At 59.6% G+C, this 57,671-nt stretch carries 52 protein-coding genes, 1 tRNA gene and 2 pseudogenes (2 of these 55 cut by a window edge); 30 read left to right on the forward strand and 25 right to left on the reverse strand.

Features of this window, described 5'->3' with window-relative positions:
- From soxC to K328_RS0116740, 8 genes are all read right to left on the reverse strand, one after another.
- Positions 1–21: the beginning of a sulfite dehydrogenase gene (gene soxC / locus K328_RS0116705; protein ID WP_028466950.1), read on the reverse strand. 1,236 nt of this gene lie to the left of the window's left edge; only the first 21 of its 1,257 coding nucleotides appear in the window; the start codon lies at positions 19–21; its stop codon lies beyond the left edge, outside the window.
- Between the two features lie 20 nt (positions 22–41).
- On the reverse strand, positions 42–1,733 hold the full coding sequence (gene soxB, locus K328_RS0116710; protein ID WP_028466951.1) for a thiosulfohydrolase SoxB: 1,692 nt from the start codon (positions 1,731–1,733) through the stop codon (positions 42–44).
- 143 nt (positions 1,734–1,876) lie between these two features.
- Positions 1,877–2,719, reverse strand: coding sequence for a sulfur oxidation c-type cytochrome SoxA (soxA, locus tag K328_RS0116715; protein ID WP_028466952.1), 843 nt, complete (start codon positions 2,717–2,719; stop codon positions 1,877–1,879).
- 25 nt (positions 2,720–2,744) lie between these two features.
- Positions 2,745–3,074, reverse strand: coding sequence for a thiosulfate oxidation carrier complex protein SoxZ (soxZ, locus tag K328_RS0116720; RefSeq protein WP_028466953.1), 330 nt, complete (start codon positions 3,072–3,074; stop codon positions 2,745–2,747).
- 19 nt (positions 3,075–3,093) lie between these two features.
- Positions 3,094–3,516 carry a thiosulfate oxidation carrier protein SoxY gene (gene soxY / locus K328_RS0116725; protein ID WP_028466954.1) on the reverse strand — a complete coding sequence of 141 codons (423 nt, stop codon included), beginning with the start codon at positions 3,514–3,516 and terminating at the stop codon, positions 3,094–3,096.
- A 58-nt stretch (positions 3,517–3,574) separates the two neighbouring features.
- Entirely contained in the window at positions 3,575–4,033 is a 459-nt protein-coding gene (gene soxX, locus K328_RS0116730) for a sulfur oxidation c-type cytochrome SoxX (RefSeq protein WP_028466955.1), read from the reverse strand.
- A 160-nt stretch (positions 4,034–4,193) separates the two neighbouring features.
- On the reverse strand, positions 4,194–4,760 hold the full coding sequence (locus K328_RS0116735) for a thioredoxin family protein (protein WP_028466956.1): 567 nt from the start codon (positions 4,758–4,760) through the stop codon (positions 4,194–4,196).
- 11 nt (positions 4,761–4,771) lie between these two features.
- Entirely contained in the window at positions 4,772–5,506 is a 735-nt protein-coding gene (locus tag K328_RS0116740; protein ID WP_028466957.1) for a cytochrome c biogenesis CcdA family protein, read from the reverse strand.
- 134 nt (positions 5,507–5,640) lie between these two features.
- Here K328_RS0116740 and K328_RS24520 point away from each other — a divergent pair, with 134 nt between their 5' ends.
- The 18 genes and pseudogenes from K328_RS24520 (at position 5,641) to K328_RS0116825 (ending at position 24,647) form a co-directional block, all read left to right on the forward strand.
- Positions 5,641–6,009, forward strand: coding sequence for a thioredoxin domain-containing protein (locus tag K328_RS24520; protein WP_051285014.1), 369 nt, complete (start codon positions 5,641–5,643; stop codon positions 6,007–6,009).
- On the forward strand, positions 6,009–6,524 hold the full coding sequence (locus tag K328_RS0116750; RefSeq protein ID WP_028466958.1) for a GlcG/HbpS family heme-binding protein: 516 nt from the start codon (positions 6,009–6,011) through the stop codon (positions 6,522–6,524). Before K328_RS24520 ends, K328_RS0116750 begins: the two co-directional genes overlap by 1 nt.
- A 24-nt stretch (positions 6,525–6,548) precedes the next feature.
- Positions 6,549–6,899, forward strand: coding sequence for an ArsR/SmtB family transcription factor (locus tag K328_RS0116755; protein ID WP_028466959.1), 351 nt, complete (start codon positions 6,549–6,551; stop codon positions 6,897–6,899).
- Between the two features lie 50 nt (positions 6,900–6,949).
- Positions 6,950–8,089 carry a YeeE/YedE family protein gene (locus tag K328_RS24525; RefSeq protein WP_205620694.1) on the forward strand — a complete coding sequence of 380 codons (1,140 nt, stop codon included), beginning with the start codon at positions 6,950–6,952 and terminating at the stop codon, positions 8,087–8,089.
- 267 nt (positions 8,090–8,356) lie between these two features.
- Positions 8,357–8,758, forward strand: a pseudogene (locus K328_RS27195) (DEAD/DEAH box helicase); the annotation flags it as partial.
- A gap of 33 nt (positions 8,759–8,791) precedes the next feature.
- A complete protein-coding gene (locus K328_RS0116765) occupies positions 8,792–10,171 on the forward strand; it encodes a DEAD/DEAH box helicase (RefSeq protein ID WP_245577577.1) in 1,380 nt (459 codons plus the stop codon).
- Between the two features lie 244 nt (positions 10,172–10,415).
- A pseudogene (locus tag K328_RS27200) lies at positions 10,416–11,558 on the forward strand (tyrosine-type recombinase/integrase).
- Between the two features lie 812 nt (positions 11,559–12,370).
- Positions 12,371–12,709: a Nif11-like leader peptide family natural product precursor gene (locus K328_RS0116775; protein WP_028466961.1), complete on the forward strand. Its 339-nt coding sequence runs from the start codon at positions 12,371–12,373 to the stop codon at positions 12,707–12,709.
- Between the two features lie 243 nt (positions 12,710–12,952).
- A complete protein-coding gene (locus K328_RS0116780) occupies positions 12,953–14,026 on the forward strand; it encodes a helix-turn-helix domain-containing protein (RefSeq protein WP_051285015.1) in 1,074 nt (357 codons plus the stop codon).
- Between the two features lie 303 nt (positions 14,027–14,329).
- Positions 14,330–15,577 (forward strand): NHLP bacteriocin system secretion protein, encoded by a 1,248-nt coding sequence (locus tag K328_RS0116785; RefSeq protein ID WP_028466963.1) that lies wholly within the window; start codon positions 14,330–14,332, stop codon positions 15,575–15,577.
- A 3-nt stretch (positions 15,578–15,580) separates the two neighbouring features.
- The gene (locus K328_RS0116790; RefSeq protein WP_028466964.1) at positions 15,581–17,740 is read left to right on the forward strand and encodes an NHLP family bacteriocin export ABC transporter peptidase/permease/ATPase subunit; all 2,160 of its coding nucleotides are present in this window, start codon (positions 15,581–15,583) and stop codon (positions 17,738–17,740) included.
- Positions 17,741–17,746: 6 nt separating this feature from the next.
- Complete coding sequence (locus K328_RS24540) at positions 17,747–20,617, forward strand: NHLP bacteriocin export ABC transporter permease/ATPase subunit (protein ID WP_051285016.1); 2,871 nt, start codon at positions 17,747–17,749, stop codon at positions 20,615–20,617.
- A gap of 36 nt (positions 20,618–20,653) precedes the next feature.
- Positions 20,654–20,935, forward strand: coding sequence for a hypothetical protein (locus K328_RS0116800; RefSeq protein ID WP_028466965.1), 282 nt, complete (start codon positions 20,654–20,656; stop codon positions 20,933–20,935).
- Positions 20,936–21,127: 192 nt separating this feature from the next.
- Entirely contained in the window at positions 21,128–21,553 is a 426-nt protein-coding gene (locus K328_RS0116805; RefSeq protein WP_028466966.1) for a Nif11-like leader peptide family RiPP precursor, read from the forward strand.
- 73 nt (positions 21,554–21,626) lie between these two features.
- Positions 21,627–22,058: a hypothetical protein gene (locus tag K328_RS0116810; protein ID WP_156901434.1), complete on the forward strand. Its 432-nt coding sequence runs from the start codon at positions 21,627–21,629 to the stop codon at positions 22,056–22,058.
- 264 nt (positions 22,059–22,322) lie between these two features.
- The gene (locus K328_RS0116815) at positions 22,323–22,730 is read left to right on the forward strand and encodes a Nif11-like leader peptide family RiPP precursor (RefSeq protein WP_028466968.1); all 408 of its coding nucleotides are present in this window, start codon (positions 22,323–22,325) and stop codon (positions 22,728–22,730) included.
- Positions 22,731–22,803: 73 nt separating this feature from the next.
- Positions 22,804–23,145: a hypothetical protein gene (locus tag K328_RS0116820; protein WP_028466969.1), complete on the forward strand. Its 342-nt coding sequence runs from the start codon at positions 22,804–22,806 to the stop codon at positions 23,143–23,145.
- Positions 23,139–24,647, forward strand: a complete 1,509-nt coding sequence (locus tag K328_RS0116825) for an FAD-binding oxidoreductase (RefSeq protein WP_028466970.1) — start codon at positions 23,139–23,141, stop codon at positions 24,645–24,647. The genes K328_RS0116820 and K328_RS0116825 overlap by 7 nt, the downstream gene beginning before the upstream one ends.
- A gap of 24 nt (positions 24,648–24,671) precedes the next feature.
- Here K328_RS0116825 and K328_RS24545 read toward each other — a convergent pair whose 3' ends face one another.
- Together K328_RS24545 and K328_RS0116835 are read right to left on the reverse strand one after the other, a co-directional pair.
- Positions 24,672–26,159, reverse strand: coding sequence for a TolC family outer membrane protein (locus K328_RS24545; RefSeq protein ID WP_051285017.1), 1,488 nt, complete (start codon positions 26,157–26,159; stop codon positions 24,672–24,674).
- Between the two features lie 1,261 nt (positions 26,160–27,420).
- On the reverse strand, positions 27,421–29,094 hold the full coding sequence (locus K328_RS0116835; protein ID WP_156901436.1) for a hypothetical protein: 1,674 nt from the start codon (positions 29,092–29,094) through the stop codon (positions 27,421–27,423).
- 297 nt (positions 29,095–29,391) lie between these two features.
- On the opposite strand from K328_RS0116835, the gene K328_RS25965 reads away from it, so the two are divergent.
- The 6 genes from K328_RS25965 (at position 29,392) to K328_RS24560 (ending at position 37,261) form a co-directional block, all read left to right on the forward strand.
- A complete protein-coding gene (locus tag K328_RS25965; RefSeq protein ID WP_051285018.1) occupies positions 29,392–30,591 on the forward strand; it encodes a phosphatase PAP2 family protein in 1,200 nt (399 codons plus the stop codon).
- A 332-nt stretch (positions 30,592–30,923) separates the two neighbouring features.
- Positions 30,924–32,840, forward strand: a complete 1,917-nt coding sequence (locus K328_RS0116850) for a S8 family serine peptidase (RefSeq protein ID WP_028466973.1) — start codon at positions 30,924–30,926, stop codon at positions 32,838–32,840.
- A 270-nt stretch (positions 32,841–33,110) separates the two neighbouring features.
- The gene (locus K328_RS0116855) at positions 33,111–34,292 is read left to right on the forward strand and encodes a hypothetical protein (protein WP_028466974.1); all 1,182 of its coding nucleotides are present in this window, start codon (positions 33,111–33,113) and stop codon (positions 34,290–34,292) included.
- Between the two features lie 39 nt (positions 34,293–34,331).
- Complete coding sequence (locus K328_RS0116860; RefSeq protein ID WP_028466975.1) at positions 34,332–35,651, forward strand: hypothetical protein; 1,320 nt, start codon at positions 34,332–34,334, stop codon at positions 35,649–35,651.
- Positions 35,652–35,686: 35 nt separating this feature from the next.
- Positions 35,687–36,499 carry a caspase family protein gene (locus tag K328_RS0116865; protein ID WP_028466976.1) on the forward strand — a complete coding sequence of 271 codons (813 nt, stop codon included), beginning with the start codon at positions 35,687–35,689 and terminating at the stop codon, positions 36,497–36,499.
- 69 nt (positions 36,500–36,568) lie between these two features.
- A complete protein-coding gene (locus tag K328_RS24560) occupies positions 36,569–37,261 on the forward strand; it encodes a transglutaminase domain-containing protein (protein WP_051285019.1) in 693 nt (230 codons plus the stop codon).
- A 345-nt stretch (positions 37,262–37,606) separates the two neighbouring features.
- On the opposite strand, the gene K328_RS0116875 is transcribed toward K328_RS24560, so the two are convergent.
- The 8 genes from K328_RS0116875 to K328_RS0116910 form a co-directional block, all read right to left on the reverse strand.
- Positions 37,607–37,792 (reverse strand): hypothetical protein, encoded by a 186-nt coding sequence (locus K328_RS0116875; RefSeq protein WP_028466977.1) that lies wholly within the window; start codon positions 37,790–37,792, stop codon positions 37,607–37,609.
- Positions 37,793–38,087: 295 nt separating this feature from the next.
- Positions 38,088–38,164: transfer RNA gene (locus K328_RS0116880), tRNA-Met, on the reverse strand.
- A 113-nt stretch (positions 38,165–38,277) separates the two neighbouring features.
- A complete protein-coding gene (phnE, locus tag K328_RS0116885; RefSeq protein ID WP_028466978.1) occupies positions 38,278–39,618 on the reverse strand; it encodes a phosphonate ABC transporter, permease protein PhnE in 1,341 nt (446 codons plus the stop codon).
- Positions 39,619–39,629: 11 nt separating this feature from the next.
- Positions 39,630–40,469, reverse strand: coding sequence for a phosphonate ABC transporter, permease protein PhnE (gene phnE, locus K328_RS0116890; protein WP_036554759.1), 840 nt, complete (start codon positions 40,467–40,469; stop codon positions 39,630–39,632).
- 110 nt (positions 40,470–40,579) lie between these two features.
- The gene (gene phnD / locus K328_RS0116895; RefSeq protein WP_028466980.1) at positions 40,580–41,497 is read right to left on the reverse strand and encodes a phosphonate ABC transporter substrate-binding protein; all 918 of its coding nucleotides are present in this window, start codon (positions 41,495–41,497) and stop codon (positions 40,580–40,582) included.
- A gap of 57 nt (positions 41,498–41,554) precedes the next feature.
- The gene (phnC, locus tag K328_RS0116900; protein WP_028466981.1) at positions 41,555–42,412 is read right to left on the reverse strand and encodes a phosphonate ABC transporter ATP-binding protein; all 858 of its coding nucleotides are present in this window, start codon (positions 42,410–42,412) and stop codon (positions 41,555–41,557) included.
- 201 nt (positions 42,413–42,613) lie between these two features.
- The gene (locus tag K328_RS0116905; protein ID WP_169721222.1) at positions 42,614–43,534 is read right to left on the reverse strand and encodes a phosphate/phosphite/phosphonate ABC transporter substrate-binding protein; all 921 of its coding nucleotides are present in this window, start codon (positions 43,532–43,534) and stop codon (positions 42,614–42,616) included.
- Between the two features lie 125 nt (positions 43,535–43,659).
- Positions 43,660–44,565, reverse strand: a complete 906-nt coding sequence (locus K328_RS0116910; protein ID WP_028466983.1) for a LysR substrate-binding domain-containing protein — start codon at positions 44,563–44,565, stop codon at positions 43,660–43,662.
- 126 nt (positions 44,566–44,691) lie between these two features.
- On the opposite strand from K328_RS0116910, the gene K328_RS0116915 reads away from it, so the two are divergent.
- Positions 44,692–45,129 carry a DoxX family protein gene (locus K328_RS0116915; RefSeq protein WP_028466984.1) on the forward strand — a complete coding sequence of 146 codons (438 nt, stop codon included), beginning with the start codon at positions 44,692–44,694 and terminating at the stop codon, positions 45,127–45,129.
- A 4-nt stretch (positions 45,130–45,133) separates the two neighbouring features.
- Positions 45,134–45,925 (forward strand): DODA-type extradiol aromatic ring-opening family dioxygenase, encoded by a 792-nt coding sequence (locus tag K328_RS0116920; protein WP_028466985.1) that lies wholly within the window; start codon positions 45,134–45,136, stop codon positions 45,923–45,925.
- 11 nt (positions 45,926–45,936) lie between these two features.
- Here the strand turns inward: K328_RS0116920 and K328_RS0116925 are convergent, their stop codons facing one another.
- From K328_RS0116925 to K328_RS0116955, 7 genes are all read right to left on the reverse strand, one after another.
- Entirely contained in the window at positions 45,937–47,115 is a 1,179-nt protein-coding gene (locus K328_RS0116925) for an acyl-CoA dehydrogenase family protein (RefSeq protein WP_028466986.1), read from the reverse strand.
- A 149-nt stretch (positions 47,116–47,264) separates the two neighbouring features.
- Entirely contained in the window at positions 47,265–48,575 is a 1,311-nt protein-coding gene (locus K328_RS0116930) for a TRAP transporter large permease (protein WP_028466987.1), read from the reverse strand.
- 5 nt (positions 48,576–48,580) lie between these two features.
- On the reverse strand, positions 48,581–49,111 hold the full coding sequence (locus K328_RS0116935; protein ID WP_028466988.1) for a TRAP transporter small permease: 531 nt from the start codon (positions 49,109–49,111) through the stop codon (positions 48,581–48,583).
- A 113-nt stretch (positions 49,112–49,224) separates the two neighbouring features.
- A complete protein-coding gene (locus K328_RS0116940) occupies positions 49,225–50,202 on the reverse strand; it encodes a TRAP transporter substrate-binding protein (RefSeq protein ID WP_028466989.1) in 978 nt (325 codons plus the stop codon).
- Between the two features lie 46 nt (positions 50,203–50,248).
- Complete coding sequence (locus K328_RS0116945; RefSeq protein WP_028466990.1) at positions 50,249–51,502, reverse strand: NAD(P)/FAD-dependent oxidoreductase; 1,254 nt, start codon at positions 51,500–51,502, stop codon at positions 50,249–50,251.
- The gene (locus tag K328_RS0116950; protein WP_028466991.1) at positions 51,499–52,638 is read right to left on the reverse strand and encodes an enolase C-terminal domain-like protein; all 1,140 of its coding nucleotides are present in this window, start codon (positions 52,636–52,638) and stop codon (positions 51,499–51,501) included. The genes K328_RS0116945 and K328_RS0116950 overlap by 4 nt, the downstream gene beginning before the upstream one ends.
- 2 nt (positions 52,639–52,640) lie before the next feature.
- Positions 52,641–54,341 (reverse strand): thiamine pyrophosphate-binding protein, encoded by a 1,701-nt coding sequence (locus tag K328_RS0116955; protein ID WP_245577578.1) that lies wholly within the window; start codon positions 54,339–54,341, stop codon positions 52,641–52,643.
- 140 nt (positions 54,342–54,481) lie between these two features.
- Between K328_RS0116955 and K328_RS0116960 the strand changes: the two genes are divergently transcribed.
- From K328_RS0116960 to K328_RS0116975, 4 genes are all read left to right on the forward strand, one after another.
- Entirely contained in the window at positions 54,482–55,183 is a 702-nt protein-coding gene (locus K328_RS0116960) for a GntR family transcriptional regulator (RefSeq protein WP_028466993.1), read from the forward strand.
- A gap of 17 nt (positions 55,184–55,200) precedes the next feature.
- Complete coding sequence (locus K328_RS0116965) at positions 55,201–55,911, forward strand: aspartate/glutamate racemase family protein (RefSeq protein WP_028466994.1); 711 nt, start codon at positions 55,201–55,203, stop codon at positions 55,909–55,911.
- A 205-nt stretch (positions 55,912–56,116) separates the two neighbouring features.
- A complete protein-coding gene (locus K328_RS0116970; protein ID WP_028466995.1) occupies positions 56,117–56,959 on the forward strand; it encodes a carbohydrate ABC transporter permease in 843 nt (280 codons plus the stop codon).
- Positions 56,949–57,671: the 5' portion of a carbohydrate ABC transporter permease gene (locus K328_RS0116975; RefSeq protein ID WP_036554764.1), read on the forward strand. The gene runs 120 nt beyond the window's last position; only the first 723 of its 843 coding nucleotides appear in the window; the start codon lies at positions 56,949–56,951; its stop codon lies beyond the right edge, outside the window. The genes K328_RS0116970 and K328_RS0116975 overlap by 11 nt, the downstream gene beginning before the upstream one ends.

The raw sequence follows: 57,671 nt of genomic DNA on the forward strand, positions 1-57,671 counted from the left end.
GGTTGGTGTCTTCTCAGTCATCTTTCCGTCTCCGGCCCGGTCTATCCGGCAGTTGTCTTCACGGCTGAATTCGGGGTGATCTCGATCCGTCCCTTGCGAGCGACATATTGCTCGACAAGGTCATAGATCGGCGGCCCCTCGGTACCCTCGTTTACCGACGCCCAGCCCGCGACCACGTAGGACTTGCCCGGGTCGATGGCCTCGCCGGTCTTTAGCAGGGTCATTCCTGATATACGGCTGCCGATCGGCTTGTTGACGTCGATCGAGTAGCCCATGCCGCCGACACGCACCATGTCGCCGCCCTGCTGATAGTAGGGGTCGGGATTGAACAGATTATCGGCGACATCCTCGAGGATGGTGTGGATCAGCTCGCCCGTCATCTCGCTGCGATAGACGTTGGGATAGGTCATCGCCGTCGCGCCATAAATGTCCTCGCGGGTGATGTCGTCGCCCGGCAGCAGGCTCGGCCCCCAGCGGAAGCCCGGCGAAAGCGCGATATCGGCTTCGCGTTCCTCCAGCAGGGCCTGGCAGATCAGGTCATCCCAGGTGCCGTTGAAATTCCCGCGCCGATACAGCAGTGATTCGGTCTGACCGATCACCTCGCCCAGCTCCGCCTTGAACGGGGCCCGCTGAGCATCGACCAGAGCGGTCATTTCAGGATCCGGTGCGATCACGTCCGAGAAGATCGGGATCAAGCGGAACTTGAAGCCCTTCACGCCACCGTCGCGGACATCAAGATCGAGCCGGGAGACGAACTTGCTGTGGGAGCCGGACGCAACAATCAGCGTATTGCCGACCTGGACCGGCTCCGGCAGGGCGTCATGCGTATGCCCCGACAGGATGACATCGATGCCCTCGACCTGGCTCGCCATCTTGCGGTCTACGTCGAACCCGTTATGGGACAGCACAACGACCAATTCGGCGCCATCACCGCGCACTTCCTCGACCACCTCGCGCATGCGCTGCTCGCGGATGCCGAAGGAAAGGTTCGGGAACATCCAGCCCGGATTGGCGATCGGCAGATACGGGAAGGCCTGACCGATGACGGCGATCTTGACGCCGCCGCGCTCAAAAATCTTGTGGGAGTCGTATGCCGGCTCGTTCCATTCACTGTCGAAGATGTTCGCGCCAAGGAAGGGGAACGGCAGTTCATCGACAATCTCGGTCACCCGGTCGATGCCGTAGGTGAACTCCCAGTGCGAGGTCATCGCATCCGGCTTCAGCGCGTTCATGACATTCACCATGTCCTGCCCCTGCGTGCGCAAGGCGGTCATGGAGCCGTGCCAGGTGTCGCCGCCGTCGAGGAACAGCGCGTCCGGCCGGTCGGCACGGATTGACTTCAGGACCGTGGAGATCCGGTCGAAGCCGCCGATCTGGCCATATTCACGGGCGAGGGCGACAAAATCCTCGGAGGTCAACGCGTAGGCCTCGGGTGTGCCGGCTTTCAGACCATACGCATCGAGAAACTTCTTGCCGGAAATGTGCGGCGGCAGGCCTGCAGACTCACCGACCCCGATATTGATCGACGGCTCACGAAACCAGACCGGCATGAGCTGGGCATGACAGTCAGTGAGGTGCACCAGGGTGACATTGCCGGTGGTCTCGAAGTCCAGCAGCTGATTCTGGGTAAGGCGCTGCTGTGCGGCGAGCTGGGCCCAGTTCCCGAAACCGCTCAGACCGACGATTGCAGAGGCGGCAAACGACGTCTGGAGGAAATCGCGGCGCGACAACATGACATGAGGCTCCTTCAGCAAGTCCCGTTTCGGGACACAATTCTCCCAGCTGAAACGCTCTGCATTTCAGGCAAAGGAGCAGATAAAGCGTTTAAACTCCGACCGTGTCCGGAGCCCTCGACGGACCCCGGACACGAACCGGATCAGTTACGCAGCGCCGGTGTTTCGACCGAGAGGCCTTCACCACGCGATGCAAGATAGAGTTCAAGGGCGGTAAACTCGTCTGAGCCGCGCTTGAATGGTGTTGCGCGGATATTGTCCATGCAACCTTTGAAACGGCGGTGGATCGAGCCCATGCCCTGCCACTTCAGACGGTAGACCGGGAAGCCGTTGATCTGCCCTTGGCTGAGATGGTCGGCCCGGATCATGTTGCCGTAATTGTTCTCGTGGCAATGGGCACACGACATGTCGAGCTGGCCGACGCGGGTGTAGTAAAGTTCCTCACCCCGCTTCCACCAGTCGGCGGCCGGACCGTCGACCTTCACCTTCACGGGCATGCCGCGGGATTGCAGGCCGATATAGGCAGTCATCGCCAGCATCTCCTGGCTTTCCCATTTCCACGGTTTGGCCTTCTGATGCTCTTCGCGGGACCAGTTGATGTGATCCTCAAGCGCGAACAGCGTCTTCTTGCCATCGTGCCATTTCGGCATTGAGGCCCGCAGACCCTTCATGCTTTCAGCGGCATCGCCGTGGCAGTCTGCGCAGGACTTTCCATCCGCACCGTCGGCGGTTTCCCACAACTCCGAGCCGTATTCGGCAAAGATCATTGCCGGGTTCTCGAAATCGTCGGTCTGCAGTTCCTGGGTTTCATCGTTACGGAACCGCCAGCCGGACAGGATTTCCGACAGGGGTGAGTCCGCCGGTGCGTCCAGCTTGGTGACAAAGGCCTGACCGTCAACCACCAGCTCGGCATCTTCGTTGGCCAACGCCACGTTAGCCGTGGCCGCGAAGAGTCCGATGACTCCCATTGCCAAGAGTTTTTTCATGCCATCCTCCCATGTCTCCGTTCGTTCACGCGACGGAGATCTTTTTCTCGATGTCGTAGACGGAACCGTCATCATCGGTCCATTCGAACCGCATGGTTCCGGATTCCGTCAGCTTGACCGAGAACTCGACATAGGGGTTCGCGGCGACGGCAGGTTCCATATCCATCCAGAACACGTCCGTGCCGTTATATTTGGCAACGAACTTGTTGATGATCTTGCGCGGGATCAACTTACCGGTCTTCCGGTCCTTGCGTTGACCCGACTCCATCGGATGGCTGATCAGGGTCTTGATCGTGATTGCCTCACCGGCCTTGGCCTTTTTAGGCACTTTCACGCGGGGTTTGATTTTCGCCATGATTCTGTTTCCTCCGTCCTCAGCCGCCGCAGCCGCCGATCGTTACCTTGACTTCGCGCCGGGCCATTTTCGTCGACCCGTCTGCCATTTTCGCCACCGCAACGATGTCCTGCGTGCCCGCGAGACGAATACGCGTGGAGGCGCGGCTCTCGGCACACATTTCGGTAAAGTGGAACGTTCCTACACCGGGGCTCGGATTGCCCGCAGCAAGGACCATGATTGACGTAGCGCCCGCAGCGGCCACTTCGATCGGTACGGTATTCCCGTTCTCGGCAATTTCCGGAGCGCCGATCTCAACACCACCTGTTTCCGGCATACCGCCGGCGAATTTCTTGATAGCCGCCTCTACCGCATCTTCACTTGCGTTAGCCGGCATCTGAATCAGGCCGACCGCGGCAAGTCCGGCGGCAAGCGCGAACATGTCACGCCTTGTCATCTCCATTGGGCATTCCTCCGTTTATCGTAGCGTCGCGGTGACACATAAGGTCCACCGCACGGCCTTATTCCTCTTTCAACGTCATCAGGTAAGCGACGACATCCTCAACCTGCTGAGCCGACAGAACCGTCTTGCCTGCGAATTTCTTGGCGACCCGATTGAGGCCGGCATCACGGTAGAAACCGGGCATGATGGTTTCCGGCGAAAGCGCTTCCTTGGAATTGACGACAATCGCCCGAAGCTCAGCGGCAGACCAGCGGCCAGCCACCCCGTCGAGAGGCGGCCCCACTTCACCATGATAGGGCTGATCGGCCAGATCGGAATTCACATGGCAGGCCAGGCAATTGCCGAGCTTGCGACCCATGAACCATTGACGTCCCTTGACGGGATCGCCCGGTTTGTCAGTCAGCGCCTGCGCGATCGCACCATCGACGATCTTCACATCCGCAGGCTTAACCGTCTCGGCCGAGACGCCCGAAATACCAAGCATCAACGCCAGCACGGTGGTGACAGCAATCCTCATCACCGGATCTCCTCCCATTTTTTTTGTCGGTACAGCGCTTTGGCTGACCTTTGAATTTAGGAAATCGTAAAACTCGCTTAGACGCAACAACAAATTCATATCTTTGAATTTGTTGTTGCGTTACAGGCATGTGCCTTCTTGAGGCATCATCCGGTCGTTCCTACTGCGTCTTCTGCTGTTCCAGGAAACGGCGGGCATGATACTTCTGAAAGTGCTCCTCGCCCTCGTAGCCTTTCTCCCGAATCCAGCCGAACATGTTCAACGTGGTCCATTTTCCAAAGGCCCCGGGCATCGTCGCGACTGCGGCTGCGCCGGCATTGCCGGTTTCGGGTACCTCCTCCGGCATGAAAAGGATCGTCGGCGTGAAAACCACGCCCCACCGTTTTGCCATATCCTTTTCAGGCAGGGCGGTGCCATCCAGGTCGGTCACCTCCTCGTCGCCGAAAAGATTGTACTGAACCACGACAAAGTTCGACTTGATGAACTCGACGACTTCCGGATCTGACAACGGCCCCTCATGCAGCTGCTTGCAGTAAATGCAACCGCGCTGCTCGAAGATCATGGCCAGCCGCTTACCCTGGCTTTCGGCGTCCGCGATATCCTCGGCCACATCCTTGAAAGAGACTGTAAACCAGGGCTTCTTGTGAAGACCGTCCTCACCGACCTCGGCCAATGCCGGGGGAATGATCAGCAAGGCTGCGAGAAGTCCAAAAATCACACGCGTCATGTCCTGTCTCCTCATCCGATGGTTCCGAATACCGGGAAAGTGTCGATCATCCACTGGGCAATAACGCCGACCGTGTTGGTGCCGATCAGGGCGGCAAAGACCAGCAGCGTGGCGCCAATGCCCTTCTCGACAACAGCAACGTAACGGCGGACCGATTTCATCCACTGCATGAAAGGCCCAAAAAAGAAGGCCGCGAGGATGAATGGCAAGGTCATGCCGATGCCATAGCCGAACAGCAGGAAAGCACCTTGCTGGACCGTTTCAGCGGCTCCCGCACTGAACAGGATCATCGCCAGAACCGGTCCGACGCAAGGGGTCCAGCCAAAAGCGAAGGCAAGCCCGACCAGATAGGGGCCGATCATCCCGGCCGGGGCCGCGACATCCATCCGGGCCTGCCTGTACAGCAGCGGTATTTTCACCCAGCCAAGGAAATGCAGTCCCATGGCGGCGATTACGATCGCTGCGCCATAGCGCAGAATGTCGAAATACTCGCGCAGCTGCTGTCCGAACGCCGACGCGCTGGCGCCGAGGCCGACAAACACCGTAATAACCCCGGCCGAGAACAGAATGGAGGAGAGCACAACCTTCCGGCGCGCGGCTCCGTCGCTTTCCCGCTCTTCGAGCTCGTTCATCGATACCCCGGCCATATAGCAGAGATAGAACGGGACGATTGGCAGGATGCATGGGGTCAGAAAAGATGCCAACCCGGCAACAAACGCGCCGCCAATCCCTATATCGAAGCCCATTTTGAGCCCATTTTCTTATCTTCCCCGAACGTTTCCTCGACCGTACTTGCGGTCAACATATTCTCACATTAGAATTTGTTATTATGTTCCATGCTCCGTTACGACAAAGCAAGAAATTGTTGGCGGCTGCCGCGATGGCGGTGCTTGCCATGAGTCTTGCCAGCCACACCGCACCGGCCGCCGCTGGCAACGAGCTGCTCATGGTTGAACAGACGGGCTGTGAATGGTGCGAGGCCTGGAATGAAGAAATCGGCGGAATCTATCATCTGACGGACGAGGGTAAACGCGCGCCGTTGCGCCGACAGGACCTGTTCGATACTTGGCCAGCCGACATAACGATCAAGGGATCGGTGCACTTCACGCCGACCTTCATTTTACTGGACAACGGAACGGAGACCGGCCGGATCGAAGGCTATCCGGGTGATGATTTCTTCTGGCCGATGCTCGTCCGGCTCCTCGACAAAAACAAGCGGACAAACCCGCTCAAGGAAGGAAACGACTGATGAAAAAGACCATTCTAGCATGTGCCGCCCTGGCCACCCTGCTGGCGCTCACACCGTTCCATCCGTCAAAAGCTCAGAACGCCGAAGCACTTGTCACCTACGAGTCGATGAAGCCCGAGGTCGCCCTCAATCTCGCGCAAGCCGCACTGAAGATTTGCGGTGAGGCCGGCTATCAGGTGGCTGTTGCCGTTGTCGACCGGACGGGCCTGACCCAGGTTCTCCTGCGAGACCGTTTCGCCGGGCCGCACACAGTATCAACAGCGACCCGCAAGGCCTGGACCGCAGTGAGTTTCCGCGCGTCGACTTTGGAATTGTCTTCCCTGGTACAGACCGATGCCGTGATGGCGCAGCTGCCCAATATCACCAACGCCCTCGTCCTCGGCGGCGGTGTCCCGGTCCTGGCCGCCGGCAAAATAATCGGCGGGATTGGGATCTCCGGCGCCCCCGGAGCCGATCTGGATGATGATTGTGCCCAAAAGGCTATTGAAACCATCCAGGATTTCCTAGATTTCTAACGCTGCCAACTCTGGAGCCGACCTATGCCCTTGCCTGTTTTGGACGAAACCGCGACCGACGCCGAGATCGACGCCATGATCGAGAACGCGACGCATGCGACCGAGTTCATGAAGGCGCTGGCACATGAAGGCCGGCTCCTCATTCTCTGCCAGCTGGCCACGGGTGAAAAATCCGTGACCGAGCTGGAGGAATTACTCTCCTCCCGGCAAGCCGCCGTTTCACAACAGCTCGCCCGGCTCCGGCTGGAAGGCTTGGTCAATCACCGTCGCGAAGGCAAGACCATCTATTACAGCCTGAAGGACGAAAGGGCGATCCGTATGATCGAGTTGCTCTACGACATGTTCTGCAAGGAAGAGCTCGTCCTCGAAGCCTAGATATTCGGGGGCGATGCGCCCCTTAAAAAGCTCGGGTCGACACCCAGCGCGTGACGCGCCACACTCCCCCGATGTTTGCACTCTCCGATACAGCCGCCGTGACCCTGATCGGCTTTGCGACCGGCGCTGTTCTGGGCCTTGCCGCCAGGATTCCGCGTTTCTGTACCCTCGGTGCGATCGAAGATGCGCTCTATGGCGGAAACCGCGACCGGATCATGATGTGGCCGATGGCGATAGGGGTCGCGGTCGCGGCAACGGCCGTGCTTGCGGCACTCGGGTGGGCAACGATCGAAAACTCCGCTTTTTTCAGGTTCGAATTCAGCCTCTCCGCATCCATCATCGGCGGCCTGATGTTCGGGATCGGCATGGCGCTCGCCGGGAATTGCGGTTTTGGTGCTCTGGCGCGTGTCGGCGGCGGCGATATCCGCTCGGTCCTGATCGTCCTGGTTATCGGCATCGCAGCCTATATGGCCGCAGTCGGCCCCCTGGCGGAACTCCGCACGACACTGTTTCCGCGGACCGAAGCAGCGCATCCGGGCTCCGGGTCCATTGCCGGTTTTATCGCGGAACACACCAGCATTTCAGCGCTCTACGTCGCGCTGGCCCTCGCCGTTCTGCTGATCGCGCCCGCACTCACCGACCCGCATTTCATCAGCAACCGCTCCGCCGTCATCTGGTCCGTCCTGATCGGACTGTCCTGCAGCGCAGCCTGGTGGGGCACCAGTTACGTCGCGCATACCGGGTTCGAGCATGTTCCTGTTGAATCCCACAGCTTCACGATGCCGCTCGGCGAAATCGTCCTGCAGGTCATGGGGGTTGGCGGTCATTTCGGCGGGTTCTCTGTTGGATCGGTTTCTGGCGTCCTGAGCGGCGCTCTGCTCGGCGCCCGCATACGGAAACAGTTCCACTGGGAAGCCTGCGACGACCCTGGCGAGCTGCGCCGCCAGATCTTCGGTGCGGTCCTTATGGGCTTTGGCGGCGTGATCGCGCTCGGCTGTTCCGTCGGACAGGGCCTTTCCGCGTTTTCCGTACTGGCTTGGAGCGCACCGGTGACCGCCGCATCCATCAGCGTCGGCGCCATTGTCGGATTGCGCTATCTGGTGGAAGGCAGCCGGATGACCGACGCCCTGTTACTCCCCTTCCAGACCCTTCTAGCCCTGTTCCGTCGCGGGCCGAGATCTCGCTCCTGAAATTCCTATATCCAGTGCCGCCACACCAATAAGCGGCGTCATTTCTCCGCTTCATATTTGAATTGTTAAAGATTTCCTCGTACCTATGCAGGTCGGCCCGACAAAACCGTTCGAATTCTGAACCTGAACGGCTCGGATCGGGAGCCCAGATGAAGCAAAGCGGACATTGCGGACATAGTCACGTGAGCCCCCCGGAAGCTGAGACGGGTTGGAATTAGCCAGACGGCACTGGCTAACCACTTATAAAAGAAAGAATAGTTTTAAGTCATGAAGCTCCGCCGCTGGCAGCAAAGTGTTATCGACGACTTCCAGTCCATACGCGAAAGCTACAAACGATTTGTTCTCAAAGCTCCGACCGGGGCTGGGAAAACGGTTCTTGCCCGGGAAATCATCGACAGGTTCTACGATGGCAAGAAAGTCATCATTCTCTGTCACCGGCTGGTTTTGCTGGACCAGCTTCAAGCGGCCTTGACGAGAGGACGTCGCGTTAAAACACTGAAGGTCTCGGATAAAGGGGAGGCTTTCGACGATTACGATGTCCTGCTCTCCACCAGCATGCGGGCGCGGGAAGTGCTCGAAGACGCGATCCCGAAAGCAGACCTGATCATCGTGGATGAGGCCCACCGCGTCTCGCCGAACGGCAGCGGGTACAAGCGCATCATTGATCTGTTCCGCGAGAAGGGGAAAGCCGGCGCTCATTTCATGGGCCTGACGGCATCGCCCGAGCGACGGACTGGCGATCAGCGCGACCAGTTGAGCGCGGCTTTTGACGCCATTATCGACTGTGCCGATATTCGGGACCTGATTGCGGAAGGTATCCTGGTGCAACCGAGATACCGGCCGCACTTCGTTCATGACCTCAATCTGGACGGTATCGAAGTCAGCTCCGGCGAGTATCCCGTATCCCGGCTGACGGACGAAATCATCAGATCGTCGATGCTCGATTACGCCACGCAGGCCTACCTGGAAGAGCGGGAGAAGATTCATCCACTTCCGATCTCAGCTTGGTTTTGCCCTGATATAAAAGTTGCCGAATTTACCGAAGAGCGGCTCCGCACCATCGGAATCAAGACGGCCATTATAACGGCGGGAACACCTTTGACGGAACGGCGCCGCATCCTTGCGGCGCATGACAAGGGTGAAATCGAGGCCCTCATTTCTGTCGGCGTGCTGATCGAAGGATGGGATAATCCCGAGTGCAATATCATTGTCCATATGCGGCCGACGCTCTCAAAGGTCTTGTGGGGCCAGTCGATAGGGCGCGGACTTCGGTCTTCCCCGAGCAAGACCGAATGTGTCGTCATCGATGTCAGCTCGAACTGGACGACTTTCGGCCCGGTCGAAAACTTGAAATGGACTCTCTGGAGCCCTCCCCGGTCATTCCTGCAGTTTCAAAACCGGTTTAACTGGATTGGCCAGCAACAGGACGATGAGGACAATCCGGAAACCTATCTGCTCTGCAAGAACGAGACGGCCCAGGGGAAGTCATGCTCCCACATCTATAAGAAAGGCCGTTTTGAGGGCGACACCTGCCCTGCCTGCAACAAGTATGCAGCCGTCGATATCTATAAAGCGCAAAAACTGGATTTAACGCTTAACGACAACAAGTTGCATCGCATTTTCTTTTCCAAAGTGCCGGAAATCTATGAAACCCTGAACACCTCAATCTGGGGAACCCTTGAGGGCAGCGCTTGGCGCACGGCAAACGAGAGGGAGATGGTCTATCTCGTCTTTTGCCTAGCCTTCGTTAAGTCATCCCCCGACGTTGCCAGCACCGAGGGACTCTATTGGGAAGACACTCTCAGGACAGAAGCGGAAATACGCCGCGAATTGATTGATAATAAACGCTTTGTTACCAAGAAAATGGAGTTCGAGCTAAGCTGGCTGGCAGATGGTCTGGATACACGCCGTCATGTGCGCACCCTGCAAGCCGACTATGGCGTCTCGATCATGGGACCAATCCTGAACGACTTCTCCCGAGCCGAATGCGAGGCTAAATACCAGCGCGCGATAAAAATCACGGAACGGATTGTCACTCTTGGATGTTCTGCGAAGGACGATCTGCCGTACTTCGTTGCATAGCGTGTCGCCTTACTGGCCGGAACGGTTCCGACTGAACCGCGCCCCTAACTCATGAAAGTTCTAGAAGAAATGGTAGCGGAGGAGGCTACAAACCCCCTGTCTCATAGAATTTCAGATGGCTCCAATATCATTCTGATAACACTATAGTTTCCGAAACGCTATTTCATGTTGTCTCTTAATATGTCCCCACATCGCAGTTTTCGTGTTGGGTCTAATGTTGGGAAATTATGTGGGGATAAGGGTCATGAACCGCCTCACCGCCAAGACGGTCAAGTCCCTGAAAGATCCGGGTCTCTTCGGTGACGGCACTGCCCTTTATCTGCGCATCAGCCCCAAGGGCGGCAAGTCCTGGATCCTGCGCACTGTCGTGCATGGCCGCCGCCGTGACATCGGCCTCGGGTCGGCCGGGCTTGTTTCTCTTGCCGAGGCACGAGAACTCGCGATCGATTACAGACGCATTGCGCGGAACGGCGGCGACCCACTCGCCGAGAAGCGACGGAAGACAGTCCGGTTCAGCGACGCCATGAAGACGGTCCAAGAGAACCACCGTGGCGCATGGTCGAGCGAGAAGCATGCCGAGAAGTGGATCGCCTCTCTCCAGCGCTATGCCGAGCCGACTTTGGGTGACATGCCGCTCGAGAAGATTGGCATCAGCGACGTGCTGTAGGTCTTGACGCCTATCTGGACCGAGAAACACGATACGGCGAAACGCGTGAAGCAGCGCCTTTCGACCATCTTCGACTGGGCCAAGGGCGCCGGTTATTACCACAGCGAAAACCCCACAAACGGGATCGAGCGCTTTCTTCCCGCCGTGAAGCGCAGCGTCGAGCACATGCGCGCCCTGCCCTGGCGCGAGCTGCCAACCCTCATGAAGCAGCTTTCGAAGCGTGAAGGTATCTCGGCCCGGACACTCGAATTCCTGATTCTGACCGTGACGCGGTCTGGAGAGGCGCGCGGTGCAAGGTGGAGCGAAATCCAGGACGGCCTCTGGGTGATCCCGAAGGAGCGTATGAAAGCCGACAAACCACATCGGGTTCCTCTCACAGGAAAGGCTCTAGACGTTCTGGAAGCTTTACGGGGGCTTGACGATAACCTGATTTTTCCAAGCAACCGGCGGGACAGGAATGGACACACGAAGCCGCAGTCCGATCAGGTATTCGTCGCACTTCAGAAACGCATGAAGCGGACGGACTTCACCATCCACGGCCTGAGAAGTACCTTCCGCGACTGGTGCAGCGAATATGCACATGCAGAGCGGGGAGTTGCCGAGGCAGCGCTTGCTCATGCATTCGGCGACAAGGTGGAACGGGCATATGCTCGGTCTGACATGTTCGACCGACGACGGGAGCTCATGAAGCGCTGGGGACAATTTTGCCTAGGGAAATAGGCTCCACTGGTTATTCGTCTCCCAGACGTGAAGCCTCCCTGTTCAACTTGACAGGAACCTAAGCGTTCTCGGCAAGTTTTCTTTTCCAATTAGCTACTCAGGTCCCACCCAGGTCCACAAGTCGCACCACTACCTTTCTCTTTTGACGCCATCGATAGGGGGGTAGGCCTTGGGGCTATCGATCAGTAGGTTCGGCTTCGCGGGCCTTCGCGGTGCAGCGAGCCCCTTCAAACGCTCGGTCGCGCCACTCACCTCGACGCCACATGGCTTCAGCGTATTGAACGATAAAATCCGGTAAGCGTTTGATCGAGATACAGTTTTCTGTTAGGCAACGTCTTTGCCGGTTGCAAGAATTGACGGCTTTGGGTGGGAAACAGTCCCTCGAGAATATCAATCCATGAACGACGAGAGCCACCAATCCCTCCCAAACACCGATTTCCCAGTCGCGCCATTATATCGATAGATGCGTGGCTTTGTTGGCATGCATGTCCCGGCCTACTTTAACTTGAAGCCCACCTTCAAAGGTTGGGTAGTGCATCCTAATCATTTGGATGAGAATTGGTCTGCTGCGGAGAGACTCAAGCGCCCGGTGCTGCAGGCTGTTCAGGAAACCGCCGGTAATACGGCCGAGGGTACCCTGCATCTCAATTGACCGGCAGCGTGTTCTATGCAGACGCGCTGAAAATGGATGTTCAGCATGGTACCGCGAACATCCGGTAAGGTGCGCGCTAATGGAGCCGGTACATTGAAGGACAGAATAAGACGGTCATAATACCCTGTTGTAACTCGAACGGGCGGTGTTGAGGGGGGCTATGAAACAGAAAATGATCGCGCGGCCTTTGGCGAACTTTCTCAATCGTGTCTCCATTGACCGCGAAGTGAAACAGAAACTCCTCGTTATTCTTGATCGCTCGAAGTTCGCTTGCGACATCACGGCATTCGCCAACGAGCTTGGCTATATATTCTCAGAATCTGATCTGCACGATGCATTGGGTGCGATTTTATCGCCGCGGTCCAATGCTTACGAAGCTGATCTATCGGATGAGGCTCTTGACGGAGTTGTCGGCGGCGGAACGCTTGTAGCCTTTCCGGCCGATCTGCATGCCGCTTTTGGTGATCTGCAGTTCGGGACTTCTTTGTCCAGCTCGTGACTGGTGCAAAATCATACCGGCATTTGGGATCTTTCTCTTATCTCGACGATCTTTGCCGTATGTCCAATATACCGTGCAGGGCTATCAGATCGGGAATAATTTCGTATGAAAAAAGTAGATGTGATAATATTTTATCCAATAATATGATTAAAATCATACTTGTTTGGTCTCAATTTAAGGTTTGCAGTCAGTTTTGTTGTATCTGATTAAACCTTTCTCGAGTCACCTCAGCGGGGGCAAAAGATGACTCATGGCGCATTCATAGAAGACGATAGCGCAGCGACGCAGCCGGTGCCGAATGCGGTGTTTCATCTTGACGATGTTGCCGGAAAAGAGCGCTACGATCTCTGGAAAGACAGCATCGCCTGCATCTTTGATGTAGATAGCGAGAAAGACGTGCGGGATGAGTCTTTCACCGCTCAGGTAGATGCAAACATGTTCGGTCCGGTCATGGTGGCCCGGACCCAATCTCTGGGACAGAGCTGGAAACGAACACCGTCCATCATGGCCCGAGATGGGATGGATCATTACATGGTTCAACTCTATGAGCGGGGCCAGATGCAATGGGAAGACAATACCGGACTGCGGGAGCTTCCGGAAAAAGGACTGGTCATCTTCGATCTGGCGCAGGAGATGGCATCAAGAACCAACGACTTCGCAAATATTTCACTGATTATTCCAAGGGACATGCTCGAAGGTGCGCTCAAATCCCAGAATGATCAGCATCTCCGGACCTTGTCCGGGGAAGAACCGATGGTGAAACTGTTACGCGACCACATGATGTCGTTGAAGGCGCTGGCCAGTCAGATGAGCCATCGACAGGCAATCGAGATCGCCCCGGCGACGGTCGGCCTCACTGCAGCCTGCCTGAATGCCGCTATTGATCAGGAAGCTCCAAACCAGACGGCGGGCGTCGCCATAGCGCAACTGACTATGATCCGACGCTTTATCGAAGCCAATCTCTCCGAATCTGACCTTTCGGCGGAATGGATCGCCAAGCGCGTCGGAGCCTCGCGTTCAAAACTGTATCAGCTTTTCGATGTGTTTGGCGGAGTCGGCGCCTATATCCGGGATCGCCGTCTCCGGCGAGCGTTGCTGGCCTTGACCGATGAGCGGTCGAAACACCGGCCGATCTATGACATTGCGCTGGCTTCTGGCTACACCAGCGATGCAGCCTTCAGCAGGGCTTTCCGGACACGCTATGGCATTGCTCCGCGAGATGTCCGGAACAAAAAATGGCAGGCCGAGAGCATGCATCGGTTTACCGATGAACTTGACCGCCGGTATGAGCGTTGGTTGCATCATCTGTCTGTCTAGACCCATCACTCCCTAAACCCTTGCCCCAATCGTCCACCGGCGCCGTTCATCACGGCGCCGGTTTTGTTTTCTCCCGCATTCCCATCCAGACCGTTCATCCGGCCTGGCCGGTTCCAGACTCCCGATCCATTCGGCAAATGATTCGGAACACCTAGCAAACACCCTCGGACCAACTGCAAGAAATGCCGAACGTTCGGACAAGTGGCGTCGATTTGCGCCGTCATACTTCCTTCCAGATTCGAGTGCGGGAATGTTGTCCGAAAATGGATGGCCTTCCGCGCAAACAGAAGTGTCGGAGGAAGCATGTCCATTTTTCGCGAGAAGGCTCTCAAGCGACTATCGTCGCCAGAGAATCTGGACGAAGCGCTGGTTGCTGCCTCTCCTTTTCACTGGGTGGCCTATGCCGCGGCCGCGCTGCTGGTCGGCATCACTGTTGCCTGGGGGTTCTTGGGTGAGGTCCCCACTCGCGTTAATGCGGACGGCATTCTGCTGCACCGGGACAGTGAGGTTTTTTCCGCTTCGGCCGAAGGCAGCGGCGAGCTGATCGAGATTCGCGTTCGCCTCGGTGACCATGTCGAGGCGGGAGAGACCGTTGCGGTTCTCGACCAGGACGTGGATGTACTCCGCCTGGAAACTGCCAGGGACAAACTGTCCAGCGCGGAGGCTCGGCGGGAGGCCGATCTGGTTGCCCAGGACGAGGATGTGGCTCTCAGGGCGTCGCTGACCCGGAAGGAGCGGGCGTCTCTGCAGGAAAAGATCACGAATGCCCGCGCCCGGCTCGTCAACCTGGAGGCGCTTGTTGCCGATATGCGGCGTTTGCTCGACCGGGGCTTCATTGAGCGCTCGCGGCTGCTTGCCCGTGAAAACGAACAGATCCAGGTCCGGGAAATGATCGCAGACCTGAAGAATGCACTGGTCAAGCTGGAAGTACAGGACCGCGAACGGGCCGAATACTGGAAGGACCGGATGCAGGCCTCCGACAAGGAGATAGAGGCCTATGAGGACGAGATCGATAATATTCGGGAGCATTTACGCCGGATTCGCACCGTGGATGCGCCAATCTCAGGCACGGTGACGGAGATCTCCGCAAGCCTCGGAGATGTGGTGGCGGCGGGTAAGCCGGTGGTTCGCATCGTGTCCGAAGCCTCGGAAATGGATGCCTTGCTCTTTGTTCCGCCGGCGGACGGAAAACTGATCAAGTCGGGCATGACGGCAAATGTCGAGCCGACGGTCGCGAAGAAGGAAGAGTTCGGCACCATCGTCTCCACAGTGCGGAGTGTCTCCGACCTGCCGATGTCCGCCTCGGCGATCCAGGCCATGTTGCATAACGAAAAGCTGGTCCAGCGCTTCACCTCGAAAGGGTCGCCCGTGGCCATCCGCGCCGACCTGAATGAGGTTGCGGGTGAGACAGAGCGCTTTCTCTGGACCGGTGGCGCCGGGCCCGATTTCGATGTCGAACAGGGCACTCTGATCGCGGCGACCATCACTGTGCGCCGGCAACGTCCGGTCACATTGATCCTTCCATTCCTCAAATCATTCGTCGGGCTCTGAGACGTGGCAGAGCAGATGAAAATCGCCAACCGGCGCGTTAAAACCCCGACTGTCCTGCAGATGGAGGCGGTCGAGTGCGGCGCCGCGGCATTGGGCATTATCCTTGCGCATCACGGTAAATGGCGGCCGCTTGAAGAGCTGCGTACCGAGTGCGGTGTCTCGCGAGATGGCTCGAAGGCGAAGAACATCTTGTATGGCGCCCGGCGCTTTGGATTGGAAGCCAAGGGGCGCAAGGCGCAGGTGTCGACCGCGCTGAACACGCAATTTCCCTTCATCGCATTCTGGAACTTCAACCACTTCCTCGTCGTCGAGGGCTACCGCAACGGCATCGTTTATCTGAACGATCCGGCGACCGGGCCGCGCACGGTGACGCTGGAGGATTTCGACAATGCCTTCACCGGCGTGATTCTGGTCTTCGAAAAGGGCGCGGATTTTACCCGAGATCCGAAGCCGCCGGGGGTGATCTCCCGATTGTTGCCCCGGACGCGTCCCATCCGCACAGCTATCGTTCTTTCTATCCTGATCAGTCTCACGCTGGTGATCCCGGGGCTTGTCGTCCCCGGTTTCTCGAAGGTGTTCGTCGACGAGGTGCTGATCAACAGCAAGGATGACTGGCTCGTTCCGCTGCTCTTCTTCATGGCGGGCTCGGTCGTCGTCACTGCGAGCCTTACCTGGCTGTCACAGGCAGTTTTACTCCGTACGGAGTCGAAGCTCGCGCTTGTGGCTTCAGCGCAGTTCGTCTGGCATTTGCTGCGCCTGCCCGTCGACTTTTTCAATCAGCGTCATCCGGGCGATATCTCAAACCGGATCGATGCCAATGACCGGATCGCCGCCTCCATCGCCGGCGATCTCGGGGAAAGCATCGTCAGCGTGATCCGTGTGGGTTTCTACGGCGCTGTCATGCTGTTTTTCGACTGGATCCTGGCACTCGCGGCCATGTCTCTGTCGCTGATCAACATCCTGGTTTTTCAGCTGCTGATGCGCCGCAGGGCGGATGCGAGCCTGCGGGTGCAGCAGGAATTTGGCCAATTCCAATCCGCGTCGGTTACCGGCATTCAGGCGATCGAGACACTGAAGGCGACCGGAACGGACGATGACTATTTTGAACGCTGGGCCGGATTTCAGGCGAAGAACCTCAACAACCAGCGCCGGCTTGGACTCTACGGCATCGTCGCCAACGCGTTTCCCCCATTGCTCGACGGGCTGACCATCGCTGTTGTTCTGGGCCTCGGCGGCTATCGCATCATGCAGGGTGAAATGACCATTGGTACGCTGGTTGCCTTCCAGGCTCTGATCCAGAATTTCTCCGGTCCGATCAATGCGCTGGTGGCGGCTGGTGGCGCCATTCAGGAATTGAACGCCGATCTGATCCGGACCGACGACGTGGTCAAGCAGGCCCAAGACCGGCGCTATGCGGAGCGTCCCGAGGGCGGTCCCGCCCGGCTCAGCGGGCGCATCGAGTTGCGCAATGTCACTTTCGGCTACAGCCGGCTTGAGCCGCCGCTGATCGAAAACTTCAACCTGACTATCCAATCCGGCGCCCGCGTGGCTCTGGTCGGCGGCTCCGGAAGCGGCAAATCGACAATCGCCAAACTGATGACCGGACTCTACCGGCCCTGGTCGGGTGAGATCCTCTATGACGGGGTGCCGCTGGACAGTCTGCCGGTAAGCACGCTCACCCAGTCGATCGCGTCGGTGAGCCAGGAGATCATCCTGTTCGGCGGCACGGTCCGCGACAATTTGAGTGCCTGGGACGACCACATGCCAGCGGAAGACATGCTCGGCGCGCTCGGCGATGCCCGAATCCTGGATGTGATTTCCAGCCGTGGCGGCGCCCTGGAGGCCGAGGTCGATGAGGGTGGCGGGAATTTCAGCGGCGGCCAGGCGCAGCGTATTGAAATTGCCAGAGCTCTTTCCGGAGACCCCTCGATCCTGATCCTGGACGAGGCGACGAGTGCCCTGGATGCCACGACGGAAGGAGATATCGACGTCGCCATCCGCCGGCGCGGCTGTACCTGCGTCATCGTTGCTCACCGACTCTCTACGATCCGGGATGCGGACGAAATCGTCGTGCTGAATTTCGGCGAGGTCGTTGAGCGGGGCACCCACGAAGAGCTGGTGGCCGCGGGTGGCCCCTACGCTCAGCTGATCGCGCAGGGGTAGGCCGACATGAGTATCGCAGAAGAGATCAAGAACATGGGCGAGCTTGCCCGGATCAGTGGCCGGGACAGGCTGGTCATTGATGTTGAGCATCGGGTTCTGGCTATCGAACAGGGCGCAGCGAACCTGTTTGTGCAGCTCATCTCCGAAGACGGTGAACCGCTCGGCGCCCGGCGCATGGTGGCGACACTGGAAGAAGGCGCGATGCTGCCGCTGCCGGACAGTGCGTTCAAGGGAATGCGTCTACTGCTGGTCGGTGTCGGAGATGCATCGGTCCGATTGTTCTCCGGAGAGCAGCGGAGCCAGCTCCTGGACAGACCGCAAGAACTGAGCGCCGCTTTCGAAAGCGGGCTCGGAGATTTCCTGCACCATATGGTGCACGGTGACCGGTCCGCGCATTCAGCTTATGCCATTGCCGTCGGCGAGACGGCCACTCTTGCCGCTGACGGAACTGTCTCAGCCGCGCGGGCACTCTGGATCGCGTTCGAGACGGCTGACGGGGAAGATGATGCATCGGCAGTGACTGTCGATCTCGTCGGCCCCGGCCGGGCCGTGAACGTTCCGGCCGGGGCCGAAATTCAGGCGTTTGGCACAGGAGATGCCGTCCATCGTTTCGGATGGGAGCCGGTCGACCGCTGGATGACCAAGGCGGTGATAGACGTTGCCCTGGCACTTTTCGAGGTGTCTCAGGACAGGGAAGCACGCCAGGCCCGCCGTCTGGAAGATGACGCCGAACAGCTCTCAAATGCGCTGGGGCGGCTTCCCGCCATCGTGAATTCGGCGCCGGATAGTACCGTGCGGGCTCTCCGTGGAGGCACGGTACCGCCAGTGGTCTCCGCGCTTGCAATGGTCTGTGAGGCTCAGCGCATCGAGTTCGAGGCGCCGATGGAGATGCCGGACGAGCCGGATAGCCAGATCATGCTGCAGGATGTCCTCCGCCGGGCCAATCTGCGTTTTCGCAAGATTGTGCTGACAGACGGATGGTGGCGCCGGGAAGGCAGTGATGCCGTCGGGTTCGATGCCGAAACCGGTGAGCCGTGCGCTATTCTGCGCACCGGAGCGGGCCGGTTTGAGCGGATTGACCCTGACGGTAAAACGAAGGTCCGGATATCTGCGCGCATTGCGGAGCGGATGCATGACGAGGCATTCACCGTTTTCAAACCGTTGCCGTTCCGCAAGCTCAAGGCCATGGACCTTGTGCGTCACGTCCTGAGCGGGCGCGCCCGTTTCGACATGCGCTGGGCGGCGGCGCTGGCAATCCTTACCGCCTTGCTGGCACTGCTGCCGCCGATGCTGACCGGCACGTTGCTGAACGAGGTCGTGCCGTTCTCGGAAACAGGGACGCTGGTGCATCTGGCTCTCGGTCTCGGCTTTGTCGCGCTTGGCAGTGCCCTGTTCCAGCTTGTCCGGTCGATTGCTCTGCTGCGGGTGGAGGCCTTTGCGGACGGCGCCCTGCAGGCCGCGGTCTGGGACCGGATGCTACGGCTGCCACTGACATTCTTCCGGCGCTACGAGATCGGGGATCTGCTGATCAAGGCCATGGGGCCGACCCAGTTGCGTCAGGCGGTCTCCGATACGGCATTGAGCTCGGCGCTCTCGGCGATTTTCTCCGTCGTCAATTTCGTATTGATGATGACCTATGATTCGACGCTTGCCGGCGCGGCGTTCCTGTTCACCCTGGTGACCAGTCTCGTTTTGCTCGGCCTTAGCCGCCTGCAGCTCCGGTTCGAACGGGTTCAACTCAAGGCCGACGCGGCGGTTTCCAGCTTCGTCATCCAGATCCTGGTCGGTATCCAGAAGATCCGGCTGATGGGGGCCGAGGACAGGGCCTTTGCGCGCTGGGTTCACAAATTCTCCGATCAGCGCCAGCACACGGTACGAGCGGCGCGGATCGGCAATGCCATTCAGACTCTCAGCTCGATCCTTCCGGTGCTCGCCAGCATCATGTTCTTCTACCTGGTCGGTACCGGCGAGAACCGACTCTCGGTCGGCAGTTTCGTCGCCTTCAACGCGGCATTCGGTGGCTTCCACGGCGCGCTTCTCGGGCTCGTGAGCGCAGTCTCCACCTCCCTGTCGGCGATCCCGATCTACGAAAACATGAAGCCGATCATGGATGAGCAACCGGAACTCGACCCGGAACGTAAACCCGCGCCTGTTCTGGACGGGGGCATCCATCTCAGCAATGTGTCGTTTCGCTACGATGCCGACGGTCCGCTGATCCTGGACGGGGTGGACCTGGATATCGGGGCCGGTCAATTCGCCGCTTTCGTCGGCCCGTCAGGCTCCGGAAAGTCGACCATTTTCCGGCTGCTGCTGGGTTTCGAGACACCGGAGCAGGGGACGGTCGGCTATGACGGCCTGGATCTCTCCCGACTCGATCTGAAGACGGTGCGGCGCCAGATCGGCGTGGTGTTGCAACGTGGCGCCATCCTGCCCGGTTCGATCTTCGAGAACATTGTTGGTTCAGCCCCTCTCAGCCAGGAGGAAGCGTGGGAAGCGGCCCGCATGGCAGGCTTCGATGAGGATGTCCAGCATATGCCGATGGGCATGCACACGGTCCTCACGGAAGGCGGCAGCACGCTTTCGGGTGGCCAGCGCCAGCGGCTGATGATTGCCCGTGCCGTGGTGCGGCAACCGAGAATTTTGCTGATGGACGAGGCCACCAGCGCCCTTGACAACCGCACCCAGGCCATCGTCTCGGAGAGTCTGGCTCATCTTAACGCCACCCGGGTGGTGATCGCTCACCGCCTCAGCACCGTTGTGAATGCGGACCGGATCTTCGTCGTCGTCGCCGGCCGGATTGTCCAGGCGGGAACCTATGAAGAGCTGATGCAGGTCGAAGGTCCGTTCCGCGACTTGGCGCAGCGCCAGATCGCCTGACAGGGGGGCATATGAAGTCTCAAAGGAGTTACGCCTATGACGGCGCAGAGTTCGGACATCGACAGGCTGTTGGCCCATTTCGCGGCCGATCCGGAGCTTTTCGCAGTCTGCCGTGCCGAAATTCGAGGCAAGCATGGCGACGAAGCCATCCTCGCAGTGATGAATTTCGCGTCCCGGCATGGCTACGAGATCACTTTTCAGCAGGCCAGCGAAACACGCCGTCAAGCGGTCAACTCGATCACAAAAGTCCTGCGCGCGGCCGTCGCCGACGCGACGGACGGGGAGGGAGATCTGAAAGGGTTCCTGAAGCAGTGGTAGCGGCCTGTTAGCCGGTCACGCTGAAACCCGTGCGGGATGACGACGGCGCAAGAAGTTTGGTTCGGAAAGGCAATTCAAGACCCGAGGCCCACCGAACAACAAGCGGCTCAAGGGGAAAATGACCCTGGCAAGCTGAGTAAAACACGGGTCGAAACCGCGTTCACAGGGAACGCTCACGAAAGGAGACGACAAATGAGCATGCAAACGATGACGGCATTTCTGGAGAAAGCACAGGCGGACGAGAAGGTCGGCGAGCAACTTGTCGCGATTATCGACGAGAATGAAGCAGAAGCGATCTTTCCGAAAGTTGTCGCGCTCGCCAACGACAATGGCTTCAGCGTCACCGTCGACGATGTGAAAGAGGTTCAGAAGCAGTTCGAGCAGGCTCCGGCTTCCGCAGATGGCGAACTGAGCGACGACGATCTCGAAAATGTCTCAGGTGGTGTCGCCCCGGTAGTTGTCGCAGCTCTGATCACGGGCGGCGCCACCCTGGGTGCTGGCGGTCTTGGCGTGGGAGCGGCCGGTGTCGGGGCTGCCGGTGGCATCACGGCCGCCGTAATCAACCGCGGCATCAACAAAACCGCCAGTGACGTCGGGAATTTCTTCAAAAAGTGGTGATCCGAAACTAGGCCATCTGCGCTGTGAAGCCCATGGCGTACTTGCCAATTTTAACCCAGAAGGGGGAATGACAATGACTACACAAGCAATGTCCCAAATGCTCGAAAAGGCCATGACCGACGAGACCTTCGCCAAGGGACTGGTGGAAGCGGTTGGCGACAAGGAGGGCGAAAGTGCTCTTGGTGCTGTGACTGCATATGGCAATGCGAATGGATTTGCCGTTTCGGCGGAAGATGCCGCAGAAATGCAGCGTCAGTTGCTCGCGGCCGCCGACAGTTCCGATGGCGATCTCGACGACGCGGACCTCGAAAACGTGTCCGGCGGTATTGGTCTCGGCGTGATCAGCAACCTGCTCGGTGGCGGCGGCGCGCTTAACCATATGCTCGGTGGTGGAGTCACCCAGTCCGCCGCGCAAAACCTGCTTGGCGGCGGTGCTGGCGGTCTTGTTAACAACGCGGTCACTGTCGCTGGCGGCGCAGTCAATAACTTTATCAAGCAGTGGTAACTGTTTGGCCCCGGTCTTGATGACTGGCTGAGGTCGAGATGGAAGGGCGGCCGGACCGCCTTTCCGTCCCGTCACCGCCTGGATCGGCGGGCGGGATCTGCCCTGATCTTCCTCTCCCAAAACCTGATTGTTCGAGCGGGCATTTGTCGACCTGCCGCCCGCTGGACCTGTGACTGTTCAATCAAGGCAAGGCATTGATTTCATTTCGTTTTAATGATGGGTCGGAACCGCGTTCGCAGGGAGCGCATACAACAGGAGAAAATAATGAGCATGCAGACAATGACGGAATTTCTGGAGAAAGCGCAGGCCGACGAAAAACTGGGCGAGCAGCTGGTTACCATCATTCACGAAAATGAACCCGAGGAGATCTTTCCGAAGGTTGTCACGCTTGCCAACGACAATGGTTTCACAGTGACGGTCGATGACGTGAAAGAAGTTCAAAGGCAGTTCGAAAAGGCCGGTGATTCTGCTGATGGCGATCTGAGCGATGAGGACCTCGAAAATGTCTCCGGCGGTGTTCTCCTCATGGGGCTTGGTTTGGCGATGACCGGCATACAAGCAGCGCAGGCCGGCATAGGTATTGCCAACACTGCGGCCGGCATGGTTGCCACCGCGATTGACCCTACGCGACCGCAAGGAGAGGTGATCGGAGATCTTTTCAAGAAGTGGTGATTTGCACTTTGGCCGCAGGTGTTCGTGCGCCTGCGGCCGTCTTGTTTTCTTTATCCCGAATGGAGAACTCGCAATGACCGAGCAATTAATGTCCCGAATGCTCGAAAAAGCCTCGAATGACGAGAGCTTTACCAAGGGGCTGGTGGATGCCGTCAGCGATAAGCAGGGTGATCTCGTGATTGCGGCGGTGGCCGAATATTGCAGTGTAAACGGTTTCGCCGTCACGACGAGGGATGTCGCCGATATGCAAAGGCAGTTTGGCTCTTCTACAGACAATTCCGATGGTGATCTGGAGAATGTCTCTGGCGGATTTAGCTTCTCTGGCTTCAACAGAGGTGTCGCACAAACCACATCCCTAAGCTCCCATCAGATGTCGCATGGGCATCTCGGTGGCGCTTTTGTGAAGCAGTGGTAGCCGGGACGTGCCGTTCGGCCGGTGAGCCGGTCTGGTCCGATATTGTCGGGCCGGAGAATGTCATCCTCGATGCGGACCAGCGCGATGCCTGGGGGTGCCGCACTTTCGGGGCGGACATGGCGGTCTCGGCTATCCTTCGGCCCGGATCCCGGCACGAAATATCAGCCATCCTGCGTGCCGCGACTGAGCACCGCCTCCCTGTTCATCCGGTGAGCCGGGGCGCGAACTGGGGCATGGGATCGAGGGCGCCGTTCGAGAATGGCTCGGTCATTCTCGATCTGTCGGGTCTAGTCGAAATCTCGGGTTACGACCCCGTGCAAGGGCTGGTTAGGGTCGAGCCCGGTGTGACTTTCGGGATGCTGGCGGCCTATCTTGCCGAGCGTGAGTCCCGTTACTTCGTCCCGGAAATAGGCGGCTCGCCCGAGGCGAGTGTATTGGCCAACGCGCTTGACCGTGGGGACGGGTCGATCGGGGACCGCTGGGCGTCTCTCGGCGATCTTGAGGTCGTGCTCGCGGACGGCCGGACTCTTGAGACCGGATATTCCGCCACGGAAGCCTATCGCCTGACAGGGCTGCATTCCGGAGCGGCTGGCCCGATCATCGAGGGGCTGTTCAGCCAGTCCAATCTCGGTGTCGTGGTGGCGGCCTGGATCCGGCTCGAGCCGATGCCAGGGAATCTCGCGATTTTCACGTCCCGTATCGATAGTCTCAAGGGGCTTCCGGAGCTGATCTCGACCTGGCGGGAAGCACAACGGTCCGGTGCGGTCCAGGGGCGCTCGGTCACGCTCTGGAACGGTGTGAAATATCTCGCCCGGGAGAACCCGCGCTCATTTTATTTCGAAGACGAGGTGCGTCTGGCCGAGACCGAAACCTGGCATCTCTCGGGGTATCTGCAGGCGGAAGACAGCACGATCCTGGGACTGCGTGGCGACCGTGTCATACAGTCTTTCAATGCGGCCGGCGCGGAAACCTCCGGTATGATCGTGCGGACAGACGCTGTCTGGCAGGACGGGTGCGAGGGGCTGCTTGGAAAACCCAGCCCGCGTAATCTGCGGACCGTTTACTGGTCGAGCGACAGCATTCCCGGCTTCGAGGATATGGATCCGGACGCGGACAGGTGCGGGCTGCTCTGGCTCTGCCTTGCTTTTCCTTTCGATGGCGAGGTTTTGGCTGATTTCGTCCGGTGCGCGGCGGAGGTTCTGCGTCCCTACGGGATAGATCTCAATATAGGCGTCGAGGCCACCAGCTTCCGGTGCCTGTTGTCCTATATCAGCCTGTCCTACCGGCGCGCCGGACCGGAGAGCGATGCGGCGGCGCTTGATGCTTATCGCGCCCTTCTCGCCGAAGCCGAGCGCATGGGGCTGGCGCCGTACCGGCTGGCGAACGGTCTTGCAAAGACCACGGCAACCGAGCCGTCCTCGCTGCAAACTTACCTGGAAGAAATCCGCGCCGTCGGCGATCCGAACGGGATATTGTCGAAGGGCCGCGCTGATATCGGCTGAGCGGCTGGGGCGCCGTTGCCCCGTCTAGTCGCGGAAATACCCTGGATCGCTGGTCTCGGTGCCGAGCCATCGGGTCCGTACTTCGCGATAATGCTGGTCATAGTCGTAATAATCGACTGGCAGTTCGAGGTCCTGAGCCGTTAGCCGCCCAATTGCGGATAGCAGACTGTAGCTTGAAACCAGGACGTCATATCTGGCGCGGACCAGGCGGACCCGGGCATCGAGCAGGGCCTGCTCGGCGTCGAGAACGTCGATCACGGTGCGTGCACCGACCGTGGCTTCGCTTTGCACCCCTTCCAGAGCGATGGCGGCGGCGTCGATCTGTGCCTGCAACGCGTCGATTTGAGAGTAGCTGCCCTGCAAGGCCTCATAGGCATTGGCGGCGCCTTCACTCGCAACCCGCTCCTGATCGATGGCGCTAAAGCGCAGGCGACGGAGATTTTCCTGTGCCTCACGTGCTTTCGAATAGGTAATGCCTGACTGGTAGAGCGGAACCGTAAGCCGGACGCTCACCGCAGCGTTCCAGCTTTCGTTTTCGTTGATGCTGGAATCTTCGGAATGATTGAGGCTGGTGACCAGATTTACCGTGGGCAGGAGATCGGCCTTGGCTGCTTCCAGCTGGCGCGCGGCGGCCGCTTCGGAGAATTTGGCGCCAAGCAGTGAGAAACTGCCGCCTACCGCGATTTTGATGGCTTCATCTCTGGTCTCGGGCAAACCCGAAGGCAGATCCGGAACGGTGAGTTCCTCCGGAGATTGTCCGATCACCCGGGCGAAGCTGACGCGTGCCTGTGCCAGTGAGGCTTCTGCACTGGCCACATCCGCTTCCGCCGAGGCAACACTGGCTTGTGCCTGGGCAACGTCTGTGCGGGTCAGATCCTCAACCTCGAACCGGGCCCTGGTGGCTTCCAGTTGCTGGCGAAGCCTTGAAAGGTTGTTTCGCTGCAGGTCCAGAGTCGCGCCTTCGCGTATGACCGTCAGGTAGGCGGTGGCAGTGGAGACGAACGTATTCTGCTCCGTCTGGAAAAGCTGAGCTCGCTGGGATTCTATGGTGGCGTCCGCGGCATCGACCCGGGCTTCGACCCTTCCGAAGGTATAAAGCGGCTGAGTTGCCTCTAGAGAGAGTGTGCGGTTGTTGTAATTGTCGTCGTTAACGGTGCGGCCACGACTTGACTGTTTGACGTCTGTGTATCCGGCTGTCCCGTTGAAGGATACCTGTGGCCGCCAGCCGCCGCGTGCCTGGGGTGCCAATTCGTTCGTCTGACGCAACAGGGCCCGTGCGGAGATCAGGCCAGGATTGGTTTTGTAAGCCAGAGCAAACGCTTCCTCCAGAGTCTGCGCCGACCCGTGCCCCGGGAGCAGCGCCATCGATAGCAGGATGCCAATATGTGCGCCGCGCAGTATCGGGATTGAAAGAATATGCTTTCCGGTGCTGGCAAGGCAGAGTCGCAGATGCGGAACCAGTCGGCGGACGCCTGAGGCGTACAGGTTTTCTGTATTAAAGAGAGTTCCCATGATTAAGCAGTGTCGGAAAACCGCAGTGTAAACAACCAGGCTACGGCGTTCTCGTTACTGTTTTGAATAAAGTGCAAAGAATTGGAGACGCTGGGTACGTTGACCCGTCACCGGGCAGCTCCCTGGTCTGTCAACATTGGGATGATCCGCGTATGTCCGAATCTCCTCCGCTTTGTCTAAGCGGCCTTCTTTCAGGTGACTGACGCTACCCGAGAATTCGGAAAATACGGGGCGCAGGCCAGTGTCCGCACTTCAGTGGGGAGCCTTTAATCGTCAATTGCAAAAAAGTGCACCTCATGACCTGTTGCTTTTGCAAACCGCCGATCAAGTTCGAGGCTCGGTTTGAAACTTAAACAGGTCCGCAATCGTTTTACGACGGACTGACTGGACCTCATCCTCTCCTCAACCTGCTTCCGACTTAATCCGGCTATCTGCCGCGGCTGAATAAGAGCGATAATCAAATCACTCGCGGACTTCAGCTTTTCGTTCTCTGCTTTAAATGTCGGGCATTCTCTAAAATCAATCATCTACTATCTATCTTTCTAGGATCGCATTTGGCGTGGACAAGCCAATAATTTCGGTATCCACGTCGCCTGGCAGCGTGCCGGAATCGTCCCAAATTCGAACGTCCGCTTCGGGTCGCGGTCGGCCACATAAGGCCATCCGGCTCTGAAGGGTCACAACCGGACAACGATGCAAGAAGGCCGCACCGATTAGTCGGCTGGAGAGGGCACTCCTTTGCGCCTCCACCTGCTTCCAGTATGCTTCCGGACGCAAATAAGGCCTTAGCGCGTTAGCGCGTTAGCGTCTGATGCCTAGATATTGTCGGTTGCGAGGGTAGGATATGAACCCACGACCTTTCGGTTATGAGCCTGAGTTTTGTTCAGCAGAAAACTTAGCCTTTTGACCCTCCCCCCTCGGAAATCATGTAATTTTCAGATCCAAGAGTTCTTCCTAGTTCTCACGTGTTCTGGGCGGCACTGGCGCAAAAATGGCGCAAAGCGCCAATTCGGAGACATCGGATCCCTCGGGAGAGCGCCCCTTACGATGTCAACGCAACGTTGAGAACAAGAAATGGCGGATATCTGCGGAATATTGTGGGCGCAAATTGCGCCAAAATGCACCCAAGCATTTTTCCTAGTCTTCTAGATCGGGTGACAAGAGGTCAGCCCCGTGACTTGAGACCAACGAGAAACGTCAGGACCAGATTGCGCGCCACGAGTTCAGAGCCCCCACCATCATCCAGCAGCACCAAATTAGCTCAATTGAAATCTTCGTCGACCGAATCAAGCAAGCCGGAGCTACGCAGTCCAGCGCTCGGATAGGATTGCTCGCGCATCAAGCGTAGCGAAAAATCCGGCTCCATGAGCTTCAGTTCCTGAAGCACTCCAAGCGCCATGTCACGTTGGCCAAGCTTGAGATAGAGCGCAACAAGGTAGCGAAGCGGTGCGCGATAGCCCGGGTGCAGACGCCGAGCCAATTCCTGCAGGCGCAGTGCTTCATCATGCCGCCCGGCGAGCGCCGCCGTCACGCCGCACATGAAATCAATCGTATAGCGATATGGACCCGGCCCCGCTACTTCGCGGGCCCGGTTAGCTAATATGTACCCGTTCTCGAAATCGCCGAGATAGGATTTGGCACGTCCCAGATAGACAAGGCCAAGCGGATTAGACGGATTGTATTTCAGGCTCGCCTCGGCAAGCTCATGAGCAGCTTCGTATTCCCCAAGAACAAAACTGTGCACGTGGGATGCCAAAGCCAGGATCGTGGAATTGTGAGGTTCTGCCTGAAGGGCGTCTCGTATCATTGAGCGCACTTCGTCCGACTGCGCCGCCCGGTCTGTCCGATGCTCTCCTGCAAGAAACGTTCTAAGATAAGCCTTCCACGCAAGCGCGATCCCGCGCGGGCTGCGATCAAAGGCACTATCCAGAAGTTTGTCGGCCTTACCGAGCCCGTCCCGCTCGCCCTGGAACATAAGCTGAACCGCTTCGATGCCCAATATGGTTGCTTTGGCAGCATCATGATCAGAAAGCAGGAGTTTGATTTCGAATATGGCGATATCAACGGTCTGGTTGATGAGGCGCTGTAGGGTCGCGATGTTGAGGATGAATTCCCGGCGGCGCGGAACTTCCTGCGTGCCGGACCAGACCAGCGCGTTTTCGGCTGGATTCCAGAGCGAGACATGAACCACGTGGCTGTCTTCAAGCTGTGTCGTTTCGACCTGCAGCTCCAACCCCGGAGGCTCAGCCGGTGCACCGACGACCCGGGCAACACCTTGCTCTTTGACTCCGAGCGCTATCGCTTCGGAAATGATGCGGGCATAGAAGCTCGGCTTCCCGCTTCCAGTCACCTCTGATGGCCGGATACAGATCCACGGGCGCGCGGCTTTCGAAGAGATGGGGGTAGCCAACAGTGTCGGCGTCCGTTGTAGTTCCGTGGGGGGATGCGTGGCAATCGGCGCCTCTGCCAAACTATCGAGCTCGGCCTCAAAATGCGTGCGCTGCTGGCGCAGCCAGTCCTGGAATTCGGGGTCCTGGATATGGAGATCCTCAAGCAGCTCGGGTCTTTCCGGCCCGTGCTCGGCAGCCAGTTTCGATAAGGGTTCCTGGTAGCGGTCGACCTGTATCCGTTCCGCATCAAGGGCGACGATCCCTGGCTCCGCCAACAGGCAATCCTTGTAGGGACCGAGATCCCTCCTAAGGTTAGAGAGTTCCTGGCGAAGACTGTCGGAACCTTGTTTCTGTTGGCGGTCGCTCCACAGCTTGTCCTGTAGCCACGATCTCGCGCGCTTACGCCCCGGCGGCAAGGCAAGCAAAGCAAACAGGCACTTTGCCCTTGAACCGCTTGGTGTCAAATCCTCACCGTCACTTCCAACGATCCGGAAGACCCCAACGACAGATACGTGGAGTCGTTCTATGCTCTGCCCCTCCGCCACCTTCTCGCCCTCTTTACGAGAGTTTCTGAAATTTTAAAAATAATTTAACGAGAATCCTAACCTACATTTACCCTTTATGGATTCTCAACGTACATTTTTATAGCTCTCTAGATAGCAAGCAAAGCACTGAACTTCTCCTCACGCGCAATTCGACCGTGAAAAGGGCGTGAAAGTTACAATACCGGCTTGCTGCACTAAAACCGGACCGCCATCGTTTCCCTTACAAGAACGGGCAGGTGTCTGAAGTAAACGCGATTGTTTTCTGAAGCCCCCGCCCACGCGCAAAGGGAGCAAAAGATGGCTTTGTTCGGTCTGTATAACGGAGAAAACGGAGAAAACGGCGAGAACGGGGAAAATGGTGAGAACGGCGAAAATGCCGGCCTCAACGCAGCCGACCCGTTCATGGGCCGCATGATTTCGCCCTACACTTCAGGCGCCTTGATCAGCAGCTATGAGGGGATCGTGGGTCCCTGGCAGGCCCCAGGCGGAGCGCAAGATGAGATCCCTGCTGATTCAAGCAAGGAGATGGAGCGCTGGTCGCCCCGGGTCCGTTCCCACATTCTGGCTTTCGAGCTTCTCAACGGTCTGTATTTCGCCTCCGGACCGGAAATTGAAGGCAGCAAGAAATTTGAGGTTGTCTGGGTTAAGTATCGAAATCCGGAAAACGGCGAAGACACCGGACAAATCTACAAGGTGTCCAAGCCGCATCCCGACGAGATGCGCAAACACCAGTTGAAATACGTCAACGCATACAGCGATCTACGACGGGATCGCTCTGCGGAAATCCTCTCACAGATGAGCGGTCACGTAGATTTCTTTGCAGGCATCGGTTTTCTGCACCGCGAGCGCACGCGCTACACAAACGAGCTTATTGCGGCGCTGCTCCGGGCCTGCGTCGTTGTCGAGATGAGGCTGAAACACACGATCGGCTCATACCGGCCAGTCGAATTCAGCGGACAGGTGCAACCGATGATTCCCACACCGGGACACGGATCCCTCCCGAGCGGTCACGCCGTCGAGACCTTTCTCGTTGCACGGGTCCTTTCCGAACTTACCAAGGATCTGGACAAGGAACTTTACCCGTCTGCCACCAGCGGCGCAAAAACGCGGATCATTCGCGACCAATTGATCCGGATGGCCGCGCGCATTGCCACCAACCGCGTCGTCGCTGGCGTCCATTTTCCTGTAGACAATGCAGCTGGCCAGGTTCTCGGCATGGCGCTCGGTGACTATTTTCTCTCCCGGTGCCAAGGCGGTGGAGAACAATTCGCCGGCTGGAAATTCAAGACCCACTTATACGAAGACACGGATTTCCCTTGGCATGATATCGACATCGAAATCCTCAAGAACGAACGCAAGCCCAAAGGCCTCAAGTTCCTCCGTCGCAGGGAAGAATTCAACATTCCGCCAGATCGCAAGCCAGACACGAAAGGCAATCTCAGCCCACTGCATTGGCTGTGGAAAAAAGCGCGGGCTGAATGGCCGGTTCAGGAGTAATCGCCATGACAGACCCTACGAGAAAACCACATCCTTGCGGTGCGTGGCGGGCAACTCCGCTTAAGCCCGGCGACCTTTCACCGGAGGCCCATTGGCTTCGGAACGTTATAAGGGATCGCGGACCGCGTCTGGTTACACTTCGCCTCAACAGGACAGCCGCAGCGTGCCTCGCCAAAGCCCTGGTGTACGGAAGCGAAGCTAGAGAAGCAGGTGAATCTTCGGGCGATCCCAAGCAACTTGACGGCCCGATCGACTTTCAGGAAATCACTACGGGACAGACAACCTATGAACGCCTTGTAAAATTTGGCCAAAGCCGAAATGACGGTGATCAATTGTTCTCGGTTGTTGCCAGCGACAAGGCTCTCGAAGATCTGGTCAAGCTGGTTCACGAACTCGGCGGAAAGATTGCGAGCGTTGGACCGTCACTGCGGCCTGAGACGATATCGGCTCCGAACCTTGCCGTCCCCAGAGCGCCTGCAGTCCTGCCCCTGCGGACGGAGTGGGGAGAAGACACCGTCATTGTCGCCATCATCGACGATGGTATCGGTTTCGCCCATGAGCGTTTCCGTCACGGCTTGACGGAGACGCGGGTCGAGTACTTCTGGGATATGAGCCAGGATAGGACCAATAACAAAGGAACGGATGGTCTTTGTGTTGGAGGCAGTTTCGACAAGGATCAGATCGACGGGTTTCTGCGCCGCTTCCCGGATAACGATGAACTGCTCTACGAGGCGAGTGGCACAATCGATACGAGTTCGAACCGCCGACAGTCCCTTAAGTTCCGCCGCGCCCACGGCACTCATGTCCTGGACCTCGCCACCGGATACGATTATCGCAACCCATCGGAGCGCGCTGCAGCCGTAAAGCGGCCGATCATCGCCGTGCAGCTACCCTCCGAAGTGATCTCTGAGCGTTCCGACATCCTTATGGTCGACGCGCTTCGATTGGCTCTCGACCAGATATCGGAGAAAGCGTTGGAACTTTCCCGGCAGGTTCCAGGCTTCATGGACGAAAATGGCAAACTCAAAAAAACCCTTCCGATCGTGGTCAATTTCAGCTTTGGCACGACCGCCGGACCTCATGACGGCTCTTCTATCGTAGAGGAAACGATTGCGGAGTTTCTCGAATACTACCCGACCAACCCCGGGAACCCGAAATGCGAATGCGTGCTCCCGGCGGGCAATAGCCATCTCTGGCGGGTTGTTGCGCGGCTAGAGGTTCAGGAGGATGGGACGATCGAGTCTCTGCCTTGGCGCGTCTCGTCCAATGATAAGACGTCGAGCTACCTGCATATTTGGTTGCCCGAAGCCTCCGACAACGACGACCCGCAAATCCGTTTATCCCTGAAACCTCCATTGGACTGCGCGCCATGCGGCCTCAGCGAACTCGGCAGCCATGTTGATTGGCTACCCGAAGGAAAGACCAACGAGCATTACGCCAGGGCCGGTATTTATCACCGGATCGTGCATCAACCCGCGGGCGGTCAGCGCGAGCAGATAACGGTCGCCCTCAGGCCGACCGAGAATGACGGCGATCTCGACGCGGAAACTAGCCCGGCCGGTATCTGGCGGCTGGATTTCGAGAATATCGGCCTTGCGCCGGGGACGGTGATAGATGTCCGGATCCGACGGGACGATTCTCTGATCGGTCAACGGCCGACGGGGCGGCAGTCCTATTTCGATCATCCCGGCCATCGCCGCTTTGAACCGGATACAGGCCGTATTCGAGTCGATGCCTGCAAGGAGCAGAGCCCAGTAACCCGCCTAGGAACCCTTAACGGATACGTTCACGCGACAGGGCCTCATGATCCGGTGATCGTCGGCGGATACAGGCGCTCGGACGGTGAGATGGCCGACTATTCGAGCTCTGGATCGCTTACGGGCAAGAAGAAGGAGCCGACATTGTCCGCGGTTTCCGAAGAAGGCGCGTATCATCGCGGCGTTATCGCTGCCGGCACCCGAAGCGGCTCCGCCGTGATACAGAACGGAACGAGCGTCTCGACCCCGGTCATCACCCGGTTCCTCGCGGATTTTATTGCCGAAGGACGGGACCGAGCCGCACTCGTGGAACTGGTGCGGACGACAGATGCGGGCGGGCTCTATGGGCCGCGCGGCTACTACAAGGATCCGGACTGCAACGGCGCGAATTGCGAAGACCCCGGCTGCAGACGCCTCTACTGCTTCCGGCGCGGAGCCGGACGCCTGTTCTCAGACCAGATACCACCTCACCGCCGGCGCATAGATCACTGACAGGAAGCCGCAGGGCCCGAGGCTCAGATCGCCGCCACGGCTGGACGCCCTGGCGGCGATTTGCGTTTCCACCCCAGAAACCGCAGCGTCCGAACGAGGCACGGGCGCAATATCCGGATAAAAAAATGCACCGCCTTCATTAATCACACGTTAACCACGCCAATCTCACACGCCTTTGACACCGATGGTGCTGAGTAATCCAGGCAGCGACATGGCGCCAAGCCGCCGTGCCTTTCGCCACTGTTAGCAATGAATTGCGAGGACAGAGAGATGGCTCAGAACTGTAATGGTGTTAATGCACGGCGTACTTTCCGGTTTCCGCTGGCGTCCCGGTTGACCGTCGGTGTTGCCGCCGTCGCGATCAGCGGCTGCAGCGCAATATATGACCCATATGTCAAAACGGGCGAGGATGAACCTGTCTCCCCGAGTTACGCCGAGGCGGTCGAATACGCCAAGAAAAAGCGTGCCGAATTCACCAAGCGCCGGGATGAACTCGACCGGTATGAGACCTCCACCGGCGCCCTGATTTTCGGCAGCGGCCTGGCCGGTCTCGCCTTCGCTGCTTTCGGCGCGCACACCGATGCGATCCTCGGGGCCGGTCTCGCAGGCGGAACAGCATATGGTGCACAGGCCTTTTTACCGACCGAGAAACGCAAGTCCATATATGGCAACGGCGCGAAGGCGGTTACCTGCGCCATAAAAGCCACCTCCATTGGACTAGGAGAAGCACCGGCCAGCGACGATACACTGGCGTCACGAAATCTTTCCAACACCAGTGGCATATCTCTCAATACATATCTCAACGAACTCAGCAACTTGAGCGACAGCACTCTCGGAAGCCGCCGGGCGGCCGTCACCGTGATGCCTTCCGCAGCCCCCCTCATGCGTGCCGCGCCTGCTGACCAACCATCCCTGGTCATGAGAAGCGCCTTGTTCGAGGCGCAAACGCGCCTGCTTGACCGTTCGCTTAACAAGACCCGATCCAGGGTCCGTGAGTTGGTCGCAACAACAAATGCCCTGATGGTTAATCGCGGCAAGCGGCTGATGGAAGCGACCGATGACGTTATCACCGCGATAGCGGAGCAACTCGACAAAGCGAGGGTTGATCCCGAAGCGGCCTTGAAGGCAATGCGCGACAATTCTCTTTCTCTCGTCAAGGACGCCAAGGCCAACAGCGAGAAGATCGGCCAGGCAATCGCCGAGACCCAGAAGACCGTGGAAGACACGAACGATGCGCTGACGGACACAGGTACTGAGGCCGTGCGTCTGGGCATCACAAGCAGCGCCCTCACGAGCGCCATCGACGCAGCGTCCACCCTCACGGAAGAAAAACTCCAGGAAGCCAACGAAATGGCAACTGCGTCCGCCGGTCTTCAAAAAATCATCGACGACCAGACGAGTTGCCTCAAGACGCTGATCGACAGCGGGCAAGACGACACGGGTACGAATTAGCCCAGCTGCGGTTGTCCCACCCGAATGAGGAGACCTTTCATGACGCGATCAATCCGCCAATTGCCAGCGCTCTTTGCCCGCACGTTTTATGCTCGCTTGGGCGCGGGAAAGGTCACGGCAAGCCTGGTGAGCGCCCTCGTTGCACTGCATGTTGCATCTACGGAATGCGCCGCGGATACAGCACCATCCTTCAGTTGGACGGTGCTTCCCCCGCCCAGCGAAGTCAGCCTGAACGTCGGGGACGGTCTCGGATTCGGCATTGCGGTGGGCCCCATCCCCGCCAGCAATGTCCGTATCCTCGGAACCTCGCTGGTCGAAACAACAACCCGTCGGCAGCTCGGTGCTGGCCGTATTGCGCTTTGCAGCGACGAGAAACCGGCCTGTTCTACCGACGGGCCGCTGGCCCTCGCGGCAAACCAGCCGCACCGGCTCTGGCTAAAGCCGGATGTCTCTGTACCGGTTGTCCCGGGGAAATATTCGGGAACCATAACCGTCGCCGCGGCGGAAAAGGTCGCCGGAGACGTCATCCGGACAACCATCTTCATAACCACCGAAGTCCATCGCTGGTTCGGCGTTCTTGTCATTGGCCTCGGCGTTGCCGCCGCCTGGGCGATCACGGTCCCGATCCGTGCCCAAATCCAAAGAGCAACACTCCTGCGCCCAGCTACGATCTTGAGGGAACGGATCGACGCACTCACCAAGCGCTTGAGCATTCTGACACGGACAACGCCGTTTCTGACTGAAAGGCTGCAATCGAACAGTTCAGCGCTCGACGAGACGGCTCTGGAGCGGAAAGGCTACATTTCCTCTGGCCTGCCGTTGCCCTGGACGACCAAGAGTCCCAACCCGGTCCTCTACAAGACCTTTCTTGAGGAGAAGGCAGCAGAGCTGTCGGGCCTCGATCTACTTGTGGACGCCGCAGAGATCCTACATACGCGATGGAGTGCAGCGTCGCCCGAGGAGCGCCCTCGGATCGAGACCGCCATCGCGAACCTCGATTCCCTCGCCGATTCCGATATTTCCAACACGGAAGACCTCAGCACACGCATCGGAACGATTCTTGATACCGCGCCATCGGCACGTGCGCTGAGCGCAGAAACCGCCTCCCCGCGTCCGAAGACATATGAGCGGATCAGTTTGGAAATCCGGCGCCTGAGTGGCCTCGTCTGGGCCGTTTACGGCCTGCTGACCACGGCTGTCGGAGCCTATGTCCTGGTTTGGTCAAACCCGGGTTTCGGCCTGCCGACCGATTTTTGGGAGTGCCTTTTCTGGGGGTTCGCACTCCCCACGGGATCACAGTTGTTACAGGCGACGCCAACGACCGTCGCAACGTCTCTCGGCGTATCTGTTCCGAAGTGACCGTGCCCCATCCCCCACCATTGGAGAATCTTAAAATGGCCAAGAAAGCAATATGTATCGGAATCAATGATTATCCGGGTACCTATAATGATCTGTCCGGATGCGTGAACGACGCCGACGATTGGGCGACGCTTTTCAAGGCCGATTATGGCTTCGATTCAGTCACGCAACTCAAGGACAGCCAAGCAACCATGTCTGCGATGAAAGCAGCTCTGGAAGGGCTCGTTACCGGTGCCGGGGCAGACGATGTAATCGTCTTCACCTACTCCGGACACGGGACCTGGGTTCCTGATGGCGCGGAGGACCCGGATGAAATGGACAACCGCGACGAAGCGCTCTGCGCATATGACGGATTGGTTCTCGACGATGAGATCCGCGGGATCATCGCCAAGCTCACGCCAGGTGCCCGCCTCACAGTCATCAGCGACTCCTGTTTCTCGGGAGGTGTGACGAGGGCCGCGTTGCGGCGTGGGAACGAGGCGGTCGCCCGAGGCTTGATGCCATCCGAGGCGCCCAAGCCCCGTTACATGCCGCCGGAGGACGATACGCTCGCGCTGCAAAGCCTCCGGCTGCCAGTTCGTCGCCGCATCTTCTATCCAGAAAGCGGCATGTCGGAGATCCTGATCACCGGCTGCAACGCCCTAGAATACTCCTACGACGCCCATATCAACGGTAGATGGAACGGCGCGATGTCGGCTCATGCCTTGCAGATCATCCGCACAGATACCGGCATGTCCTATCTCGATTTCCACAAGCAACTTCGCCGTTTCCTTCCGTCGTCACAATACAATCAGAGACCACAACTCGAGGGTCCGACGGCAATGAAATTCCGGCCGCTTTTCTCCTGAGCTCCCCTGGAGCCCTAGAACGGGGCTCCGCCTTTTCCGGCTATATAGGACCGCATAGGAGGCGAACGCATGCGCTATCAATTGGACGGCAGTGAAATACTGCAGAAGAATACCTGCCTTGTCGCAGCACGGTTCGTTCCAGGCCATCCTGAAGCTCCGATTCTAACCGATCTGCGGGAATGGGTTTCTCCTGGGACCCATGAAGAAATCATCCGCACCGTCCGGGCACTCGACCTCCCGGACAAAAGGGGCAATGGCAGCTTCGATCGACGGGCCCATATCGTCTGGAGTTGGGTTTGTCGTGAAATCGGCTATGTCGATGATCTTGGATCACAGGGCAGTCGCGAGTTCTGGCAGTTCCCTTCAGAGACCATTGCTCTTCGCCAGGGCGATTGCGAGGACTCGGCAGTGTTACTGGCCACGCTTCTGCTCGCATCGGGTATCAGCCCGTTCTGCGTCCGCGTCGTCATTGGCTTTGCCCGGATTGCGGGCGACCTCATTCCGCACGTCTGGACAATCTACAAAGACGAGAAGGGAAACTGGCGCATCCTTGAGACAACCGCCGGCGATCCCGGCATAGCAGGCGACTGGCCGGACGCAGACAGCGCTTGTAAGCCTGACGCACCTCAACTCTACAAACCCGACCTTTGCTTCAACCAGTTCCATGTTTGGCGCGTCAGCGCCGTACCTATTTCGAACGTCGCGGCCTATATTGAGAGGTTCAAAACTGACCGGAAACAGCACAAGAGCGTCTGCGATTGACCATCCGGGAAGAGCCAAGCGACACCGTCTCAAACGTCAATCACGGGAACAGAGACCAATCTCTTGGCTGAAAAGTCGCGGTACTTTGACTTGACAGTGTCGAGTTAAAATTGGAGTGCGCTGAGATAGGACGTGTCCGAACTTCAAGGAGAATGTGCTCCGATTACCGAATTCGTCTGGTCGCTCTCTTCCGGCTTTTAACACTTCCTCGCCATCCCTTCCGATCTCCAAGCAAAAACAAAACTTTAAACTCCAAGCTGCAGATCTAGACACGCATAAGGCGAAAAAACTCCGCAGAATGATGGTCGAACATACCATCCCGGTTCCGGCTCGGATGCCGCCAGGTTACCTCCCAAGCTGATCCAAGCTCCACCAAGAGAGACCAAATGTCATCCGGTTGCCACCGCTCGCATCTCTTGCCTCGGCGCTTTCCAGATCAGCCTCCGCCATATCGACCGTCGTCAATGGCGCTTCCTCATCCTCACTCAGAACCCGGTCCCGGATCCATCGCTCGATCTGCGCGCCTGCCATCAGCCCGGCCGACGGAGACCCTCCATCGAGGTTTAGCTTACCGCCCCGGATCCCATGCCTGCCGGCATCGAGATAGGCCGCGAATTGATCCGAATCTCCGAAATCCTCCGGAACGGGAATATCAAGATCGCAGGAGTTCCGGATCGCCGAGGGTTCAGGCGTATGTCAGTGAACCACGAGAATTTCCTCACCCCCAGGATCGACAGCACGCAGAAACGGGGTGCGAACCCATACACATCGCCACAAAACGAAAACTGAATTTTGTCAATATATTCAGATATTCACTTCAGGAAGATGGTAGCGGAGGAGGGACTTGAACCCCCGACACGCGGATTATGATTCCGCTGCTCTAACCAGCTGAGCTACTCCGCCCCATGGGGCTCGCGAGGGCATGGCCGAAGCCGTCTTGTCCGCGCGGAAGCACGCATATAGGCGAGCCGGGCGGGGCTTGTCAACAGAGGGGGTGCCCTGCCCGGTCGAATTCTTTACCGGCTCTCCCCGCCGGCGATCAGCTTGCGCCGCAGCCAGCTTGACGCACCGTCCATCATGAACACCATGACGATGATCAGGCTGATGATATAGAAGGTGTTTTCCCAGTCCCGCGAGGTCCGCATGGTCTCCACCAGGACAAGGCCGATACCGCCGGCGCCGAGCGCGCCGATCACCGTTGCCGAGCGGGTGTTGGATTCCACGTAATAGAGGAACTGCGAGGTGAAAACCGGCAGGATTTGCGGGATCACGCCGAAGCGGTAGCGCTGCCAGCGGTTCGCACCCGTGGCGCCGACGCCTTCCACCTGCTTGCGGTCGATATTCTCCAGCGCCTCCGAGAACAGCTTGCCGAGCGAGCCCGTGTCGGTGAAGGCGATGGCGAGGGAGCCGGTCAGCGGGCCGAGGCCGAAGGCCCGGATGAAGATCAGCGACCAGATCAGCATGTCGATGCCGCGGACGAAATCGAACACCCGGCGGACAACGAAGCGAACCGTGCTGTTCGGATTGAAGTTGGAGGCCGCGACAAAGGCCAATGGCAGGCCGCAGAAGGCCGCCGTCACGGTGCCGAGAACCGCCATCAGGATGGTTTCGAACAAGGCCACAGCGACATGGCCATGCTGCCATTCAGGATTGCCCCAGAAGCTCGACAGGATGTATTGCCAGTTCGCCTGGTCCAGGTTCAGCCGATCATCCGAGGTGGCGAGCGAGACCAGCTCTCCAAAGCTCTTGCCGTGCAGCTCGGAGGTGAAAGGAAACCAGAAATTTTCCCAGCCGAACTGGAACTTGTGGATCTCCAGCTTGGCCCGGGTGAACTGCACCCTGCGGGAGAAGGTCGGGCGGGCCTCGAATTTCACGTCACGGATTTTCAGCCACTCCGGCACCGGGCCGTCCGGCACCTGTGTGACGATCTTCCCATCCACAAGTTTCGACCGGATGATGCCGTAATCCGGCACCTCGAAAGCGAGACTCTTGTCCTCGACGCGGACGACATACCCCTCGCCGAGATCGACGGTGAATTTACTGGCATCCCCCGTCACCCAGTCCGGCAACGTCTTGAAAGTCGCGTGCCGTTCCCCTTCGATGGCGACTTCAAAGTCGCCCCGGCGGAAATTCTTGGTCACGTGGGTCTTGTAGGCGACAGCATCGGAAATCAGCAGCGCGCCCTTCGAGAGCTGGGCGCGGGCGAGCAGTGCCGTGATATCGAACGCGGTCCAGGCATAGAACAGGTAGAGCACGACGCCGGCCAGCAACAGCATCGGCACGGCGGATGCCTTTTTCACCGAGATACGAACCGGCTCGGCCATGACAGCGGCGCCCTGATCGGAAATGACAGCCATATCCGCCTCCCCTAGCTGAAATTGTCGGCGCCGACGAAATGCCGACGGAGATAGGATGAGAGCTGGTCGATGGCGACAATCGACAGGAACAGCATGAGGAATAGCGCAGCGGTCTCGGACCCGGCGCCCCAGCCGATGGCCCGGCTCAACTCGGTGCCGATACCACCGGCGCCGACAAAGCCGAGGATGGCGGAAGCGCGCACATTGATCTCGAAACGCAGCAGGAAATAGCTGCTGTAGTTCGGCAGCACCTGCGGAATGACGCCGAAGCGGACACGCTGCAACCAGTTACCGCCGACGGCCTTCAGGCCTTCCAGCGGCTTCACGTCGATATTTTCGTTCACCTCGGAGAACAGCTTGCCGAGCGCGCCGGAGGTGTGGAAGGCAACCGCTATGGCGGCCGGCACCGGGCTGGCGCCGAGCACGAAAATCAGGAACAGGGCGATGATCAGCTCCGGGAAGGCGCGCATGATATCCATGATGCGCCGCACGACCGGAATGACGGCCGGAGGGACCTCCAGGTTACGGCTGGAAAGCAGCGACAGGATCATGGCGAAGACAGCGCCGATAAGCGTGGCCACAGCCGCGATGTTCAGGGTCTCGATCAGGGCCGGCAGAAATTTCGGAAACAGGGCCCAGAAGGCCCATCCCTGATCCCAGGCCTGCATGACGATCTGCGCCGGGTAGTCGAAGAACTTGGACAGCCCCTGCAGGAAACCGCCGGAATTGAGTGCCGAGGCCTCGCTGTAGCCGGAGAGCACGACGGCGAGCAGCAGCGCGAGGGAAAGCCCGGTATAAAGCCGTCGGCGCCCTTCGAGCGCGAGCACTTCCTGGCGCATCACTTCGACCATGAGTATGTCCTGCAATTTGGAAATTTGAGATTTTCGGACCCAGGGTCCGGAACGTGGCCGGGACCGCACATTGGCGATCCCGGCCCGTGTTCAGTCAGTAAGGCAGTGCCTTACTTCATCTTCCGCTTGCGCGCTTCGATGATGACTTCGTAGGTCTCGTGGGAAACCGGGGCCATGCCCTTGATTTCGCCGGCCATGAAGCTGTAAGCGCATTCCGGATCGAGGGAAGAGAGACCGGCGATCAGGCCCGTCACCTTCAGCTTGACGTCGGACGGCAGATCCTTGCGGAGCACGACCGGGCCTTCCGGAATCACCTTGGACTTCCAGATCTGCACGAGCTGGGTCATGTCGACGAGACCGGCATCGGCAGCTTTGCGCAGGGCGCCGCTGTTGTAGCCTTCTTCCCAGGCACCCAGGCCGTCGGCCCAGGTCACGCCGGCGTCGATGTCGCCGTTGGCGACCGCAACGATGGTCTGCTCGTGACCGCCGGTGAAGACGACTTCACCGAAATACTTGCCGCTTTCCATCGGGAAACCGGCAGCCGGGATTTCGATGGACGGGATCAGGTAGCCGGAGGTGGAGTTCGGATCGCCGAAACCGAACTTCTTGCCCTTCATGTCGTCGAGGGACGTGATGTTGCTGTCAACGCGGGCAAAGCCGATCGAGTGGTAGCCCATGGAACCGTCGACATTGATCTTCACCAGGACCGGCTCAACAGCTTCCGGGTCCGTGATGTAGGTCTTGGCATAACCGGACGCGCCGAGCCAGGCCATGTCGAGGTTACGGCCGATCAGGCCTTCGATGACACCGTTATAGTCGGCCGGTGCGAAGATCTTCGTCGGCACGCCGAGCAGCGCTTCGACTTTGCTCCGGACGCACTCGTTGGAGCGCATACGGTCGGACTGGTTCTCACCGCCGAGCACGCCGATGCGGAACTCGGAGATCTTGTCTTCGGCATGGACATTGACGGCGCCGAACGTCGTCATGGCGACGGCTGCGGCCACCGCAAAATTGCGAACGAAATTCATCCCTAACTACTCCCTAGGTTGGAATTGCTGTCACGGAACACCGGCGGTAGCCGCTAATCAGGCCGTGGCAGCATTCGCCTCAGCAACCGTGGCCCCATGGCCCGGTACTGAGGGATCGGATTTGGCCCGCGCGGAGGCGCCGGCCGAAATGCTTGTGGAGGTCACCGCCTCGTTCAGAGCCTCGTCGGCGCCATAAATCTCGCGCGCCGCTTCCGGGGTCAGCTCGTCGGCCGTGCCGTCGAAAACCACCTTGCCCTGGCTCATGCCGATAACCCGGTCGCAATAGCTGCGCGCGGTATCGAGTGTGTGCAGGTTGCACATCACGGTAATACCGTCGCGGTCATGGATCTCCCGGAGCGAGCCCATAACCACCTCGGCGCTCAACGGATCGAGCGAGGCAATCGGCTCGTCGGCAAGAATGATCTTCGGCGCCTGCATCAGGCCACGGGCGATGGCCACGCGCTGCTGCTGTCCGCCGGACATGGTCTCGACCCGCTGCAAGGCCCGCTCGGCCAGGCCGAGGCGGTCGAGAGCGGCCAGCGCATCGTCGATATCCTGCTGGGAGAAGATCTTGAACATGGAGCGCAGCGTGCCCTGCTGGTTCAACCGGCCGAGCATCACATTGGTGACGACATCGAGGCGCGGAACCAGATTGAACTGCTGGAAAATCATCGCACAGTCCTTCTGCCAACGCCGCTTGGCATTGCCTTTCAGACTGAGCACGTCGGTACCCTCTACGAGGATCTGCCCGGACGTGGCGGAAGTCAGACGGTTGAACAGTCGCAGGAAGGTCGACTTCCCGGCGCCGGAGCGGCCGATGACGCCGATCATCTGCGGTTTGTCGACAGTGAAAGTCACGGAATCAACCGCGACCATGTTGCCGAAAGCCTTGGTAACGTTTTTGAATTCGATCATGCCTTACCTCTGAGTCTCGCGCCGTGCGGGGCTGAGAACAGCCCGCCTGGACCGGTCACAAGGGCGACCGGCAACTCGGACAACACGGCTGGAGAGATCACACCGCGCGAGATCCGATTGCAGCGTTGGTATCAATCGAGCGGGTCGTTCTCGTGACTCTTTTGCTTCAGTTTCATGAAGCCGTCAGAGTGAGGCGGGAGTTCAGTTGCTTGCGACGGACAGCGAAATGCGCTTGTGGTCGGCGGCGATGAAAGTCTCGTAGTCGGCATGCGTGACCGGGAACACCCCCGTAACCGGCAGGCCGAAAGCCATTGCCAGGCAATCCGGCGCCGTCTCGCCAAGGGCCGCGATCCGATCGGTCACGATCTTTTTGATCTCTTCCGGGAGCGCCTTGCGCAGAACCACGGGACCGTTCGGCATCAGCGGCGAGCGCCAGAATTCAGTAAAGTTCGCATCCGAGGTGACCTGGAAACGCTGCAGCGGCCCGGCCCCTGATACAGAATCGGAGCCTGCATCGGAGCGCCAGGTCAGCGCCGCATCAACGGCGCCGCTTTCCAGCGCTGTGAGCGTAGCGTGATAGCCACCGCCGAACTGAACCGACTTCAGATCCCGTTCGGTATTCAGACCCGCGCGTTCGAGCGCGACGGACGGCACGAAATAGCCCGGCATGGAGCGCCGATCCGCAAATCCGATGTTCTTGCCTTTCAGGTTTTCGAGCCCGGCGATAAGGGCATCGGGACGGGACAGCGCCACCGCGCGGTATCCCATGGAGCCACCACGACCGAGCGTGGCCAGCACTGGCTGCACCGACCCCGGGTTCGTCCGCCAGAGAGCGCTGTATGCCCGGGTCGAGAGGACAGTCATATCGACAGCGCCGACGATCAGCGCCTGCCTCAATTCGTCTCCGGAAGGCAGGGCCAGGATCTGCACCGGCGCGGCGAGACCGTCCGCAAGGTCATGCGCCAGGCATTTCTGGGCGGCGAAATCGTCCGAGACAGCCTTGCCGCCCAGCACGCCGATCCGGAGAACGTCGGCTTCGGCTGCCGGAGCTGAAAACAGAAACCCTGCAAAAGCGGCAATGCTGGTCGCCGCAATCACTGCACGCGCAAATGCCTGTCGCATCGTTCCATCCATTCTCGTTCGGAAGCCAGCCGCATACCAGCTCCGGGATACGGAATACACCCTGCAAGTCGGAAGACTTTAACCGAAGAGCTTGACCGTTTGATGACGGTGCCGAAATCGTTGCGTCAGACCGCGTTCCAGTCTTCCATGGCCGCGATTTCGGCTTCTATGAAGCCGATGAAGGACCGGACCTTCCGCGACAGGTGGCGGTTGGCGAGGTATAGCAAAGACACTGGCAGACTGCGGTCCTCAAACGGCTCCAGCAATGCCTCCAGACGCCCGCTGCGCAAGTCGTCAGCGACGACGAAACTCGGCACGATCCCGATGCCCTCGCCGGACAGCAGCAACCTCCTGACGGCGGAAGCACTGTTCACCCGGACACGCGGCCGGATGTTCACTGTCAGGCTTTTCCCGCCATCGCAAAACGACCATTGTCCCGGCGTCCGGCGGTTGGTGTCGAAAACGCAGCTGTGCGCCGGAAGCTCGTCCGGATGCGCCGGGCGGCCAGCCTGATCCAGATAGGATGGCGCCGCGCAGGTGATCAGCCGGGTTTCGCCGAGCCGTTTCGCGATCAGTGTCGAATCCTGCAGAACGCCGATACGGACCGAAAGGTCGACGCCCTCGTCGATCAGGGACAAATGCTGGTCGCTCAGCCGGAGATCGATGCTCACGGCTGGATTGGCCGCCAGATATTTCTCGACCGCCGCCATCAGATACATCTCGCCGAACAGCACCGGTGCGGTGACGACGAGATTACCGCTCGGCGCGGCGCCTTCATCCCGCATCACCGAACGCAACTCGTCGAACTCCTCGACCACCCGGTTGCAGCGGGGCAGATAGGCTCTGCCGCTTTCCGTAAGGGTGACGACCCGCGTCGTCCGGTTCAGCAGCAGAACCCCAAGGCTATCTTCAAGCGCCCGGATGTTCTTGCTGACATTCTGGGCACTGGTACCGAGGCGAGCGGCAGCCTTCGAGAAGGACATCGTGGCGGCCACGGCCGAGAACATCCGCATTTGCTCTATGGAATCCATATTGGCAACATAACGTTTATATTAATTCAATCAATAGAGCGCTTATGGCGATAATGGATAGCAATTAACTATGTCGGACAGGCGGCGCGGTGTGCCGCCCTTTCACCTGAACGAAAGGACGATCCGATGACCAACCAGAACACCGCGCCTTATGCAGCGCTCATCCTCCGCGTCTCCCTCGGCGTGCTCTTCCTCGCCCATGGCGCTCTCAAGATCTTTGTCTTCACCCCGGCCGGCACTGTTGGCTTTTTCGACAGCATCGGCCTGCCGGCCATCTTCGCCTACCTGACCATCCTCGCCGAAGTCGGTGGCGGTATCGCGCTGATAGTCGGTTTCGCCACCCGGCTGGTCTCCATCGCCACCCTGCCGATCCTGCTCGGTGCCGTCTTCATGGTGCATGGCGGGAACGGCTGGCTCTACACGAACCCGAACGGCGGCTGGGAATTCCCGGCATTCTGGGCGGCTACTCTCGTGGTTCAAGCCCTGCTCGGTGACGGCGCCTATGCAGTGCGCACGCCGAAGATCCTGACCCTGACACCCGACAGCTTCGCCCGGCAGAGCTAGATCCATGGCAAGCCTGCCCAGCCTCTTTCTGCCGCACGGCGCCCCCGACCTGCTGCTCAGCACTCACGTCTCGAAAGACTTTCTCGGGACGCTGGGCAGCCGGGTCGAGCGCCCGGCGGCGATCCTCATCGTCTCGGCCCATTGGGAAGCGGCACAGCCGACACTGACCACGGCCGAGGCTCCCGAAACGGTGCATGACTTCTTCGGGTTTCCGGACGCGCTTTACCGCATCCGGTATCCCGCCCGGACAGCCTCCGACCTGGTCGACTGGGTGGATCATCTTCTGGCAGATCAAGGGGTCGCGGCGGCAAGCGACCCGGAACGCGGTTTCGACCACGGTGCCTGGGTTCCGCTCTCTCTGGCCTATCCGGATGCCGATATCCCCGTTGTCCAGCTCTCGCTGGTGCAGGGCGGCACGGCGCGGCAACATTTCGAGATCGGCCGTGCGCTCGCCCCGCTGCGAGGCCGGGACGTGCTGATCGTCGGCTCCGGCTCAGTGACCCACAATCTGCGGGAACTTGGCGCCGAGGGTACACCGCCCCCGGTCTGGGCCACCGCCTTTGATGATTGGGTCTCCTCTGCGGTCGAAGCGGGAGATTGGGAAAACCTGATGCAGTTCCCGGAAGCACCGGAGACCAGCCGCCGGGCGCATCCAACGCCGGAACATTTCCTGCCTTTTTATGTCGCTGCAGGGGCCGGGGCCGGAGAAGCCGGGCGCAAGCTGCATGGCAGCTACAGCCATGGCTCCATCAGCATGTCGGCCTATGCTTTCGGCGGCAGCCAGGCTGCCACCTAGGCAAAGACCTTCTACGCTCGCCCGTCGGCCCGCTTCAGGGCCTTGCGGGCGAGTGACCAGCGATGCACCTCAGACGGACCGTCATAGATCCGGAAGCCACGCACCTCGCGGAAGATCCGCTCCACCGGAAGGTGGGCACTGGTGCCGGCGCCGCCGAGGATCTGCACCGCATTGTCGACGATACGCCAGATCGCCTCGGAGCATTGCACCTTGGCCATCGAGCTCTCTTCCGCTGCGTTGTCACCCTGATCGAGCAGCCAGGCCGCCTGCATCAGGGACAGCCGGGCTGTGCGGATATCCATCTCGTTATCCGCCAGCATGAAGCCGACACCCTCATGTTTGCCGAGTTTCTGGCCGAAAACCTCGCGCCGGTTGGCATAATCGAGTGCCGTGTCATGTGCCCGGCGGGCGGAGCCGAGCCAGCGCATGCAATGGGTCAGGCGCGCGGGGGCAAGCCGGACCTGGGCTTGCCGGAAGCCGCCGCCGGGCTCACCCAGCACGTCTTCCTGATCCACCCGGAGATCCTCGAACCGCATCTCCCAGTGCCCACCGGCAAAGGAGCTGTCGAGCGTGTCCATCTGCGTTTCCAGATGGATGCCCGCCCGGTCGCTCGGCACGATGAACATCGTCGCCCCGCCGTCAGCCGGGCCGCCCTCGATCTTCGCCATGATGATGACGAAATCCGCGCCCTCGGCACCGGTGATGAACCATTTCCGGCCATTGATGACATAGCCGTTTCCATCCACCTTCGCCGTGGTCGCCAGCAGAGAGGGGTCGGCGCCTGCGCCGTCCGGCTCGGTCATCGCGAAACAGGAGCGCGCGCCCTTCGCCAAGGGAGCAAGAAACTGCTCCCGCTGTGACGGGCTGGCGGCGACCTCAAGCAGATGGGTGTTGCCTTCGTCCGGCGCGCCGCAATGCAGGGCCGTCGGGCCCAGCAGCGAGTAGCCCGCTTCCTCGAAGACAAAGGCCCGCTCCAGATGCCCGAGGCCGAGGCCCCCGAATTCCTTCGGCGCATGCGGGGCGAACAGCCCGGCGGCCTTGCCGAGATCCGTCAGCTCCTTGCGCAATTCCTCCGTCGGCCCGTGCGCGGTCCAGCGCGGATCGCTCTCGAACGGGATCACCTTCTCGGCGATAAAACTGCGCGTCTTTTCCGCCAGATCTGCGATATGCGGCGGTGTTGAGAATTCCATTGTTACTCCCTCCCCTGTCCGCGCACTTCCGGCCCGGACCTTTCTGGGGCCAGAGAATACCCTCTCCTCCGTTCCCGTCCAGCAGGAGGAGCGGCAATAAAAAAGGCGGCCCGAAGACCGCCCTTTTCAGGAAGTGGGAAGTCGGCTGGTCAGGAAGGACCTTGCCGCATGTTGTCCGGCAGCCAGGTGGCGATTTCCGGGAACCCGATCAGCACGAACACCATCAGAACCATGATCAGGAACATCGGGATCGCGCAGCGGGCGATGAAGCCCATCTCGTGCCGCGTCATGCCCTGCAGCACGAACAGGTTGAAGCCGATCGGCGGCGTGATCTGTGCCATCTCGACCACCACAACGATGAAGATGCCGAACCAGAGCAGGTCGATGCCCGCCTGCCGGATCATCGGCTCCACCACCGCCATGGTCAGCACCACCGACGAGATACCGTCGAGGAAACAGCCGAGCACGATGTAGAAGACCAGCAGTGCCATCAGCAGCTCGAACCGGCTGAGATTCATGTCCGCGATCAGGTTGGCCAGCCCGCGCGGCAAGCCGGTGAAGCCCATCGCCAGAGACAGGAAGGAGGCACCGGCAAGGATCAGGGCGATCATGGCCGAGGTCCGGGTCGCCCCCATCAGGCTTTCCCGAAATGTCCGCCAGGAAAGCGAGCCCTGGCTTGCCGCCAGGATGAGCGAGCCGATGACACCGAAAGCCGCGGCCTCGGTCGCCGTGGCGAGACCGAGATACATCGAGCCAATAACCACCGTGATCAGGCAGAGAACCGGGATCAGGAAACGCGAGTTCTTCACCTTGGCGGCGAAACTCAACTCCGGCTCTTCATCCGGATGATAATTCTTCGAAACTTTCGAATAGATCGCCACATACGCCATGAACATGGAGGCCAGCACCATGCCCGGAACGATGCCCGCGATGAACAGTTTGGTGATCGATTCGTTGATGGTCACGCCATAGACGATCAGGGTCAGCGAGGGCGGGATCATCAGGCCGAGCGTCGCCGCGCCTGCCAGCGTTCCGATCACCACCTTCTCCGGATAGTTCCGCTTGCGCAGCTCCGGGATCGACATCTTGCCGACCGTGGTGAGCGTTGCTGCCGACGAGCCGGAGACCGCCGCGAAGACGGTACAGCCGACGATGTTGGTGTGGATCAAACCGCCAGGCAGTTTCGCCAGCCAAGGCGCCAAGCCCCGGAACATGTCCTCCGACAGACGGGTGCGATACAGCACCTCACCCATCCAGATGAACAGCGGCAGGGCAGCCAGCGTCCAGGACGAGGAGTGGGTCCAGACGGTGGTGATCATCACGTCGCCCACCGGACGTGTGGTGAACAGCTCCATGCCGACGAAAGCGACGCCAAGAAGTGCCAACCCGATCCAGACGCCCGTGCCGAGAAGCATGAACAGGACGAACAGGAACAGGGCAATAATCGAGATATCTTCCATATGCCCTACTCCGCGTGGGATTCGACCGACTCGTGCACGATCCTGTGCCGTCCGGTGAAGACCATGTGAATGAGAAAATCGGTCAGCGAGATCGCCAGGATGACCGCGCCGATGACCATGCCGGTCTGCGGCATCCAGAGCAGAGTGGCGTCCTGCCCCTGGCTAATATCCTTGAACTTCCAGGACCAGTAGACGAACTTCACGGCATACCAGACGAAATACCAGCCGAGCGCCGTTCCGATCGCAAAGCACCAGATTTCCAGCACGCGGCGGACACCAGCCGGGACCACATTCAGCAGCATCGAAACACGGATATGCGCGCCGCGCTGCAGGGTGTGCGCAAAGGCGAAGAACGAAGCGGCAGCCATGCAGTACCCGACATATTCAGCGGCTCCCGGAAACACCTCACCGGTCCAGCGCGCCAGCATCTGCAGGACGATCAAACTCAATATGGCGATCAGGAACAACGCGCCGATCGCGCCGGATACAAGATAAAGCCGGTCCAGCCCGGCTCTGAGTTTTGCCAGAAAAACCATGAGGTCTCCTCGGGAGGTAAGCCAGCTCCGGAACAGGTATCAGTGGGGCGGAGCGTCGGATCGATATAAAACCGGGGGCGAAATTGCTTCGCCCCCGGTCCAAAGATGAGGAGTTACTTCATCGCCTTGTAAGCATCGACAATGGCCTTGCCTTCGGCACCGGCGGATTCCAGCCACTCCTTGGTCATGGTCTCACCGATCGCCCGCAGTTCGGCCTGGAGAGTGTCGCTTGCCGGACCGACAGTCATGCCGCCGGCTTTCAGACCATTCAGGGTGAACTGGGTGTACTCGATCGCGCGCCATGTACCGGCATATTCGGCAAGCTCTGCGCAGCCCCGCAGGACGCCCTTCTTGGCATCGTCGAGACCGTTCCAGACGTCGCCGTTCACCATGACCGAGTTACGCGGCAGCCAGCCATCGACTTCGTAGAAATGGGTCAGGCTCTCCCAGACCTTGCGGTCATAGCCGGTCGCGCCGGAAGAGATCATGGAATCGGCAACACCGGTCGCGAAGGCCTGGCTGATTTCAGCAGCCTCGATCTGCACCGGAAGCATCCCGGTCAGCTCGGCGAGCCGCGCAGTGGCGTTGTTGTAGGAGCGGAACTTGATGCCTTTCATGTCGGCAACCGCGTTCACTTCCTTCTTGAAGTAGAGACCCTGCGGCGGCCACGGAACGGCATAAAGCAGAACCAGGTTCTGGTCGGCGAGGATCTTTTCAAGCGTCGGCTTCGCCGCTTTCCAGAGCTTCGCCGCATCGTCGAAGGAGGTCGCGAGGAACGGGATCGAGTCGAAAGCGAACACGACGTTCTCGTTCTGGTGCGCGGACAGCAGACGCTCGCCGATCGGCGCCTGGCCGGTCTGAACAGCACGCTTGATGTCGTTGCCCTTGAAGAGAGAGCCGGAAGGGTGCGTCACGATCTCGATGTCACCGCCGGTACCGGTGGTCACGCATTTCGCGAACTCGGCGCCGGTGGCGGAATGGAAGTTGGAGCCGGAATAGGCCATCGGCATATCCCATTTTTCCGCCATCGCACCGGCAGAACCGGCAACCGCGAACGCAGCCGCGGCAATTGCTGTCGAAAGTTTTTTCATCTCAAGTCTCCCAGTTTATGACCCTGTTCGGCCAGTCATACTCCCCTCACCCCGCGAAGCGTGAAGGAGAGTAACGCGTTAAGTCCATGTTCGGCTTTTTGCCGCCGATGAGTTGAGCGAGGATCCGCCCTGTTTTCGGTCCTCCCGTAAGCCCGACATGCTGGTGCCCATAGCCGAGGTAAGCCCCCCGGGTGCCGGGAACTTCCCCGATCACCGGGATCGAGTCCGTCGTTGCCGGCCGATGCCCCATCCATTCGGTTTCTTCCTTGAACGTCAGATCCGGCATCGCCTTCCGCACCGCCCGGCGCAGCAGCTCGAACGGCGCCCTGGACGGTCCCGCCTCAAGGCCGCCGAACTCGACCACACCGGCCGCCCGGAGGCGCCCTTCCATCGGGGTCAGGACGAACTTGCCCGACGCCACCATGATCGGCGTCTTCGGCATCTTCGACGGCTCCCAGAACTCAAGGTGATAGCCGCGCTCGGACTCAAGCGGGATATCGAGTCCGAGCAGCTTCGACAGCTTGCCGGACCAGGCGCCCATGGCGACCACCACCGCATCGCCAGAAATCGTCTCGCCACCAGCACGCACACCAGTTGCCACACCGTTCTCGCGGACGATATCCGACACCTCGGCCTGCACCAGCGTGCCGCCTTCCGCGACGACATGAGCCGCGAGCGCTTTCACATAGGCGCCGGGATCGGAGATCCGTCCGTGATTCAATACGCGAACGCCGAACTTGATATCGTCACTCAAGGTCGCTTCCTGTTCGCCCAGTGCAGCGCCTTCAAGCTCCTCGAACTGAACGCCGTGTGCCTGCCGGATCGACCAGGCGAAGGCATCGCCCTCGTAATGCGCCCGGTCATTGTAGGCGACCATGTATTCCTGCGGCTTGATCCACTGCTCCGCCCCGGTTCCAGCGGCAAGAGCCTGATGGTCGGCCACGCTATCGCCGATAATGTCGTACAGAGCACTGGCAATCCGCTTTGTATCCGCGGCATTCGCATGGCCCAGATATTTGAACAGCCAAGGCAACAATTTCGGCAGGTAGGACCAGCGCAGGAACAGCGGCTGGTCCGGATCGAACAGCATCTTCGGCGCCTTGCCGATCAGCCCCGGCCCCGTGACCGGAACAATGGAGCCGGAAGCAAGCAGACCGGCATTGCCATAGCTGGTACCCGCTGCCGGACCTTCCCGGTCGACCAGCGTCACCTGATGCCCGTCGCGCTGCAGCCAGATCGCAGTTGAAACCCCGACGATCCCGGCCCCAACGACAATTACATGCTTCTTCGTATCACTCACTTGCCCGCCCCCACGGTCGATTGGACCGCATAGTGCGCCAGCTTTTCCACATCCGGAAGTATTCCCAGACCGGGTGTGTCGGGAATTGTGACAACACCGCCCTGGCTCGGGAAGCTTTCGGCGAGAATGTCGTCCTTCAGGTAATATTGCGCTTGATAGAATTCGCAGCCGAGCCTGATTTCCGGTGTCGCCGCGATCATGTGCGCACCTGCGAGATGGGCGAGGCCGCTCTCGAACATATCACCGCCATAGGCTGACAGGCCCGACGCGGCGGCCATGCGGGCGACCGTCTGCCCGCGGCGCATTCCGCCCGCCTTCATGATCTTGATGGAAACCCCGTCACAGATCCCTTCGGCAATGGCGCGCACCATGTCTTCCGGGCCGAAGACACTCTCGTCGGCAATCAACGGCACGTCGATTGAGGCGCGAATCTCGGCCATCAGGTCGAAATGATGATGGGCGACCGGTTGCTCGATAAAGGTCGGCTCGAAGCTGGCAACATCGCGGACCTTGGCAACAGCGCCTTCAATCGCGAGGCCCTGGTTGAAATCGACCCGGACATCCAGATCCGGCCAGTTGGCGCGGATTTTCTCCAGCCGCATGATGTCGAAAGCATGCTCCTTGAAGCCGGCCTTCATTTTGACGATCCCGACACCGTCCTCGGCAAGCCGTTCAAGCAAGGCCAGGTCGGCATTGAAATCCGGATCGGCAAGCGAGACGGAGAGCGGGATCGTGTCCCGCGCCTTGCCGCCGAGCAACGCCCAGACAGGTACGCCCGCGATCCGCCCGTTAAGATCCAGCAACGCACTTTCAAGCGCCGCCTTCGCTTCCGTGCAATGGGCTACCGACTTGGCGGCAATCTCCATGATCGCCGCGATGCCGCCAACCTTTTTGCCGACGACATGCGGACGGATGTAGCGATCAAGCGCGGCATAGCTGGCCTCCGGAGAACCAGTGAAGACGGACCAGGGCGATGCCTCGCCGAAGCCAACCGCACCGCTTTCCGAAGTCAGCCGGACCACAACAATTTCGACCGCGCCTTCCACGGACCCGATGCCATGATCCCGGCGGGAGACCACCGGCAAGGCGAGATGCCAGAGGTCGAGACCGATAATCTTTTCGTCCGCGCTGAACATGATCAGGCAATCCACTCCGAGACCGGAGCCGCGGCTTCATGCAGCGGCTGGGAGATGACATCGACCAGTGTCGGCCCGTCATGTTCCAATGCCTGCTTCATCACCGACCTGAATTCCGTAGGATCTTCCACCGTCCAGGACTTTATGCCAAAGGCGCTGGCGACGGCGGCATGGTTGGTGCGCGTGAAATCGACATTGTAGAAGCGCTTGCCGAAGCCGGAATCCTGCCCGGCCTTGATCCAGCCGAAGACCGAGTTCGAAAAGACGATGCTTTTGATCGGCATTTTCTGGCGGACGATGGTCTCGAACTCACCACAGCAGAAGTTGAAGGAGCCGTCGCCCATGACCGCAAGGGTCTGGGAGGACGGACGGCCGATATAGGCCCCCATCGCGGCAGCGAGAGAGTAGCCGAGCGCACCGTGCGCCCGGTTGGTGATGAAATGCCGGCCGGCCTGTGGCCAGCGGTAATGCGCGGAGAAATACGGGCACGGCGTACCCGGATCGGCGACGATAGTGGCATCGTCATCCAGCAGATCCATCAGGTCCGCGATCACCCGCTCCGGCCGGATCGGACGTTCCGCGGTTGCCGCCAGCGGCAGGAAGTTCTTCAGCTTGCCTTCCCAGGCTGACGCGGCGCGGGTCTTGCCGTTCTGCATGTTGCGATCGGCGATCGCCGCGACTTCCACGTTCAGCGCCTCGAGCGCCAGCCGCGCGTCGGAAACGATGGAAACGGCCGTGTTGTAATTGGCGCCGATCACCATCGGATCGCTGTCGATATGGATGATGGTCTTGTCTTGAGCGGGAGAGCGCCAGCGTTCCGTGGTCACGGACCCGGCCCGGCAACCGATGAAAAGGATCACATCCGCCTCGTCCGTAACCGCGCGGGACGTGGGCACGCCACCGTTGGAGCCAACGACACCGACCGCGTAGGGATCGGTCTCGGCAATCGCACCCTGGCCTGAAACGCTGGTCGCGATCGGCAGATCGAGCAAGGCAGCCAACCGGCCGAGGGCTTCAGTCGCGCCCGCGATCACCGGCCCACCGCCACACACGGCGACCGCGGATTTGGCACCGGCGAGAATCTTCGCTGCTTCCTTTACCGCTGCCATGTCCGGGCCGGAGGGTTCCGCCGGATAGGAACGGTGCCCCGGATCGGCCCAGATTTCGGCATCCTCGACCGCGCCTTTCTGGGTGTCGAACGGCAACGCCAGATGGACGGCGCCCGGACGGCCCGTGGTCATCGCCCGGAAGGCCGTGCGCATCATAGCCGGCAGACGCGAGGCACCGTCCAGAGAGGTGTTCCATTTGGTCAGCGGCCGGAACATCGCGACCTGATCGAGTTCTGTCAGCGGATAACGCCCCCGCGCCGTCGTCGAGACGTCGGTGGTGATCGCCATGATCGGCACCGAGCTTTCATTCGCCTCGACCACGCCCGGCAGGATGTAAGTCGCCCCACCGCCCGACGGCCCCTCGCAGACGCCTGGACGGCCGGTCACGCGGGCATAGGCGTCCGCCATATAGGCCGCATGCCGCTCGTCACGAGTCAGGATGTGCTCGATCCCGTGATCGAGCCGCGCCATCGCGTCATAGAAGGGCAGCGTGGTATCGCCGCAAAGCCCGAACATGTGCTTCACACCATGGGCTTCGAGCATACGGACCATGGCTTCCGCGCCGGTCATCCGGTTGCCCATCGACTTGTCCATCTTATCAGTTTCCTCGGGTGGCGCGCGGAATGCGCTGGTGAGATTTTCGTGAACACAGTACTGTATACAGGCCTGCATGTTGTAAAAGGGCGACGCCTGAGTCAAGGCGCATCGGCAAGAAACTGTTCGGATGAAACACCATGAGTGAAGGCCGGGTCGAAGAGGCCTATATGCGGCTGAAGGAACGGGCGGTGAATTTCCAGTTCCGGCCGGGAGAACGGATCAACGAGATCGGCATCTCGCGGGAACTGGCGGTCAGCCGGACGCCGTTGCGCGAAGCGCTGAACCGCCTCGTCACGGAACAATTGATCGATTTCAAGCCCGGGCACGGCTTCTTCTGCCGCGAGCTGGACGCGCGCTCGGTCTATGAGCTATACGAGCTGCGCGAGATCCTGGAGCTGGCCGCCGTCCGCAAGGCTTGCGAGAGCGCCAGCGACGCGGACCTGAAAGCCCTGCACGACGATCTCCATGCCAACGGCCTGACCTATGCAGGCAAGACCGTGCGCGAGATGACCGAACGGGACGAGGCCTTCCATGTCGCCATAGCCGAGCTCTCCGGCAACCACGAACTCGCCCGCCATCTCGGGCAGATCAACCAGCGCATCCGCTTTATCCGCTGGCTCGACATGGCCAGCCGGGTGAAGGAGACCAAGGGCGAGCACAAGGCAATCATGGAGGCCCTGCTGGCCCGCGACGCGGACCGGGCCGCCTGGATCCTCGGCAAGCATATCCGCCGCCGGATGGACCAGATCGTCGCCTCGGTGAAGGAAAGCTTCTCGAATATCTACATGGCCGGCCCGGAAGAGCTGTTCGACCGGCAGTTCGAGCCCCAGGAAGACTGAAGATCAGGAGACCGGAAATGAAAGTACGCGGCGGGAAAGCAATCTACGGCGCCTCTGTCGGCATCCTCATGCTGGAGGCGCAGTTCCCGCGCATTCCCGGCGACATGGGCAACGCGTTGACCTGGGATTTCCCCGTGCATTACCGCGTGGTCCGCGACGCTTCTCCGGACCGGGTGGTGCGGCACGGCGCCGAAGGCCTGCTGGAAAATTTCATCGAGGCCGCAAAAGGCCTGGTCGCTGACGGCGTCGACGGCATTACCACCAATTGCGGCTTTCTCTGCCTCTTTCAGGAGGAGTTGGCGAGCGCGGTTGGCGTGCCTGTCGCCACCTCTTCTCTGATGCAGGTCGACATGGTGAACCGGCTGCTGCCCGCCGGAAAGCGGGCCGGCGTACTCACCATCTCGGCCTCGACCCTCACTCCCGCCCATCTGGAAAAGGCCCGCGTCCCCGAAGGCACACCGATCGGCAGCACCGAGGGCGGCCGGGAATTCACCCGCGCCATCCTGAATAACGAGCTCGAACTCGATGTCGAAGCAGCGCGCGAAGACAATGTCGAGGCCGCCCTGAAGATGCAGCGGGACCATCCGGACATCGGTGCGCTCGTTCTCGAATGCACCAACATGCTGCCCTATGCGGCCGATATAAGGGACGCCACCAGCCTGCCGGTCTATTCCATGCTGAGCTTCGTTTCCTGGTTCCAGTCAGGGCTCGTCCCGCGCCGGTTCTGAGGCTCAAAACACGAATGTTCGAACGAAGATGCAACCGCATCTTCGTTCCGACTTCAATCATTCCCATAATGTTCACATGGCGGTGACACGACTGTTCGAACGAGGGTGATACCCACTCCTCCTCACGTGACGAGGAGTGTTGAGAGCTGTGAACAAGCCCACCCGAGAAACGCCGAGGTCCTTCAGATCGGCACGGCCGTATCTATTGCTGCTGCCAGCGTTTCTGTGTCTCGCCGCCTTCACCTACTGGCCGATGCTGCAGGTCCTGCTGGCCTCGCTCACGGACAAGAAGCGGGTCGGTGACATCGGCGCTTTCGCCGGCGCGGAAAACTATGTCCGGATCTTCCAGGACGCACATTTTCTCGGCGCTCTGGCGAACAACGTGCTCTATGCCGCCGGCACGGTGATGCCGAGCGTGCTGTTCGGCTTTCTGTTCGCGCTGGCCCTGCGGGAGACGACGAACCTCTCGGCCGTCCTGCGCTCCATCCTGTTCTTCCCGACGCTGGTGCCGCTGGTCGGCGCGGCGGCGATCTTCATTTTCGTCTTCATGCCGGATATCGGCCTGCTCGATTATTACCTCGCCAAACTCGGCATCTCCGCCACCAACTGGCTCGGCAACCCGGATCTCGCGCTGGTCTCCCTGATGGCGCTCACGACCTGGAAGAATGCGGGCTACTACATGCTGTTCTTCCTCGCCGGATTGCAGGCTGTGCCGCAGGACGCGGAGGAAGCGGCGAAGATCGAGGGCGCGAACTGGCTGCAGCGGCTCTACTTCGTAATCATCCCGATGCTCGGGCCGACCTTCGCCTTCGTTTTGGTTATCGCCCTGATCAGCGCGGTCAGCCAGATCGACCATGTCATCGTCATGACCGACGGCGGGCCGAACAATTCGACCAATCTGCTGCTCTACTACATCTACCAGCAGGCCCATGAATTCTACGATCTGGGCAAGGCGACCGCGGCCACCGTCGTCACCCTGATCGCCCTCTTGACGCTCTCGTTTCTGTCGCTGCGCACCGTCGAACGCAAGGTGCATTATGAAACCTGATCTGAAGAAATGGGCCACTCCCGGCGCCCTGCTCGCCGCCGCCATGTGTGCCGTGGTCTTCCTCTGGTCGACGCCGTTTCTCTGGATGCTGATCGCCAGCTTCCGGCCGGACCCTGGTGGCGGGCTCGGCATGGCCTCACTTGTCCCGGATTTTGTCCCAACGCTGCAAAGCTACCGATACGCCATCGAGGACGGTTACTGGCCGCTCTGGTTCCTGAACTCGACCATCTTGGTTACCGGCACGCTGGTGGTGCAACTCGTCACCATCAGTCTCGCGGGCTATGCCTTCGCGCGGATTACTTTCCCCGGCAAGGAAGCGATCTTCTACATATTCCTGCTGCAGCTGATGCTGGCGCCGCCGGTGCTGATCGTGCCGAACCTGACAACGCTGGTGCATCTCGGCCTCTATGACAGCCTGATCGGCGTCATGGCACCCTATTGGGGCTCGGCCTTCGGCACCTTCCTGATGCGCCAGACCTTCCGCACCATCCCGAAGGATTTCGAGGAAGCCGCGATCATCGACGGCGCCTCCTGGTGGCAAGTGCTGCGCCATGTGCTGATCCCGCTCTCGCTGCCCGGGCTCACCGCCTTTTCCATCGTTTCGGTGGTCTATCACTGGAACGAATTTCTCTGGCCCCTGATGGTTATCAACGATCCGGACAAGATGGTTCTGACCGTGGGCCTCGTCAGCTTCGCGCAAGGCGCGGAGGGA

It is taken from the genome of Nisaea denitrificans DSM 18348 (assembly GCF_000426505.1).
GTDB classification, from domain to species: Bacteria; Pseudomonadota; Alphaproteobacteria; order Thalassobaculales; family Thalassobaculaceae; genus Nisaea; species Nisaea denitrificans.

Coding starts and splice junctions, on each gene's coding strand:
- soxB (WP_028466951.1), bottom strand. CDS start 1,733: ATGTTGTCGCGCCGCGATTTCCTCCAGACGTCGTTTGCCGCCTCTGCA.
- soxA (WP_028466952.1), bottom strand. CDS start 2,719: ATGAAAAAACTCTTGGCAATGGGAGTCATCGGACTCTTCGCGGCCACG.
- soxZ (WP_028466953.1), bottom strand. CDS start 3,074: ATGGCGAAAATCAAACCCCGCGTGAAAGTGCCTAAAAAGGCCAAGGCC.
- soxY (WP_028466954.1), bottom strand. CDS start 3,516: ATGGAGATGACAAGGCGTGACATGTTCGCGCTTGCCGCCGGACTTGCC.
- soxX (WP_028466955.1), bottom strand. CDS start 4,033: ATGAGGATTGCTGTCACCACCGTGCTGGCGTTGATGCTTGGTATTTCG.
- K328_RS0116735 (WP_028466956.1), bottom strand. CDS start 4,760: ATGACGCGTGTGATTTTTGGACTTCTCGCAGCCTTGCTGATCATTCCC.
- K328_RS0116740 (WP_028466957.1), bottom strand. CDS start 5,506: ATGGGCTTCGATATAGGGATTGGCGGCGCGTTTGTTGCCGGGTTGGCA.
- K328_RS24520 (WP_051285014.1), top strand. CDS start 5,641: ATGGCGGTGCTTGCCATGAGTCTTGCCAGCCACACCGCACCGGCCGCC.
- K328_RS0116750 (WP_028466958.1), top strand. CDS start 6,009: ATGAAAAAGACCATTCTAGCATGTGCCGCCCTGGCCACCCTGCTGGCG.
- K328_RS0116755 (WP_028466959.1), top strand. CDS start 6,549: ATGCCCTTGCCTGTTTTGGACGAAACCGCGACCGACGCCGAGATCGAC.
- K328_RS0116765 (WP_245577577.1), top strand. CDS start 8,792: ATGGGCCTGACGGCATCGCCCGAGCGACGGACTGGCGATCAGCGCGAC.
- K328_RS0116775 (WP_028466961.1), top strand. CDS start 12,371: ATGAAACAGAAAATGATCGCGCGGCCTTTGGCGAACTTTCTCAATCGT.
- K328_RS0116780 (WP_051285015.1), top strand. CDS start 12,953: ATGACTCATGGCGCATTCATAGAAGACGATAGCGCAGCGACGCAGCCG.
- K328_RS0116785 (WP_028466963.1), top strand. CDS start 14,330: ATGTCCATTTTTCGCGAGAAGGCTCTCAAGCGACTATCGTCGCCAGAG.
- K328_RS24540 (WP_051285016.1), top strand. CDS start 17,747: ATGAGTATCGCAGAAGAGATCAAGAACATGGGCGAGCTTGCCCGGATC.
- K328_RS0116800 (WP_028466965.1), top strand. CDS start 20,654: ATGACGGCGCAGAGTTCGGACATCGACAGGCTGTTGGCCCATTTCGCG.
- K328_RS0116805 (WP_028466966.1), top strand. CDS start 21,128: ATGAGCATGCAAACGATGACGGCATTTCTGGAGAAAGCACAGGCGGAC.
- K328_RS0116810 (WP_156901434.1), top strand. CDS start 21,627: ATGACTACACAAGCAATGTCCCAAATGCTCGAAAAGGCCATGACCGAC.
- K328_RS0116815 (WP_028466968.1), top strand. CDS start 22,323: ATGAGCATGCAGACAATGACGGAATTTCTGGAGAAAGCGCAGGCCGAC.
- K328_RS0116820 (WP_028466969.1), top strand. CDS start 22,804: ATGACCGAGCAATTAATGTCCCGAATGCTCGAAAAAGCCTCGAATGAC.
- K328_RS24545 (WP_051285017.1), bottom strand. CDS start 26,159: ATGGGAACTCTCTTTAATACAGAAAACCTGTACGCCTCAGGCGTCCGC.
- K328_RS25965 (WP_051285018.1), top strand. CDS start 29,392: ATGGCTTTGTTCGGTCTGTATAACGGAGAAAACGGAGAAAACGGCGAG.
- K328_RS0116855 (WP_028466974.1), top strand. CDS start 33,111: ATGGCTCAGAACTGTAATGGTGTTAATGCACGGCGTACTTTCCGGTTT.
- K328_RS0116860 (WP_028466975.1), top strand. CDS start 34,332: ATGACGCGATCAATCCGCCAATTGCCAGCGCTCTTTGCCCGCACGTTT.
- K328_RS0116865 (WP_028466976.1), top strand. CDS start 35,687: ATGGCCAAGAAAGCAATATGTATCGGAATCAATGATTATCCGGGTACC.
- K328_RS24560 (WP_051285019.1), top strand. CDS start 36,569: ATGCGCTATCAATTGGACGGCAGTGAAATACTGCAGAAGAATACCTGC.
- K328_RS0116875 (WP_028466977.1), bottom strand. CDS start 37,792: ATGGCAGGCGCGCAGATCGAGCGATGGATCCGGGACCGGGTTCTGAGT.
- phnE (WP_028466978.1), bottom strand. CDS start 39,618: ATGGCTGTCATTTCCGATCAGGGCGCCGCTGTCATGGCCGAGCCGGTT.
- phnE (WP_036554759.1), bottom strand. CDS start 40,469: ATGGTCGAAGTGATGCGCCAGGAAGTGCTCGCGCTCGAAGGGCGCCGA.
- phnD (WP_028466980.1), bottom strand. CDS start 41,497: ATGAATTTCGTTCGCAATTTTGCGGTGGCCGCAGCCGTCGCCATGACG.
- phnC (WP_028466981.1), bottom strand. CDS start 42,412: ATGATCGAATTCAAAAACGTTACCAAGGCTTTCGGCAACATGGTCGCG.
- K328_RS0116905 (WP_169721222.1), bottom strand. CDS start 43,534: ATGCGACAGGCATTTGCGCGTGCAGTGATTGCGGCGACCAGCATTGCC.
- K328_RS0116910 (WP_028466983.1), bottom strand. CDS start 44,565: ATGGATTCCATAGAGCAAATGCGGATGTTCTCGGCCGTGGCCGCCACG.
- K328_RS0116915 (WP_028466984.1), top strand. CDS start 44,692: ATGACCAACCAGAACACCGCGCCTTATGCAGCGCTCATCCTCCGCGTC.
- K328_RS0116920 (WP_028466985.1), top strand. CDS start 45,134: ATGGCAAGCCTGCCCAGCCTCTTTCTGCCGCACGGCGCCCCCGACCTG.
- K328_RS0116925 (WP_028466986.1), bottom strand. CDS start 47,115: ATGGAATTCTCAACACCGCCGCATATCGCAGATCTGGCGGAAAAGACG.
- K328_RS0116930 (WP_028466987.1), bottom strand. CDS start 48,575: ATGGAAGATATCTCGATTATTGCCCTGTTCCTGTTCGTCCTGTTCATG.
- K328_RS0116935 (WP_028466988.1), bottom strand. CDS start 49,111: ATGGTTTTTCTGGCAAAACTCAGAGCCGGGCTGGACCGGCTTTATCTT.
- K328_RS0116940 (WP_028466989.1), bottom strand. CDS start 50,202: ATGAAAAAACTTTCGACAGCAATTGCCGCGGCTGCGTTCGCGGTTGCC.
- K328_RS0116950 (WP_028466991.1), bottom strand. CDS start 52,638: ATGTTCAGCGCGGACGAAAAGATTATCGGTCTCGACCTCTGGCATCTC.
- K328_RS0116955 (WP_245577578.1), bottom strand. CDS start 54,341: ATGGACAAGTCGATGGGCAACCGGATGACCGGCGCGGAAGCCATGGTC.
- K328_RS0116960 (WP_028466993.1), top strand. CDS start 54,482: ATGAGTGAAGGCCGGGTCGAAGAGGCCTATATGCGGCTGAAGGAACGG.
- K328_RS0116965 (WP_028466994.1), top strand. CDS start 55,201: ATGAAAGTACGCGGCGGGAAAGCAATCTACGGCGCCTCTGTCGGCATC.